The 56,673-nt window shown below is 68.4% G+C and carries 56 protein-coding genes (2 of these 56 running past the window's edge); 22 read left to right on the forward strand and 34 right to left on the reverse strand.

The genetic code is table 11. The annotated features are described in order from the left end of the window. A protein-coding gene (locus tag RIB98_06920; GenBank protein ID MEQ8840696.1) for a nucleoside-diphosphate sugar epimerase/dehydratase crosses the window boundary here: on the reverse strand, nt 1-900 show its 5' end (the start). 957 nt of this gene lie to the left of the window's left edge; the window shows 900 of its 1,857 coding nt (coding positions 1-900); it begins with the start codon at nt 898-900; its stop codon lies beyond the left edge, outside the window. Nucleotides 901-1,060: 160 nt separating this feature from the next. Here RIB98_06920 and RIB98_06925 point away from each other — a divergent pair, with 160 nt between their 5' ends. After that, nucleotides 1,061-3,277 carry a DUF4012 domain-containing protein gene (locus RIB98_06925; protein MEQ8840697.1) on the forward strand — a complete coding sequence of 739 codons (2,217 nt, stop codon included), beginning with the start codon at nt 1,061-1,063 and terminating at the stop codon, nt 3,275-3,277. A gap of 73 nt (nt 3,278-3,350) precedes the next feature. Further along, nucleotides 3,351-4,121: a hypothetical protein gene (locus RIB98_06930; protein MEQ8840698.1), complete on the forward strand. Its 771-nt coding sequence runs from the start codon at nt 3,351-3,353 to the stop codon at nt 4,119-4,121. Nucleotides 4,122-4,144: 23 nt separating this feature from the next. Here the strand turns inward: RIB98_06930 and RIB98_06935 are convergent, their stop codons facing one another. After that, the gene (locus RIB98_06935; GenBank protein MEQ8840699.1) at nt 4,145-4,393 is read right to left on the reverse strand and encodes a LapA family protein; all 249 of its coding nucleotides are present in this window, start codon (nt 4,391-4,393) and stop codon (nt 4,145-4,147) included. Nucleotides 4,394-4,473: 80 nt separating this feature from the next. On the opposite strand from RIB98_06935, the gene RIB98_06940 reads away from it, so the two are divergent. Further along, nucleotides 4,474-5,370 carry a TIGR01777 family oxidoreductase gene (locus RIB98_06940; protein MEQ8840700.1) on the forward strand — a complete coding sequence of 299 codons (897 nt, stop codon included), beginning with the start codon at nt 4,474-4,476 and terminating at the stop codon, nt 5,368-5,370. Here the strand turns inward: RIB98_06940 and RIB98_06945 are convergent. After that, on the reverse strand, nt 5,360-5,644 hold the full coding sequence (locus tag RIB98_06945) for a DUF427 domain-containing protein (protein ID MEQ8840701.1): 285 nt from the start codon (nt 5,642-5,644) through the stop codon (nt 5,360-5,362). The two genes, RIB98_06940 and RIB98_06945, sit on opposite strands and share 11 nt — an antisense overlap. A 74-nt stretch (nt 5,645-5,718) precedes the next feature. After that, nucleotides 5,719-6,765: a ribonuclease H gene (locus RIB98_06950; GenBank protein ID MEQ8840702.1), complete on the reverse strand. Its 1,047-nt coding sequence runs from the start codon at nt 6,763-6,765 to the stop codon at nt 5,719-5,721. A gap of 77 nt (nt 6,766-6,842) precedes the next feature. Here RIB98_06950 and aceE point away from each other — a divergent pair, with 77 nt between their 5' ends. Together aceE and RIB98_06960 are read left to right on the forward strand one after the other, a co-directional pair. Next, entirely contained in the window at nt 6,843-9,563 is a 2,721-nt protein-coding gene (gene aceE, locus RIB98_06955; GenBank protein ID MEQ8840703.1) for a pyruvate dehydrogenase (acetyl-transferring), homodimeric type, read from the forward strand. A gap of 11 nt (nt 9,564-9,574) precedes the next feature. Continuing rightward, nucleotides 9,575-10,153 (forward strand): HhH-GPD-type base excision DNA repair protein, encoded by a 579-nt coding sequence (locus tag RIB98_06960; GenBank protein ID MEQ8840704.1) that lies wholly within the window; start codon nt 9,575-9,577, stop codon nt 10,151-10,153. Here the strand turns inward: RIB98_06960 and RIB98_06965 are convergent, their stop codons facing one another. The 4 genes from RIB98_06965 to RIB98_06980 form a co-directional block, all read right to left on the reverse strand. Next, nucleotides 10,154-10,924 carry an alpha/beta fold hydrolase gene (locus RIB98_06965; GenBank protein ID MEQ8840705.1) on the reverse strand — a complete coding sequence of 257 codons (771 nt, stop codon included), beginning with the start codon at nt 10,922-10,924 and terminating at the stop codon, nt 10,154-10,156. Between the two features lie 4 nt (nt 10,925-10,928). Further along, complete coding sequence (locus RIB98_06970) at nt 10,929-11,120, reverse strand: hypothetical protein (GenBank protein MEQ8840706.1); 192 nt, start codon at nt 11,118-11,120, stop codon at nt 10,929-10,931. 340 nt (nt 11,121-11,460) lie between these two features. Next, nucleotides 11,461-11,901, reverse strand: a complete 441-nt coding sequence (locus RIB98_06975) for a hypothetical protein (protein MEQ8840707.1) — start codon at nt 11,899-11,901, stop codon at nt 11,461-11,463. A gap of 76 nt (nt 11,902-11,977) precedes the next feature. Beyond that, nucleotides 11,978-13,093: an acyl-CoA dehydrogenase family protein gene (locus tag RIB98_06980; protein ID MEQ8840708.1), complete on the reverse strand. Its 1,116-nt coding sequence runs from the start codon at nt 13,091-13,093 to the stop codon at nt 11,978-11,980. Nucleotides 13,094-13,183: 90 nt separating this feature from the next. On the opposite strand from RIB98_06980, the gene RIB98_06985 reads away from it, so the two are divergent. The 7 genes from RIB98_06985 (at nt 13,184) to RIB98_07015 (ending at nt 18,631) form a co-directional block, all read left to right on the forward strand. Next, complete coding sequence (locus RIB98_06985; GenBank protein MEQ8840709.1) at nt 13,184-13,465, forward strand: type II toxin-antitoxin system prevent-host-death family antitoxin; 282 nt, start codon at nt 13,184-13,186, stop codon at nt 13,463-13,465. Beyond that, nucleotides 13,462-13,875, forward strand: a complete 414-nt coding sequence (locus tag RIB98_06990) for a type II toxin-antitoxin system VapC family toxin (GenBank protein MEQ8840710.1) — start codon at nt 13,462-13,464, stop codon at nt 13,873-13,875. The genes RIB98_06985 and RIB98_06990 overlap by 4 nt, the downstream gene beginning before the upstream one ends. Nucleotides 13,876-13,885: 10 nt before the next feature. Continuing rightward, nucleotides 13,886-15,625, forward strand: coding sequence for an aryl-sulfate sulfotransferase (locus tag RIB98_06995; GenBank protein MEQ8840711.1), 1,740 nt, complete (start codon nt 13,886-13,888; stop codon nt 15,623-15,625). Further along, nucleotides 15,622-16,023: a hypothetical protein gene (locus tag RIB98_07000; protein ID MEQ8840712.1), complete on the forward strand. Its 402-nt coding sequence runs from the start codon at nt 15,622-15,624 to the stop codon at nt 16,021-16,023. Before RIB98_06995 ends, RIB98_07000 begins: the two co-directional genes overlap by 4 nt. Nucleotides 16,024-16,087: 64 nt before the next feature. Then, the gene (gene sufC / locus RIB98_07005) at nt 16,088-16,849 is read left to right on the forward strand and encodes a Fe-S cluster assembly ATPase SufC (GenBank protein ID MEQ8840713.1); all 762 of its coding nucleotides are present in this window, start codon (nt 16,088-16,090) and stop codon (nt 16,847-16,849) included. After that, the gene (locus RIB98_07010) at nt 16,846-18,087 is read left to right on the forward strand and encodes a SufS family cysteine desulfurase (GenBank protein ID MEQ8840714.1); all 1,242 of its coding nucleotides are present in this window, start codon (nt 16,846-16,848) and stop codon (nt 18,085-18,087) included. The genes sufC (RIB98_07005) and RIB98_07010 overlap by 4 nt, the downstream gene beginning before the upstream one ends. 37 nt (nt 18,088-18,124) lie before the next feature. After that, nucleotides 18,125-18,631: an SUF system NifU family Fe-S cluster assembly protein gene (locus tag RIB98_07015; protein MEQ8840715.1), complete on the forward strand. Its 507-nt coding sequence runs from the start codon at nt 18,125-18,127 to the stop codon at nt 18,629-18,631. A 1-nt stretch (nt 18,632) separates the two neighbouring features. Here the strand turns inward: RIB98_07015 and RIB98_07020 are convergent, their stop codons facing one another. Then, nucleotides 18,633-19,283: a hypothetical protein gene (locus RIB98_07020; protein MEQ8840716.1), complete on the reverse strand. Its 651-nt coding sequence runs from the start codon at nt 19,281-19,283 to the stop codon at nt 18,633-18,635. A 33-nt stretch (nt 19,284-19,316) separates the two neighbouring features. Between RIB98_07020 and RIB98_07025 the strand changes: the two genes are divergently transcribed. Further along, complete coding sequence (locus RIB98_07025; protein MEQ8840717.1) at nt 19,317-20,339, forward strand: DUF2510 domain-containing protein; 1,023 nt, start codon at nt 19,317-19,319, stop codon at nt 20,337-20,339. On the opposite strand, the gene RIB98_07030 is transcribed toward RIB98_07025, so the two are convergent. From RIB98_07030 to RIB98_07085, 12 genes are all read right to left on the reverse strand, one after another. Beyond that, the gene (locus RIB98_07030) at nt 20,332-20,616 is read right to left on the reverse strand and encodes a 4a-hydroxytetrahydrobiopterin dehydratase (protein MEQ8840718.1); all 285 of its coding nucleotides are present in this window, start codon (nt 20,614-20,616) and stop codon (nt 20,332-20,334) included. The two genes, RIB98_07025 and RIB98_07030, sit on opposite strands and share 8 nt — an antisense overlap. Next, nucleotides 20,616-21,401, reverse strand: a complete 786-nt coding sequence (gene sufC / locus RIB98_07035; protein MEQ8840719.1) for a Fe-S cluster assembly ATPase SufC — start codon at nt 21,399-21,401, stop codon at nt 20,616-20,618. The genes RIB98_07030 and sufC (RIB98_07035) overlap by 1 nt, the downstream gene beginning before the upstream one ends. Further along, nucleotides 21,398-21,748 (reverse strand): non-heme iron oxygenase ferredoxin subunit, encoded by a 351-nt coding sequence (locus tag RIB98_07040; GenBank protein MEQ8840720.1) that lies wholly within the window; start codon nt 21,746-21,748, stop codon nt 21,398-21,400. Before RIB98_07040 ends, sufC (RIB98_07035) begins: the two co-directional genes overlap by 4 nt. Next, entirely contained in the window at nt 21,745-23,010 is a 1,266-nt protein-coding gene (gene sufD, locus RIB98_07045) for a Fe-S cluster assembly protein SufD (protein ID MEQ8840721.1), read from the reverse strand. Before sufD ends, RIB98_07040 begins: the two co-directional genes overlap by 4 nt. Nucleotides 23,011-23,104: 94 nt before the next feature. Next, nucleotides 23,105-23,593, reverse strand: a complete 489-nt coding sequence (locus RIB98_07050) for a hypothetical protein (GenBank protein MEQ8840722.1) — start codon at nt 23,591-23,593, stop codon at nt 23,105-23,107. Between the two features lie 42 nt (nt 23,594-23,635). Next, nucleotides 23,636-24,190, reverse strand: a complete 555-nt coding sequence (locus tag RIB98_07055; GenBank protein MEQ8840723.1) for an NUDIX hydrolase — start codon at nt 24,188-24,190, stop codon at nt 23,636-23,638. Nucleotides 24,191-24,195: 5 nt separating this feature from the next. Continuing rightward, entirely contained in the window at nt 24,196-25,596 is a 1,401-nt protein-coding gene (gene sufB / locus RIB98_07060) for a Fe-S cluster assembly protein SufB (GenBank protein MEQ8840724.1), read from the reverse strand. A 37-nt stretch (nt 25,597-25,633) separates the two neighbouring features. Then, nucleotides 25,634-26,875, reverse strand: a complete 1,242-nt coding sequence (locus RIB98_07065; GenBank protein MEQ8840725.1) for a DUF1501 domain-containing protein — start codon at nt 26,873-26,875, stop codon at nt 25,634-25,636. A gap of 50 nt (nt 26,876-26,925) precedes the next feature. Then, entirely contained in the window at nt 26,926-27,513 is a 588-nt protein-coding gene (locus RIB98_07070; GenBank protein MEQ8840726.1) for a hypothetical protein, read from the reverse strand. Between the two features lie 21 nt (nt 27,514-27,534). Then, a complete protein-coding gene (locus RIB98_07075) occupies nt 27,535-28,053 on the reverse strand; it encodes a gamma carbonic anhydrase family protein (GenBank protein ID MEQ8840727.1) in 519 nt (172 codons plus the stop codon). A 2-nt stretch (nt 28,054-28,055) separates the two neighbouring features. After that, nucleotides 28,056-28,544 carry a flavin reductase family protein gene (locus tag RIB98_07080; GenBank protein MEQ8840728.1) on the reverse strand — a complete coding sequence of 163 codons (489 nt, stop codon included), beginning with the start codon at nt 28,542-28,544 and terminating at the stop codon, nt 28,056-28,058. Between the two features lie 71 nt (nt 28,545-28,615). Next, the gene (locus tag RIB98_07085; GenBank protein ID MEQ8840729.1) at nt 28,616-29,407 is read right to left on the reverse strand and encodes an MBL fold metallo-hydrolase; all 792 of its coding nucleotides are present in this window, start codon (nt 29,405-29,407) and stop codon (nt 28,616-28,618) included. 159 nt (nt 29,408-29,566) lie between these two features. On the opposite strand from RIB98_07085, the gene RIB98_07090 reads away from it, so the two are divergent. Both RIB98_07090 and RIB98_07095 read left to right on the forward strand, forming a co-directional pair. Next, on the forward strand, nt 29,567-31,027 hold the full coding sequence (locus tag RIB98_07090; protein MEQ8840730.1) for a thioredoxin family protein: 1,461 nt from the start codon (nt 29,567-29,569) through the stop codon (nt 31,025-31,027). A gap of 16 nt (nt 31,028-31,043) precedes the next feature. Beyond that, the gene (locus tag RIB98_07095) at nt 31,044-31,580 is read left to right on the forward strand and encodes a UGSC family (seleno)protein (protein ID MEQ8840731.1); all 537 of its coding nucleotides are present in this window, start codon (nt 31,044-31,046) and stop codon (nt 31,578-31,580) included. Here RIB98_07095 and RIB98_07100 read toward each other — a convergent pair. Next, entirely contained in the window at nt 31,535-32,446 is a 912-nt protein-coding gene (locus tag RIB98_07100) for an A/G-specific adenine glycosylase (GenBank protein ID MEQ8840732.1), read from the reverse strand. The genes RIB98_07095 and RIB98_07100 overlap by 46 nt on opposite strands. Before the next feature lie 73 nt (nt 32,447-32,519). Here RIB98_07100 and RIB98_07105 point away from each other — a divergent pair, with 73 nt between their 5' ends. Next, the gene (locus RIB98_07105; GenBank protein ID MEQ8840733.1) at nt 32,520-35,060 is read left to right on the forward strand and encodes an EAL domain-containing protein; all 2,541 of its coding nucleotides are present in this window, start codon (nt 32,520-32,522) and stop codon (nt 35,058-35,060) included. 4 nt (nt 35,061-35,064) lie between these two features. Here the strand turns inward: RIB98_07105 and RIB98_07110 are convergent, their stop codons facing one another. Together RIB98_07110 and RIB98_07115 are read right to left on the reverse strand one after the other, a co-directional pair. Then, a complete protein-coding gene (locus RIB98_07110) occupies nt 35,065-36,306 on the reverse strand; it encodes a CapA family protein (protein ID MEQ8840734.1) in 1,242 nt (413 codons plus the stop codon). After that, complete coding sequence (locus RIB98_07115; protein MEQ8840735.1) at nt 36,303-37,082, reverse strand: hypothetical protein; 780 nt, start codon at nt 37,080-37,082, stop codon at nt 36,303-36,305. The genes RIB98_07110 and RIB98_07115 overlap by 4 nt, the downstream gene beginning before the upstream one ends. 71 nt (nt 37,083-37,153) lie before the next feature. Here RIB98_07115 and RIB98_07120 point away from each other — a divergent pair, with 71 nt between their 5' ends. Continuing rightward, nucleotides 37,154-37,636, forward strand: a complete 483-nt coding sequence (locus RIB98_07120) for a hypothetical protein (protein MEQ8840736.1) — start codon at nt 37,154-37,156, stop codon at nt 37,634-37,636. Here RIB98_07120 and RIB98_07125 read toward each other — a convergent pair. Further along, complete coding sequence (locus RIB98_07125; protein MEQ8840737.1) at nt 37,612-37,875, reverse strand: hypothetical protein; 264 nt, start codon at nt 37,873-37,875, stop codon at nt 37,612-37,614. The genes RIB98_07120 and RIB98_07125 overlap by 25 nt on opposite strands. A 52-nt stretch (nt 37,876-37,927) precedes the next feature. Here RIB98_07125 and RIB98_07130 point away from each other — a divergent pair, with 52 nt between their 5' ends. Then, on the forward strand, nt 37,928-39,577 hold the full coding sequence (locus RIB98_07130; GenBank protein MEQ8840738.1) for a fumarate hydratase: 1,650 nt from the start codon (nt 37,928-37,930) through the stop codon (nt 39,575-39,577). Here RIB98_07130 and RIB98_07135 read toward each other — a convergent pair. From RIB98_07135 to RIB98_07160, 6 genes are read right to left on the reverse strand one after another with little or no spacing between them, the layout of a single operon-like run. Continuing rightward, nucleotides 39,567-41,081, reverse strand: a complete 1,515-nt coding sequence (locus RIB98_07135) for an amidase (GenBank protein ID MEQ8840739.1) — start codon at nt 41,079-41,081, stop codon at nt 39,567-39,569. The two genes, RIB98_07130 and RIB98_07135, sit on opposite strands and share 11 nt — an antisense overlap. A 19-nt stretch (nt 41,082-41,100) precedes the next feature. Further along, a complete protein-coding gene (locus tag RIB98_07140) occupies nt 41,101-42,321 on the reverse strand; it encodes a DUF222 domain-containing protein (GenBank protein MEQ8840740.1) in 1,221 nt (406 codons plus the stop codon). 40 nt (nt 42,322-42,361) lie between these two features. Beyond that, nucleotides 42,362-43,822 (reverse strand): sulfatase, encoded by a 1,461-nt coding sequence (locus tag RIB98_07145; GenBank protein MEQ8840741.1) that lies wholly within the window; start codon nt 43,820-43,822, stop codon nt 42,362-42,364. Nucleotides 43,823-43,846: 24 nt separating this feature from the next. Further along, nucleotides 43,847-44,626, reverse strand: coding sequence for a thioesterase family protein (locus RIB98_07150; protein ID MEQ8840742.1), 780 nt, complete (start codon nt 44,624-44,626; stop codon nt 43,847-43,849). Between the two features lie 10 nt (nt 44,627-44,636). After that, on the reverse strand, nt 44,637-45,428 hold the full coding sequence (gene fetB, locus RIB98_07155) for an iron export ABC transporter permease subunit FetB (protein MEQ8840743.1): 792 nt from the start codon (nt 45,426-45,428) through the stop codon (nt 44,637-44,639). Beyond that, a complete protein-coding gene (locus RIB98_07160; protein ID MEQ8840744.1) occupies nt 45,425-46,141 on the reverse strand; it encodes an ATP-binding cassette domain-containing protein in 717 nt (238 codons plus the stop codon). The genes fetB and RIB98_07160 overlap by 4 nt, the downstream gene beginning before the upstream one ends. Before the next feature lie 172 nt (nt 46,142-46,313). Here RIB98_07160 and RIB98_07165 point away from each other — a divergent pair, with 172 nt between their 5' ends. From RIB98_07165 to RIB98_07175, 3 genes are read left to right on the forward strand one after another with little or no spacing between them, the layout of a single operon-like run. Then, complete coding sequence (locus RIB98_07165; GenBank protein MEQ8840745.1) at nt 46,314-50,702, forward strand: S-layer homology domain-containing protein; 4,389 nt, start codon at nt 46,314-46,316, stop codon at nt 50,700-50,702. Nucleotides 50,703-50,747: 45 nt separating this feature from the next. Further along, the gene (locus tag RIB98_07170) at nt 50,748-51,659 is read left to right on the forward strand and encodes an LLM class flavin-dependent oxidoreductase (protein ID MEQ8840746.1); all 912 of its coding nucleotides are present in this window, start codon (nt 50,748-50,750) and stop codon (nt 51,657-51,659) included. Then, complete coding sequence (locus RIB98_07175; protein ID MEQ8840747.1) at nt 51,634-52,149, forward strand: hypothetical protein; 516 nt, start codon at nt 51,634-51,636, stop codon at nt 52,147-52,149. The genes RIB98_07170 and RIB98_07175 overlap by 26 nt, the downstream gene beginning before the upstream one ends. A gap of 23 nt (nt 52,150-52,172) precedes the next feature. On the opposite strand, the gene RIB98_07180 is transcribed toward RIB98_07175, so the two are convergent. Then, entirely contained in the window at nt 52,173-53,339 is a 1,167-nt protein-coding gene (locus RIB98_07180) for a cystathionine gamma-synthase (protein MEQ8840748.1), read from the reverse strand. Then, nucleotides 53,332-54,705 carry a cystathionine beta-synthase gene (locus RIB98_07185; GenBank protein MEQ8840749.1) on the reverse strand — a complete coding sequence of 458 codons (1,374 nt, stop codon included), beginning with the start codon at nt 54,703-54,705 and terminating at the stop codon, nt 53,332-53,334. Before RIB98_07185 ends, RIB98_07180 begins: the two co-directional genes overlap by 8 nt. 137 nt (nt 54,706-54,842) lie before the next feature. Here RIB98_07185 and RIB98_07190 point away from each other — a divergent pair, with 137 nt between their 5' ends. Next, nucleotides 54,843-56,102 (forward strand): CaiB/BaiF CoA-transferase family protein, encoded by a 1,260-nt coding sequence (locus RIB98_07190; GenBank protein MEQ8840750.1) that lies wholly within the window; start codon nt 54,843-54,845, stop codon nt 56,100-56,102. 19 nt (nt 56,103-56,121) lie between these two features. Here RIB98_07190 and RIB98_07195 read toward each other — a convergent pair whose 3' ends face one another. Further along, nucleotides 56,122-56,673 carry the 3' end of an S-layer homology domain-containing protein gene (locus RIB98_07195; protein ID MEQ8840751.1) on the reverse strand. It continues 747 nt past the right edge of the window, so the window shows 552 of its 1,299 coding nt (coding positions 748-1,299); the start codon falls outside the window, past its right edge; its stop codon occupies nt 56,122-56,124.

The following is a 56,673-nucleotide window of genomic DNA, read 5'->3' on the forward strand; positions in this document are numbered from 1 at the left end:
ACCGGCACCGGTGACCAGCACGCGACGCCCGGTGATGTAGCCGGCGATCGCGTCGATGTCGGTGTCGATCTGGTGGCGGCCGAGGAGATCCGCCTCGGTGACCGGACGCATGTCGTCGGCGCCGACGCGTCCGTCGATCAACTCGGTCACGCGGGGCACGATGCGCAGCCCGAGATCGGCCGCCAGCGCGCGGGTCGAGAGATCACGAAGGCTGTCCGACGTGATCGAGGGCGCCGCGACCACCAGCATCTCGGCCCCGGTCGATGCCGCGATCGAGCCGAGTCGGTCGCGATCGCCGAGCACGGGGACGCCGCGTACCCGCAGGTTGCGCTTGGCCGGGTCGTCGTCGATGAAGCCGACCGGCGCGTAGCGGCCCTCCGGGTCCGAAAGCATCGAGTTGATGACCTGCACGCCGCCGTCGCCGGCGCCGAAGACGAGCACCGGCGTGGCACCGGTCGCCGATCCGCGGCTGCGGCGCAGCAGGACGAGACGTTCGAGAAAGCGGGCCGCGCCGGCCGCGCAGAACGCGGCGGGTGCGGCGGCGAGAACGACGCTGGTGGGCACCACCCGGGCCGACAGCACGACGTTGTTCACCACGAGGAGCACCGCGCAACCGACCATCACTGCACGGGCGAGAGCGAGGCCCTCATCGAGGCTGCCGCGTCGCCAGCGGCCGCGGTACAGACCGGCCAGGGCACCGGCACCGAGCATCGCCGTCACCGCGATCGCGATCGCGGTGAGTGGTTCCCACCGCTGCCAGGAGGCGCCGGTGAGATCGAACCGCAGTGCCATGGCGGCGAGAACTCCGATGACCCACGCCAGCGAATCCACGAACGCAAGAGCCACGCCGGATACGTGCGGTCGATGCCCCGCCTTCCCGGGCTTCGCGTTGATCGCCATCGATGTGGTCCCTCCTGTCGGACACGTGCCGTCCACCCCGTGTATCGGCAGAATTTGTACGGTTGTGAGTACGCGGCGGACCCCCCGAGGAGGAGCCATCGACGCGAGCTCCCCTCGCTCCTCCAGAGTCCGTCGGACGGGTCGCGACGAGCGACTGGCCGTGGTCGTTCTGGCCGCCGTCGGTGCCGTGGCCGCGGTGTTGGGCGGGGCCGCGCCCACGGGAATCACCCTCGTCGATGCGGCCTATGTGGGCGCCGCAGGCGCCGCGCTCGCGTTCGCCGGCGGACGGGCGCGTCGGGTCTCGTGGCTGATCAGCGGGGTCCTGGCGCTCTGGTTCACCCCGACGAGCCTCGGACGCGTCGTGGCGATCGCCGCCGTCGTGGTCGCCGTCTGGGCAGCTCGCCAGGGGCGCCGCCGCAGCCTGGGCGCGATCGTCGGTGCGCTGCTCGCATTCGTCCTGGGCGACCTCGGCAGCGGCCCGTTCCTGGGGTCGACCTTTCTCCTCGCCGCGCTGGCGGCCGCGCCGATCCTCGCCTCCGGGCTGCGCGGCATGCCGACCCATTGGCGGCGGCCGGTCACCGTCGGCCTGTCGACCTGGGCCGCGGCTGCCGTGTTGGCGACCGGTCTGTTCGGCGTCTCCTCACTCCTGGCGACCACCGACGTCACCGACGGCATCGACGCGGCGAATCAGGGGTTCGATCTCGCCGCCGACACCGAGCAGGAAGGGTCGGCGACCGCCTTCGAGCACGCTCGCGACCGCTTCGAATCGGCCCGTTCGAAGGTCAGCGGGTTCTGGACCCTCCCTGCGCGACTCGTGCCGGTGGTCGGACAGCACGCCCGGGCCGTACAGGTGGTCACCGCCGAAGGGGTCGCCCTCACCTCCACCGCCGCCGACGCGGCGAGGTCGGTCGACCCGAGCGATGTCCGCCTGATCGGCGGACGTCTCGACCTGCGGGTCGTCGAGCGCCTCCAACCGGTGCTCGCGCGCACCGAGCGAGCGGTCGACCGCGCCATCGATCGCGTCGACGACGCCCGTAGCCCCTGGCTGGCCACGCCGCTCGACGAGCGCATGGACGACCTCCTCACCGAACTCGCCGACACCCGACCGTCGGCCCACACGGCATCGGTCGCGGTGAGAACGATCCCCGAGTTGATGGGGGCCGACGAACCGGTGCACTGGCTGGTCGGCGTCACGACTCCCGCCGAAGCGCGCGGCCTCGGTGGTCTCCTCGGGAACTGGGTACTGATCGAAGCCGACGACGGCGCCCTGTCGATGGTCGCCTCCGGCCGCAACGAGGACATCAACACGCTCCTCAGGGAGCGCAACGTCGAGTTGACGGGGCCGGCCCAATACGTCGAGCGCTGGAGCCGCTACTCCCCGAACGAGTTCTTCCAGGACGTCACCTTGTCCCCGGACCTCCCGATGGTCGCCGCCGTCGCCGCCGACCTCTTCGAGCAGGCGACCGACGAGCGGATCGACGGTGTCATCGTGGTCGACCCGTTCGCCATCGGCGCCCTCCTGCGGCTGGTCGGTCCCGTCGAGGTGGACGATCTCACCCTCACCGGCGACCGCGTCGTCCCCTTCCTCCTCGAGGACCAGTACCTGCGCTACGCCGACGACGAGGTGGGGCGGGTGAGCGCCCTCGCGCAGCTGATCAACGGCGCCTTCTCCTCGTTCACCAGCGGCGCGCTCCCCGGTCCCACGACCATCGCCGATGGGTTCGGGCCGGTCATCGACCAGGACCGCATCGGATTCTGGTGGCGGGGCGGCGACGCCGACGAACTCTTCGAGCTCACCGGACTCGACGGCGAGTTCCCGATCCCGACGTCGGACATGGTGGCGCTCGTGCACCAGAACGCGGGCCAGAACAAGCTCGACACCCATCTCCGTCGTGCGCTCGACTACCGCCTCGACATCGTCGGCACCGAGGCGACAGGCACCATCACCGTCACCCTCCACAACGATCTCGACGACCTCACGCTCCCCGCGGCCATCATCGCCAGCAACGACCAGGGGTATCCCCTCGGCACCAACGTCGCTCGGCTGGCGGTGCACACCGCCCTCGACTTCCGCGCCGCCCGACTCGACGGCGAGGAGACAACCGTCGAACGCGACATCGCGTTCGGTCACGACGCGCTCACCGTGCTCATCGAGGTCCCGGCCGGGGGAACACGGACCCTGACGATCGAGGTGGGCGGCACCCTCGACCCCTCGTCCTACTCGTTGAGCCTTCCGCAACAGCCGCTCGTGAACGACGACGCCGTCACCATCGCCGTCACCGTCGACGGCACTCCCCTCGATCTCCCACCATCGCTGGACCTCGACGTCGACACCGTGTTGCGACCGGGGGGCGAAGCCGATCCGATCGATCGGTGATGGGCCGACCGGCGCTATTCGGCAGCGAACACTCAACTCGCGCCCGGGAGCGGCCGATTGCGGGGATGATTCCATGACGCACCACCTCCGCGCCCAGGCAACGCCTCGATGGCTGCCCGCCGTCGTCCTCTTCGTTGCTGCTCTCATGTGGAGCGTCGCGCCCGCTGCCGCCCAGTACGGCGGCGGCGTCAGCGTGGTCGTCGATCCCATTCGCGTCGAGATCGGCGAGGACTTCGCCTACTTCGGCTCCAGCTGTCCGGCCGGAAGCACGGTGACCATCACGATCGATGGTCTCCCCGGCATCGCCGACACCACGATCGCCAATGACGACAGCTCGTTCGGCGGGACCACGGTGCCGCTCCCCGAGGCCGTCGTGCCCGGCCAGGACTATGTGGTCCGGGCCACCTGCAACGGTGATTCGGCCACCTCGACCCTGCGCGCGGTCTGCCGCGGCGGCGACGACCCGGTCGACGGGGAGTGTCCGGGCGGCACCATCGGCGAGGTCACGACCACGACCAGCACCACTCCCGGCGGGAGCGGCACGGGTGGCGGCGACAACGGCGGTGGCGACGGCACCGGCGGAAACGGCGACAATGGCGGTGGCGACGGCACCGGCGGAGACGGCGAAGACGGCGGGAACGGCGACGGCATCATCACCGGCGGCGAACCCACCGGCGGTGGCAGCGGGACCGGATCCGACTTGACGCCGGCCCTCGCCGTGACCGGCGCGAGTTTCGTCGAACAGGCGGCGCAGCTGGCGGTCACGCTCGTCGCGATGGGCGCGATCCTGGTGCTCCTCACCGTGCGTCGCCGCGAGCACGCAGTCCCTTCCGAGTCGGCCTGATTCGACCCGAGTCGGCTCCGGGCTCAGCCCGACCGACGACGCCGACGGATCAGCCAGCCGAGCACCTCGCTGAGGACGGCGCCGAGCACCGCAGCGATCACGATCACCAACCACAGCGGCCAGGTGCCGTCGAGGAAGAGCCACGACACCTCGGTGTCGGTTCGGTTCTGCCCGATGAAGGCGATCAGCGCAATGGCGATCGCGGCCGCACCGATGACCGTGACGAGCCCCGTCGACTCGCTGTTCTCTTCGACCACGGGATCGTCGGACATCTGGCCTTCCTTCTTCCAGTCTCGACTGCGTTATCGACTGCCGAACCCCGAGCGTAGACGAACCGTGAGATGCTGGCGGCATGCGTGTTCTCGTGAGCGGTTCCACTGGTCTGATCGGCGAGGCCCTCGTCACCCGGCTGGCGGCCGACGGTCACGAACCGGTTCGCCTCGTGCGTTCCGCGCCTCCCGACGACCGCCCGAGTGTGCGCTGGGACCCTGCCGCCGGAACGATCGACGACGATGCGCTGACCGACATCGACGCCGTCGTCCACCTGGCCGGCGAGGGCATCGCCGAACGACGCTGGACCGACGATCAGAAGGCCCGGATCCTGAACAGTCGCGTCGACGGCACGACCCTGTTGGCCGAGACGATCGCTGCGGCCGACAACCCGCCCGCTGTCTTCCTCTCCGGTTCGGCCATCGGGTTCTACGGCGATCGTGGCGACGAACTCCTGACCGAAGCGAGCGCCGGTGGCGACGGGTTCCTCGCCCATGTGACCGTGGAGTGGGAGAAGGCAACGGCCGCTGCCGCATCCTCGTCCCGGGTGGTGCACATCCGCACCGGGATCGTGTTGTCCGGTGACGGCGGCGCGCTCGCACCACTCCTGCCGTTCTTCAAGCTCGGCGTCGGCGGCCGCATCGGTGACGGTGAACAGTGGTGGAGTTGGATCGCCATCGACGACATGGTGGGCGCGCTCACGTGGCTACTGACCAGCGACGTGTCCGGGCCGGTCAACCTCACCGGCCCCGCGCCGGTCACCAACGGCGAATTCACCGACACGCTCGGACGCGTGCTGCATCGACCGACATTGTTACCGACGCCCAAACCGGCGCTGTGGCTGAAGCTCGGACGCGAACTCACCGAGGAGTTGCTCTACGCCAGCCAACGCGTGGCGCCCACCGTGCTGCTCGAACGGGGCTACCAGTTCGAGCACCCCGACCTCGAGAGCGCGCTGCGTGCCGCGCTCACCGACTGACGGTCACGACCGGATAGAACGCGACCCGACCGGCCACCGCTTCTGCGCCGGACTTCGGCTCCGGGTAGTACCAGGCGGCGTTCGTGGCCCGCTCATCGTCGACCACGAGGTCCCAATAGGCGGCATCACCCTTCCACGGGCAGTGCGTGGTGTGGTCGGACTCGATCACGAACTGTCGGTCGAGTGCGTCGATCGGGAAGTAGGCGTTGCCCTCCACGATCTCGATGTCGTCGCTCTGGGCGATCACGGTGCCATTGAAGGTTGCGGTTGCCATGGAGTCCTCTGTCGTCGGGTGTGGCTGTCGTCGGGTGTGGCGGTTGCAACACCCGACGACGGGGGCGCATTCCCTCAGGGCCCGATCACCCACACGTCATCGGGCATCTCCTGCTCGAAGCGCGTGACCATCTCGCCGACCCGTCGCTCGGTGCCGTCCCACACGATCAGCGCCTCGTCGGCGACCGTGCGGAACCAGCCGTTGCGACGGTCCATGGCCTGTCCGGCCCGAGACGTCGTGTCAGGTGCCTTGCGCTCGAGCAGCACCACCGCCGCCGCGGCCTCGATCAGCTCGGCGAATCGGCGCCTCGATTCCGCTGGCCACTTCGCGTCGGCGTCGGGGTAGGGCAACACGGCTACGTAGGGCACGCCGGCGGCCGTCGCCGCTTCGGCGCCGAGTGTCTCGGCCCCGAGTCGCAGACCGGTGAGCACGACCAGGTCGGGATCGAGACGCTGTTTCGCCTCGATGATCTCGGCGAGCCGCCGGCGCACGTCGGCCGCCGTCTCGTTCTCGTCGTACCCGCCGAGACCCGGGGGCTGAAGACCGAGGACCACCATCGACCGGCCCGCGGGGCGCCATGTCGAACCGAAACGGCCCTCCGCATCCGGGGTCGACGGCGCCGCCGCGGTCCCACCGATCACGGTCCCACCGATGTCGTCGGCCGGACCGAACTCGTCGGGTCGGCCCGTGCCGGAGCGGGATCGTTGGGTCTCGGCCGCTTCGACCGCCAGCCGGTCGGCCACGTCGTTCCACTCGTTGCCGGCGTGTCCTTTGACCCACCGAAACGTCAGCTCGTCGTCGCGTGAGCGGTAGAGGTCGACGAGCGGTTCCCAGAGGTCCCGGTTGGCCACCGGCTCCTTCTTCGAGTTCTTCCAGCCTCGCTTCATCCAACCCTCCCACCACCCGTCGCGGAAGCAGTTGACGACATAGGTCGAGTCGGACACCACCTCGACCCGCCCGGAAAGGTTTCGGAGGGCGTCGAGCACCGCCATCAACTCCATGCGCTGGTTGGTGGAGTCCGCCTCTGCGCCATTCGCCCACGGGCCGTCGGGTACCACCCAGCCCCATCCGCCCGGTCCGGGATTCCCCTTGCACGCACCGTCCGTGTACACCTCGATCACCGCCCGAGCCTGCCACGCTGATCGCGAAAGTCCGCGCCCCGGCACCACATCGGCTGTGGGGCTGCGATGATTGGGGCATGGCCGCAGACCACTTCAGTCGCCAACTCCCCGACATCGATCCCGCAGAGACCAAGGAGTGGATCGACTCCCTCGACGCCGTGCACGGGGCCCAGGGGCAGGCCCGGGCCCGCTACATCGTCGCCCGGTTGCTCCAACGAGCCAACGAACTCCAGCTCGGGGTGCCGCCCACCACGAGCACGCCCTACATCAACACGATCCCGGCCGAGGAGCAGCCGTTCTTCCCCGGCGACGAACACGTCGAGCGCCGTATTCGGGCCTTCATCCGGTGGAACGCGGCGGCGATGGTCATCCGCGCCAACAAGACCGCTGATGGCATCGGTGGTCATCTGTCGACCTACGCGTCGAGTGCCTCGCTCTACGAGGTCGGCTTCAACCACTTCTTCAAGGGCAAGGAGGACGGGCTGGCCGGCGACCACGTCTACTTCCAGGGTCACGCCGCACCGGGGATCTACGCCCGGGCCTTCCTCGAGGGCCGCCTGAACGAGTCCCAACTCGACCGGTTCCGCATGGAAGTCGGCGGCGACGGTCTCTCGAGCTATCCCCACCCGCGACTCATGCCCGAGTTCTGGGAGTACCCCACGGTCTCGATGGGGCTCGGCCCGATCAACTCCATCTACCAGGCCCGATTCAACAAGTACCTGCACCAGCGTCGGCTCGACGACACGTCGAAGAGCAACGTGTGGAGCTTCCTCGGCGACGGTGAGTGCGACGAGCCCGAGACGCTCGGCGCCATCTCGCTCGCCGGCCGCGCCCAGCTCGGCAACCTCAAGTGGATCATCAACTGCAACCTCCAGCGGCTCGACGGACCCGTGCGCGGCAACGGCAAGATCATCCAGGAGCTCGAAGGCGTCTTCCGGGGTGCCGGCTGGAACGTCATCAAGGTCGTCTGGGGTTCCCGGTGGGACGAACTCCTCCACCGCGACGTCGACGGCGTGCTGCTCAACAAGATGGGCGAGACGATCGACGGCGCGTACCAGCGCTACGCGGTCGAGGACGGTGCCTACATCCGCGAGCACTTCTTCGGCCCCGACCCGCGTCTGCGCAAGCTCGTCGAACACCTCAGCGACGACGAGATCCGTGCCCTGCCGCGCGGCGGCCACGACTACCAGAAGGTCTACGCCGCCTTCAAGGCGGCCGCGGAGACAACCGACCAGCCCACCGTCATCCTCGCGAAGACCATCAAGGGTTGGACACTGGGCGAAGGCTTCGAGGGTCGCAACGCCACGCACCAGATCAAGAAGATGACCAAGAAGCAGCTGCTCGAGTTGCGCGAACGCCTCCACATGGAGGACGAGATCGCCGAGGACGCGCTCGAGGACGGCGTTCCGCCCTACTTCCGGCCCTCGCCCGACTCCCCGGAGCGTGCCTACCTCATGGAACGTCGGCGGGCCCTCGACGGCCCGCTCCCGTCTCGCATCATCCGCGACCGCCGACCGCTGAAACTCCCCGGCGAGTCGCCCTTCCTCGATCTCATGAAGGGCTCGGCCGGACGAGCCGTGTCGACCACGATGGCGTTCACCTCGCTGCTGCGCGACCTCCTGCGCGACGAAGCCTTCGGTGATCGCGTCGTCCCGATCGTGCCCGACGAGGCCCGCACCTTCGGTATGGACTCGCTCTTCCGCGAATTCGGGATCTACGCCCCCACCGGCCAGCTCTACGAACCCGTCGACCACGATCTGTTGCTCTCCTACACCGAGAGCGAGGACGGCCAGATCCTCGAAGAGGGCATCACCGAGTGCGGTTCCACGGCCTCGTGGATCGCGGCCGGCACTGCGTATGCCAACAACGGCATTCCGATGGTGCCCTTCTACACGTTCTATTCGATGTTCGGATTCCAGCGGGTCGGCGACTCGATCTGGGCTGCGGCCGACGCGCGCACGCGCGGGTTCCTCATGGGTGCCACCGCGGGACGCACGACGCTGCTGGGCGAGGGCCTGCAACACCAGGACGGCCACAGCATGCTGCTCGCCTCCACGGTCCCCTCGTGTGAGGCCTACGACCCGGCCTTCGCCTACGAACTCTCCACCATCGTGCGCGACGGCCTGCACCGCATGTACCCCGACGGCAGCGCGGTCGATGGCGAGGACGTCTTCTACTACCTCGCGATCTACAACGAGAACTACGAGCAACCGCCTCGTCCCGACCATGTCGACGATCGCGACATCACGAGCGGTCTCTACAAGTGGGCCGAGGGCCCCGACGGCCCGTCCAAGCGGGCGACGATCCTCTTCTCCGGTCCGGCCAACCTGGCCGCCCGCGAAGCCCAGGCCATCCTCGCCGAGTATCACGACGTCTCGGCCGAGCTGTGGAGCGTCACCTCCTACAAGCGCCTGCGGGCCAACGCGCTCGACGTCGAGCGGCGCAACCGTCTCCAGCCCGAAGGCACTCCCGACGTGCCCATGATCACCAGCAAGCTCCGCACCAGCGAAGGTCCGATCGTCGCCGTCTCCGACTGGATGGGCCTCGTCCCCGGCCAGGTCAGTCGGTGGACCCCCCGCCCGATGCGGGTGCTCGGCACCGACGGGTTCGGCCGGTCCGACACCCGCGAAGCGCTGCGGAGCTTCTTCGAGGTCGACGCGTTCTCGGTGGTCGTCACCGTTCTCGCCGCGTTGGCCGAGGACGGCCAGGTCCCCGCCGCGGAGGTCAGCGCGGCGATCCGCACCTACGGCATCGATCCCTACCGGCCCGACCCGGCTCACCCCGACACCGGCAGCTGAACGACAGAGAGATGACCGGCACCCTCGCGGTGACCGGGGACGCCTCGGCGGACCGGTTGCTGAACAATGATCCCCTGGCCCTGATGATCGGCATGCTGCTCGACCAGCAGATCTCCATCGAACTCGCCTTCATCGGTCCCTTCCGACTGGCCCATCGTCTGGGCGGGGCCCTCGACGCCCACACCATCGCGGCCATGGACCCCGATCGATTCGCGGATCTTTGTCGCACGAAGCCGGCCCTGCACCGCTTCCCGGCGGCGATGGGAGGACGGATCCAGCAGATGTGTCAGCACCTCGTCGACCACTACGACGGCGATGCGGCGACGATCTGGCGCCACGTACGACGCGCCGAAGTGCTCCAGGAACGGCTCTACGAAGTGCCGGGGTTCGGACCGGAGAAGGTGAAGATCTTCACCGCCGTGCTCGCGAAGCGATTCGATCGCCGACCCGACGGTTGGGAGGAAGTGGCCGGGGTGTTCGCCGACGACGAACTCCGCTCCGTCGCCGACCTCGACTCATCCGAGGCGCTGGTGGCGCTGCGGGCGAAGCGTCGGGCGATGAAGGCGGCCGGACAGTCGAAGTCCGACTGATCACCCCGCGGCGTTCAGCAGATGGTTGCGTTGGCGGTCGAGCCAGCCCAACAACACGGCGATGGCCCGTGGATCGTGACGAAGATGATGTCCGGCGCCGGCGATCACCCGGAGATCCGCGCTGCCGTGGGCATCGGCGACCTCACGGGCGTCGAACAGGGGAACGACCTCGTCGTCGGACCCGTGCACGATCATGAGTTCCCGTGGCGCCAGTCGGCCGGCCGCCTGTGACGCGCGGGTCGACGAGATCTCCGCCGCCCACGCATCGAACGAGCGAGGGAAGTCGTCGTCGCGGACGATCCCCATCTCGCGGGCGAGGACCAGGAGCTTGCGGGGGTTTCGGGCCCAGTCGTGGAAGTCGGCGGGCACGCCGACGGCCGCGACGCCGTTGATCGAGGGGTCGCGGGCACCCACATCGATGGCCAGCGCGCCGCCCGTGCCGAAACCGACGATCCACACGCCGTCGCAGGGAACCGATTCCCGCAGGTGGGCGACGGCACCGTCGAGGTCGCGACGCCACCCCTCGAGGGAGAAGTCGCCCTCGGATTCGCCGACCCCGCGACTCGAGAAGGCCAGCGCTGCCCAGCCGGCCTCGGTCGCCGTACGATCGGCGAGCTCCGGGAAGCTGGCGGTGGAGTTGATGCCGCCGCCGGCCTCGGCGGGAAAGCCGTGGGCGATCACCAATCCCGGCTGCGCGGTCGGGTGGATCTGCGCCGGCCGCGCCAGGTGGGCAGCCAGTTCGTTGCCGTCGACCGTGAACCGCCGGTCCACGAGGTCAGATCTTCCGGAGGCGGTAACCCCGGTTGCGAGCTTCGGCGAGGGTGTCGGGGCCGAAGGTCTGCGCGTGCGACCCGCCGACGAGCTCCTCGATGACCGACTCGTCGTCGATGTCATCGAGGTCGTAGACGACCTGCACCCGCTTGTCGCCGAGGAATCGGTTCTCTTCGAATCGGGTCGGTCGCTCCATGGTCGACGAATATAGCAACGAACGTGGCGGTCAAAACGGAGCATCCCGGGACCTCGTGGTCCCGGGATGGCCCGAATACATGCTGGATTCCCAGGGGTGGTCGCGAAGCGCTCGTGAACCGAGCGCCGGCCGACAGGCGTGACGTGTCCCGTCCCACTGATCCCGGGGGTGGAGCTGGCGTGGTTTGCGCCAGAGGTCCAGCGGCCGTAGCTAGCGGCCAGCCACCTCCAAAGTCACAGATCTACTACTCACGTCTGGACCACCTCCTCTCTTTGGTCCTGCCAGTGAAGCACATCTCACGCGGCTTTGGCAGGCTTTTTTCACAGAGGTCAGTGGCGATTCAGTCGTCGGCCTCGGAGCCGACGGCACCGATGGCCACGAGGTACTTCATCTGGAGGTCGAGCACGCAGACGACGTCGACCGCGTCGGGCCCGTTCTCGGCCAACGACCGGGCGACGACGGCGTCGATTGCCGCATCCTCTGGCGCGATGGCGCCCTCGGTTCGCACCGCCTCGCCCGCGAGTTCCTGGCCGTAGCGCGACGACGCGCCCATCTCCCCGAACCAGTCGAGGTGCCAACCGAGGACCCGGGCGACGTCGTCGTAGCTCAGACGGGCCGTGACCTCGTCGGGCAGTCGGTCACCGATCCACACGGCGGCGTCGTGAAGGTCGTAGACCGCGGGCGGCCGCTCGACCGCCATGCGCCCCACGGCCTGACCGACCGCGACGAAGGCGATCGCCGTCACGACGACCGCCCCCACGATGAACAGCACCAACGTCATCAGTTCACCAATCCCTCGTTCTGTGAGCTTGAACGGGCCCCACGGGGACGTTCGAGCTCACAGAAGCGAGAACGGGTCAGATGCCGATGCGTTGGGCGAGGAGCTCACGGTGGTAGGTGGGATCACCGAAGAGGAGCTCGGAGCTCTTGGCCCGCTTGAAGTAGAGGTGGGCGGGGTGTTCCCAGGTGAAGCCGATGCCACCGTGGATCTGGATGTTCTCGGCCGCGGCGTGGAAGTAGGCCTCGGAGCAGTAGCTCTTGGCGAGCGAGGCGACCTGGCCGAGCTCGTCGTTCATCTCGGCGGCACACCAGCCCGCGTAGTAGGCGGCGGACTTGGCCGACTCGACCTCGAGCAGCATGTCGGCGCACTTGTGCTTGATGGCCTGGAACGAGCCGATCGGGCGACCGAACTGGACGCGGACCTTGGCGTACTCGACCGACATGTCGAGACACATCTGGGCACCACCCACCTGCTCCGCGGCCAGGGCGACGGCGGCGAGATCCAGCACGGTCTCCAGGGTGTCCCAACCCTTGCCGTCGTCGCCGATCAGCGTGGCGGCCACGCCGGAGAACTCGATCTTGGCCTGCTTGCGGGTCTGGTCCATGGTCGACAGCGAGGTGCGGGTGAGTCCGTCGGCGTCCGCGGCGACCTTGAAGAGCGACACGCCCTTGTCGCTGCGGGCCGCCACGATCAGGAGGTTGGCGGTGGCCCCGTCGAGCACGTACATCTTCGTGCCGTCGAGCGTCCACGAGTCGCCCGATCCGGAGGCCTGCATCGTGATGCCGCCCTCGTCCCAGCGGCCGCTCTCCTCGGTGAACGCGAGCGTGGCGCGGGTCTCGCCCGACGCGATGCCCGGGAGCAGCTCGCTCTTGGCCGAATCGTCGCCGCTGTGCAGGATCGCGTTGGCCGCGAGCACGCAGCTCGAGAAGTAGGGGGCGCACAACAGGGCCCGGCCCATCTCCTCGAGGACGACGACCTGCTCGACGAAGCCGTAGCCCTGACCGCCGTACTCCTCGGGAATGGCCAGCGCCTGGAGACCCATCTGCTCGGCCATCTGGCTCCACACGGCCTCGTCGAAGCCCTGCTCGGTGTCCATCTGCTCGCGGACGGCCTCTTCGGAGGACTTGGTCTGGAGGAAGTTGCGCACGAACTCGCGCAGCTGCTCTTGTTCTTCGGAGAATGCAAAGTTCATGGGCGAGAAGCTACCCAGTGCGACCGACCTCGCCAAATCGTTCTGTGTACACATGTGCTACAACTCATGGGTCGGGAGTAGGCTGGGTCCATGCAACGAGTCGGGATTCGTAGCCTGCGCAACGACGTCGCCGCGATCGTGCGGCGCGCCGGTGGCGGCGAGCGCATCATCGTGACGGTCGACGGCGAGCCGGTCGCCCAGCTCGGCCCGCTCGAGCCGACGGGTGAACCGACGATCGACGACCTCGCCGCGGCCGGACTCGTACGGCTCCCCGGGCGAGCCGACCGCCCGCCCCCGCCGGATCCCTTCGGCGTCCCCGTCGACGTCCGTCTGTCGTCGGTGATCGGTGAACTGCGGGGCGAGTCGGGATGACCCTCGTGATCGATCCGTCCGCCCTCATCGCGCGCTACGTCCCCGGTCCCGACCGCGCCCTGGTCAACGCCACGATGTCCGCCGATCCGGTCTGGTGCGCCAGCGACCTGGCCCGCACCGAGGTCATGCTCGCCCTGCACCGGATCGCCGGGGCCGAGGTGCTCACCGACGACCTGTGGACGGCAGCCCGGGCCGATCTCGACGCCTTCGTGTTGGTGCCGGTCGACGAGCGCTGCATCGCCCGGGCCACCGAGCTCGGCGCCGCCTACGGACTGCGGACGGTCGATGCCGTCCACCTCGCCGCGGCCGACCGACTGCCTCGCCCGATCAGCTACCTCACCCTCGACCGCCACCAGATTCCGGCGGCCGCCGCGCTCGGCTTCGAACTCGTTACCCCTCTGGCGCGCTAGACAATCGGGCATGACCCGACGCCTTCCCAAGGCTCTCATCGCCGTTCTCGCCGCTGCCGCACTCGCGGCGGCGAGCTGCGCCGACGACAGCTCCGACACCCCAGCCGCCGATCCCGCGCCCGACGACGCGAGCACCACGACGACCGAGCCCGGCGAGGACGTGGTCGCCTCCGACGACCCGATCCAGGTCGCCACGGTGGTCACCCCGTCGGAGGTCAGCCCCATCGCCGCGCGCGTCACGGTCGAGAGCAACGTCGCCGTGACGGTGCAGATCACCGCGACCGCCGACGACCACGAAGTCACCACGCCGGTCACCGCGCAGTCGGCGACCGAACACGACCTCCCTCTCGTCGGCATGCGTCAGGCGCGGGACTACGAGGTGGCCATGACGGTGGTCGACGCCGCGGGCAACGTCCTCACGACCACCGAACCGTTCACGACCGGCACGATCGACGACAACGTGCCCGACTTCGAGATCGTCGAGCACGACCCGGACCGCCGCTCACCCGGCATCACCATCGTCGAGACCAACACCGTTCGCGCCGCCCTCCCCGGTGATTTCGGCGGCAACGCCGTCGTCGGGCTGGACGAGGACGACGAGATCGTCTGGTACTACAACACCGATCGGTTCAACGGCGCCGTCCAGCAGACGCCAGCCGGCGAGGTCGCCGCCCAGAACGATCCGTTCGGCATGACCGTCCACGCCATCACCGGCGAAGCGCTCCGTCGCTACTACCCCGACCCGGAGGGCGACGACGAGATCACCGTCGAGGACGGCGTGGCGCTGACGCCGTACCACGCCGACTGGGTCGACCTCGGCACGGTCCACCACGATCTTCAGTGGCAGCCCGACGGCACGGCGTTCGCCATCTCCCGCACGATCCACGAGATTCCGGTCGCGCGACAACAGGAGCTGTGCCCGGGCGACGAGCTCGAGTGGGGTGTCATCTCCGACGTGATCATGCACATCGAGCCCGACGGCACAGTCCTGCGCACCTGGGACCTCTGGGACATCTCGAGCTTCGACGACCTGCCCGGCGAGTTCCTCTGCCAGACGCAGGGATTGGGCATCACCCCGACCGAACGCGACTGGACCCACGCCAATGCGCTCTGGTTCGACGAGACCCGCGACGTCGTCCTCGTCTCGTCCCGGCACACCGACCAGATCATCGCGTTGGCCATGACCGACGAAACGGGCCCCCAGACCGAGGCTCGCTGGATCCTGGGCGCCGACGGCACGATTCCCTACGCCGGCGAGAGCTTCCACCACACGCACGGCGTGAAGACCACGGCCGACGGCGACATCCTCTTCTACGACAACGGCAACTTCCGGCCGGGGAGCCTGTCGGCGGGTGGCGATGACCCCAACTACAGCCGCGCGGTGCGGATCGCGGTCGACGACAGCGGCGACGATCCCTCGACCTGGAGCGCCACGCAGGTCTGGGACCATCGCATGATCGACCCCGTCACCGACGAGCTGATCTACGCGCCGTTCATCAGCGACGCCGACGAGTTGAGCAACGGCAACATCCTGGTGACCCACGGTGGCGCCACCGTCGACCCGAACGACTACACGGCCTCCCACGTCCATCTCGTCGAGATCGACCCGATCACCCAGGACGAGGGCGGCGATGCGTTCGGCGGGGACATCGTGTGGGAGCTGCGGGCCGGCGGCGACCAGCCCGAATCGACGTATCGCGCCGACCGGTGGGCGTCGCTCTACTTCGGGCCGCTGTGGGCCACGGAATGAGCAGCGACAGCGACCGCCCTCTGCCGGCCGACCAACGCCCCTACGACGACACACCGGTCCACACCGCCGACCTGCCGGCCACCCCCACCCGCGATCGCAACATCAGCGTCGAGGCGTGGGTTGAAGCGCCGGATCATCTTCGCCGCGCCGGCGATGACATCGGCGGTGTGCGTGTGGCCTACAAGCGCCGCATCGGCGACTGGCTGCTCTGGCGGGCCGGGCCGGCGGTGAAGGCCGATGCCCGTTACGTTGCGGTGAGAGCCGACGATCTGGCGGAGCACCACGAGTTCCGACTGTTCCCCGACGGTACCGGCGACGGTCTCGGCCCGTCCGGCGAGCGCCACGCCCGGTTCCGGGCCTGGAAGGAAGATCTCCTCGGCCGCACGCCGGGTTCCTGACGCGCGCCGCCCATTACCACTATGCCCGTAGGACAAACCTCGGCCGTCCCATAGACTTTTGTCCATGTCGACGGCTCCGCTCTTCGAAATCACCGGCCTGCACGCGGCCACCGCCGAGGGCGGCATCGAGATCCTGAAGGGCCTCGATCTCACCGTCGGCGCCGGCGAGGTCCACGCGCTCATGGGACCCAACGGATCGGGCAAGAGCACCCTCGCCAGCGTGCTGCTCGGCAGTCCCGAATACGACGTCACGGCCGGGTCCATCAGGTTCCGCGGCGAGGACATCACCGAGTGGCCCGCCGAGGTGCGGGGCAAGGCCGGCATCTTCCTGGCGTTCCAGTACCCCCAGGAGATCCCCGGCGTCTCCGTGCTCAACTTCCTGCGGCAATCGCTGTCGGCCCGCAAGGGCATCGAGATGTCGGTGCTCGAACTCCGCCTCGCGATCATGGAGTGGATGGAGCGCCTCGACATGGACGAGTCGTTCGCCGAGCGCTACGTGAACGAAGGCTTCTCCGGTGGCGAGAAGAAGCGCAACGAGATCCTCCAGATGGCGATCCTCGAACCCGAGATGGCGATTCTCGACGAAACCGATTCCGGCCTCGACATCGACGCGCTGCGCGTGGTCGCCACCGGCGTGCAGGAGGTGCGCCGCGACCGCCCCGAGCTGGGCGTGCTGGCGATCACCCACTACCAACGCCTCCTCGACGAACTCCAGCCCGATCGGGTCCATGTGATCGTCGACGGGCGCATCGCCGAGTCGGGCGGCCCCGAGCTGTCCTCACGGCTCGAAGCCGAAGGCTACGAACGGTTCGGAGTCGGTCAGTGAGTCTCCGCCCCGACGTCAAGAACGACTTTCCCGTCCTCGCGCAATCGTTTCACGGGCACCAGGTCGTCTATCTCGATTCCGGCAACACCTCACAGAAGCCGCAGGCGGTCATCGATGCGATGGCCCGCTACTACGAGCACGACAACGCCAACGTGCACCGGGGCAGCTACGAGCTCGCCGTTCGGGCAACCGCGGCGCTCGAGGAATCCCGCGCCACCGTGGCCCGTTTCATCAACGCGCCGTCGCCCAGCGAGGTGGTGTTCACGAAGAACGCCACCGAGTCGATGAACCTGCTCGCTCGTTCCTGGGGAGGCGCCAACCTCGGCCCCGGCGACGCCGTCGTCATCTCCGAGATGGAACACCACGCGAACATCGTGCCGTGGCACATGCTGGTCGCCGAGAAGGGCATCGAGCTCCGCTGGATCCCGGTGGGGGCCGACGGCCACCTCGACCTCACCGATCTCGACCGCCTCCTCGACGGCGCGAAGCTGGTGTCGATCACCGCCATGTCCAACGTGCTCGGCACGCTCAACGACATCCCCCGACTGTCCGAGGCCGCGCATCGTGCCGGCGCCCTCATGGCCGTCGACGCCAGCCAGTACGTGCCCCACCTCCCCACCGACGTGCAGGCCATGGGCGCCGACTTCGTCGTCTTCACCGGCCACAAGATGCTCGGGCCGATGGGTATCGGCGTGCTCTGGGCCCGCGCCGAGATCCTCGACGCCATGCCCCCGTTCCTCGGTGGCGGCGAGATGATCCTCCAGGTGACCAAGGAGGGCTTCACCACCAACGAGATCCCCTGGAAGTTCGAGGCCGGCACCCCCATGGTCGCCGAGGCGGTCGGTCTCGCGGCCGCCATCGACTACCTCACCGACCTGGGGATGGACGAGGTCCGTCGCCACGAGGTCGAGCTCACCGCCTACGCGATGCGCCGCCTCGAGGAGGTCCACGGCGACAAGATCACGATCCACGGCCCGAGCGAGCCGTCGGAACGCGGCGGCGTACTGTCCTTCGTCTACGAGGGCTCGTCGGGCGAGGTCCACCCCCACGACATCGCCCAGGTCCTCGACCAGGCCGGCGTCTGTGTGCGGGCCGGGCATCATTGCGCCAAACCACTGATGACCGTGCTCGGCGCCAACGCCACCTCCCGTGCCTCGCTCTACGTCTACAACGACGAGTCCGACATCGATCAGCTGGTCGATGCCCTGTCCGCCGCCGACGAGATGTTCTCGTTCTAGCAAGCCCTCCAGCACGCCTTCTCTCCAGGAAAACCAGATGCCCGGCCTCGAAGACCTCTACCGAGAGATCATCCTCGATCATTACCGCTCCCCGCGAAACCGCGGTGAACTGGAGACCCCACCGGCGGTTCGCGCCGACGGGTTCAATCCGCTGTGCGGCGACGAGATCGTGGTCTACATCGATGTCGACGATGCGGGCACCATCCAGGAGGTCGCCATCGGCGGCCAGGGGTGTTCGATCAGCCAGTCATCGGCGTCGATGATGTCCGCCGCGATCAAGGGCAAGTCGGTGGCCGACGCCCGCCAGCTGATCGTCGCGTTCAAGGGCCTCATGTCGATCCACGAGACCGAGCTCGGTGGCGACGGCACCGAGTCCGAGATGGGCATCTCCGCCGCCGACATGAGCATCGACAACACCGACGACGTGTCGCTCGGCGACCTCGAGGCGCTGCGCGGCGTGGTGAAGTTCCCGGTCCGCATCAAGTGCGCCACCCTCGGCTGGAACACGCTCGCCCAGGCGCTCGACGAGGTCGCGCCGAACTAGCTCAGCGCACGCGGTCGCGAATGGCCACGGCCACTTCGGGGCCGACCAGGGCCTGGAGTTCATCGGCGAGTTCGTCGGCCGTGGTCTGCTCCCCCGCCTGGGCGTTGTCGCCCTCGGTGCAGCACCACACCATCGTCGCTCCGTCGGGGCCCCGATCGTCACGGCCCCAGCGTCGGAGTCGAGCAGTGCCGTCGTCGGCGTGCTCGGCGATCAGCGGCAACTGCCAGCACACCGACGGCTTCACATCGATCGGCCGTTCACCGTCGCGCACCGCCTGGAGGTGCAGCGCACATCCCGACCCGCCGGCGAAACCCGGACGGTTCAGGAACACGCAGGCGCCTTCGACGGTGGCGGTCCGGGCCCGCCGCTCGTCCTCGTAGATCCCGTGCTCCGCCGCCCACTCCCGGAACTGGAACAGGTCGGCGTCGAGCAGCGCGGCGTGGGCCGAGATGGTCATGGCCTCGTCCTCGTCGAGGAGTTCGGTGCCGACGGAGCAGCATCCGTGGCCGAGCACCTCGGCCGGCGTGTCGAGGATGCCCTGGCACCCTTCGCCCCAGATGCACTTCCAACGCGAGCCGAGGAAGCCGACGTCGACGGTCCAACGGGTGCCGTCGACCGGGTCGACGAACTCCTCGAAACGGGCGGAGACCATGACGCGAGGGTAGGCCGCACTACGGTCTGTGCCATGACCGACATCCCGGCCGGCTGGTACAACGATCCCGAGGACGTCACCCAACTCCGATACTGGAACGGCAACGAGTGGACCGAACACCGCTCACCCAGAGCGCTGGCCGGGGCCGCCGCCCCCGACGGCGGCGCGTGGGGGATCGTCGGTGCCACGTTCCGCCTGATCGTCGAGGGGTGGGCGCAACTCCTCGTCCTGGCGCTCCCGCTGATCGTCTCCAGCATCGGGGCCGCCATCCTCGCCTACGTGTCGCTGGACTCGATGCTCGATCCGGGGATCGAGACGATTCTCGACCGGGTCACCCAGCCGGGCTTCGATCCGGTCGACAACGGTGCCGACGAGGCCTTCATCGATTCGATCGACGTCTCCATCGGGACGATCGGCATCCTGGGCCTCATCGGCGCTGGGCTCGCGGTCGTCCTCGGCACCTTCATCAGCTCCACCTCGTTCTCGATATTCCTGGCCCGTGTCCGCGCCGGACGAGGCACGTCGATCGGCGAGACCTACCAGCGCCTCGCCCGGCGGCTCCCCCGCATGATCGGCATCGCTCTGCTGTGGAGCCTCTTGGGACTCATCGCAGCGACGATCGTCGTCGGCCTCTTCGTCGTGGCCATCCTCGTCTCGCCGGCGCTGCTGCTCGCCCTCGTCCCCGCGCTGCTCGTGGCCGTCATCTACTTCTGGCCGGTCGGCGCGCTCGCCTACACGGCGCTGGCGTTGTCGCCCAGGGAAGCCCCGCCGTTGCGACACGCCTTCCGCATCGTTCGCCCGCTCTGGGGGCCGATCGCCGGCCGGCTTCTCATCCTGACACTGGTCGGCTTCGTCGTGTCGTTCGCGTTCAACCTCGGCACCAGCTGGATCAGCAGCGTCGGCGTCGTGGCTGCCTTCGTCGTCCCTCTCCTGCTACAGGCACTGCAGAGCATGCTCAACAGCGCCGGCTCGGTGGTGCTCTACGAGTTCGCCGGCGGCAGTGTCGATCCGGCCATCACCGCCGAGCACGTCGGCTCGCCGGCGCCGTTCAGCTGAGGCCGTCGACCCGCTCGACGAAGTCCCGGTCGTTGGTGGAGATGCCGCCGGCGTCGTGGTCGGTGATCCGGATCTCTACCGTGTCGTAGACGTTGCGCCATTCGGGGTGGTGAAAGAGCCGCTCGGCGACGAGCGCCACCCGGGTCATGAATCCGAACGCCTCGTTGAAGTCGGCGAAGGTGAAGGTGCGGGTGAGCCCGTCCCCGTCTCGCTGCCACTCGGGGTGCGCGGACAGCAGCGCCCCGATCTCGTCATCGGTGAGGAGGGTGCCGGCCATCACGCCAGTGGATCAGCAAAGGGATCGTCGGGCAAGCCGTTCGCCGGCTTGGCCGGCGCCGGTTCGACCCAGCGTTCGTAGCCGGTGGACTCGAGCTCCGTGGCGAGTTCGGCACCGCCGGTCTCCTGGATGCGACCCGCCGCGAACACATGGACCTTGTCGGGCCGTAGCTCCTGGAAGAGCTTGCTGTAGTGGGTGATGGCGAGCACGCCGAGTCCGTCCTCCTCGGTTGCCTGCTCGACGCGGCTGCTGACGAGGCGCAGCGCGTCGACATCGAGGCCCGAATCGAGCTCATCGAGGATCGCGAACTTCGGGCGCAGCACGCCGAGCTGCAACGTCTCGTTGCGCTTCTTCTCGCCGCCGGACAGGTCGACGTTGAGCGGCCGTTCGAGGAACTTCTCGCCGAAGCCGATGCGGACCGCCTCGGCCCGCATGCGTTCGTCGATGACCTCGGGATCGTCGCTGGTGCCGACCGAGGCCCGCAGCAGATCGCGCAGGGCGACACCGGGCACCTCGGTCGGGTACTGCATCGCCAGGAACAGACCGGCCTCGGCTCGCTGCCAGGCCGGAAGAGTGAGGATCTCGACGTCGTCGATACGAACCGACCCGCCGAGCACCTCGTAGCCCGGACGGCCTGCGACCACGTGGCCGAGTGTGGACTTGCCGGACCCGTTGGGCCCCATCACGGCGTGCACCTCGCCGGACTTCACCACGAGGTCGACGCCCTTGAGTATCTCCTGCCCGTCGACAGCCGCTCGCAGCCCCTCGATCACCAGTTCACTCATGAGGGATCCTCGTCGTCGGATTCGGCTTCTTCGGGGGCGAGCGTCAACGTGACCTGCCCGTCGACGACGGCGACCTCGTAGACCGGCACCGGTCGCACGGCGGGCAGGCTCTCGGGCTCGCCGGTCCTCAGGTCGAACAGGGCGCCGTGTTGGCCGCACTCGATCATGCAGTCCTCGGCTTCGACGAAGCCCTCGGACAGCGACACGTCGGCGTGGCTGCAGGTGTCGCCGATCGCGTAGACGTCGTCGTCGATGCGCACGACGGCGATCTCGCGATCGCCGATCACGACCTTGCGGGCGGTACCCGCCTCGATCTCGGTCAACGGGAAGAGCGTGTGGACGGTCATCCGACCGCCACCCGCTCCTGCCGGGCCAACTTGGCCGCGACCGCCGTGCGGATCTTGTGACCGGCGGCCGCCACCGGCATCGATTCGAGCACTTCGGCGAGGAAGCCGGCCACGATGAGCCGTTCGGCCTCGCCCGACGGCACCCCTCGACTCTCGACGTAGAAACGCTGCTCCTCGTCGACGGGGCTGACGGTGGACGCATGGCTGCACCGCACGTCGTTGTTCTCGATCTCCAGGTTGGGCACCGACTCGGCCCATGCCGTGTCGCTCAGCTTGAGGTTGCGGTTGGTCTGGAACGCATTGGTGCCCCGGGCTTCGGGACGCACCCGGATGAGGCCGGTGTAGATGCTCTTCGCCTCGCCGGCGACCACGCCCTTGTAGAGCAGGTTGCTCGTCGTGTCGGGCGCGACATGGTCCTGGTAGGTGCGGAAGTCGAGCGTCTGGTCGGCCTCGCCGAAGTACAGGGCCAGGAGGTCACCGTGGGCGCCACGACCCACGAGGCGGGTGTCGGACCGGGTACGGGCGTAAGTGCCGCCGAACGCTGCGGTGGCGCCGGTGAGGGTGGCGTCGCGGTCGGCCCGAGCGAGGAGAGAGCCGATCTGCCAGGTGGCATCACCGAGCTCCTGCACGTTGAGGTAGCCGAGTCGCCCGGCCGGGGCCACGTCGAGCTCGACCACCGGACACACCAGGAGTCGGTCGCCATCGTCGGAGGTATGGTGGTCGAGCACCTCCACCTGCGCATTCTCCTCGATGCGTACGACCAGTCGGGGGAACGCCGCCGAGCCGTCACCGGCCGCGTGATGGGTGACCACGATCGGGCGATCGATCACGACGCCCTTCGGGACGTGGATCAGCACCGGGGCCGGAGCGAAGCCGTCGTTGAGCAGCGTGAAGTGATCGCCCGCCGCCTCGGCGACCGACCCGAGCAGATCTTTGCCGGCGGCATGGTCGACCAGCGGGCCGACATGCACACCGGCGGCGAGCAGTTCGTCGTCGACGTCGACCGCCACGATGCGGCCGTTGACCGTGCGAACGAGGGCCGCGGGCTCGATGTCGAGGCGCGGCATCGGCGCGTCGCCCAATCCGTCGGTGGGACTGAAGGACGTCAGGTCGAGGTCGCCGATGGGGCTGTAGCGCCATTCCTCGGCTGTCGCGTCGGGCATGTCGGCGGCCACGAACGTCTCGGCCGCAGCGACACGGCGATCGACGAGCCAGGATGGTCCGGCAAGGGCGCGGGCGGCGTCGGGGGAAAATTCGGTCACAGGCATCCGCGGGGGTCGGGCCGGTCGAGGATCGATCCGGCAGCGACATTAACCCTACCGACGTAGTGCTAATCGCCCAACGCTCGAAACCGGGTCAGCGACCGTCGCGGTAGCGCCGACGCAGCCGGTCGCCGAAGCTCTCACCCGTCGGCCGCCGAGACGGCGGCTTCGGCTTCCTACCCTTCGGCTTCTTGCCCTTCGGCTTCTTGCCCTTCGGTGTCGTGCTCCTCGGTGAGGGGCGACCGAGCATTCGTCGGACACGGCCACCCCGGCGCTTCTGGCGCTCGGCATCGAGATCGGCGAGGGCACCGGGCACCGCCTCGTTGATGATGTCCTCGGCCGCGTCCAAGAGGGCCGCAATACTGTCGTCGTCGCCCAGACCGGCCGGTTCGGGCGGCGTCTCGGGCGTGACCAGCGCCCCGTGGACCCAGTTCACGTCGGCCAGGCGGCGGGTGTACCGCGCACAGTCGTCGGGGCAGCGCCATGGCGCTTCGGGTGCCAGATCGAGGTCGCACTTCCGGACGGTGTCCCCGTTCGGATAGCTCCGCGACTCGAAGTACTTGCAGTCCTGGCGCATCGGCATGTGCTCCATTGTGGCGTGCCATCCCACGGTTCGGGCACCGGGTCAGGCGGCGGAGATCCCCGCGAGTTCCGACAACAGACCCATGACGCTGAGGCCGTCACCGAGCAGTCCGTCCCGCACGAAGCCGGCGATGCGGTCGAGGGCGACCCACTCGACCCGAAGGGCCTCGTCGGGATCGGTGGGCTCGCCCACCTCGACGGCCTGGGTGGCGCGGACGACGTGGAACCGCTGATCGGTGGCACCATTGCTCGGATGCCAGGTCATCACCGGTGTCAGCGGCCCCGGCGCCCATCCGCTCTCCTCGACGCATTCGCGGTGGCCGGCCTCGGTGACCGTCTCACCGGCATCGACGCCGCCGGCGGGCAGCTCCCACCCCCAGGTGTCGGTGATGAATCGATGTCGCCAGATCAGCAGCACGTGGGCATCGACGACCACCAGCGTGCCCACGGCCTCGTTCGGGAACCGCACGGCATGATGCTCGAACCGCCGCCCCGACGGCGTCTCGACATCGACGAGGGCCATCGACATCCAGTCGCTCTCGTAGACGAAGCGCTGCCCGTGCTCGATCCAGCGGCCGGGTTCACGACCGTCCGGCATCGGCGTTAACCGACACTGCCTTCCATCTGGAGTTCGATGAGGCGACTCCACTCGACCGCGTATTCCATGGGCAGGGTGCGGGTGATCGGCTCGATGAATCCGTTGACGATCATGCCCATCGCCTGTTCCTCGGTGAGCCCGCGACTGCGCAGGTAGAACAGTTGCTCGTCGGCGACGCGGGACACGGTGGCTTCGTGGCCGATGACGGCGTCACCCGAGCCCACCTCCATGTAGGGGTAGGTGTCGGAAACGGAGTCCTCGTCGAGGATCAGGGCGTCGCACTGCACATGGCTCTTGCAGCCGTAGGCATCGTCCTCCACTCGCACGAGGCCTCGATAGGAGGTGCGGCCGCCGTCCTTCGAGATGGATTTGGACACGATCTTCGAGGTGGTCTCGGGTGCCGCGTGGATCATCTTGGCGCCGGTGTCCTGGTGCTGACCGGGGCCGGCGTAGGCCACGGAGAGCACCTCGCCCGACGCCTTGGGGCCGGCGAGCACGACGGCCGGGTACTTCATCGTGAGCTTGGAGCCGATGTTGCCGTCGATCCACTCCATGTGGCCCTCGGCTTCGACATAGGCCCGCTTGGTGACGAGGTTGTAGACGTTGTCGGACCAGTTCTGGATGGTCGTGTAGGTGACCCGGGCCGACGGCTTCACCACGATCTCGACCACGGCGGAGTGCAATGAGTCCGACGTGTAGGTGGGCGCCGAGCATCCTTCGATGTAGTGCACCTGCGAACCCTCGTCGGCGATGATGAGGGTGCGTTCGAACTGACCCATGTTCTCGGCGTTGATGCGGAAGTAGGCCTGCAACGGCATCTCGACCTGCACGCCGGGCGGGACGTAGATGAACGAGCCGCCCGACCAGGCCGAGCTGTTCAGCGCGGAGAACTTGTTGTCGTTGGGCGGGATGATCTTGCCGAAGTACTGCTGCACGAGTTCGGGGTACTCGCGCAGTGCGGTGTCCATGTCGGAGAACAGGACACCCTGGGCCTCGAGATCCTCACGGTTCTTGTGGTAGACGACCTCGGATTCGTACTGGGCGGTGACGCCGGCCAGGTACTTTCGCTCGGCTTCGGGGATGCCCAGCTTCTCGTAGGTGTTCTTGATCGACTCGGGCACCTCGTCCCAGTCGTCGTTGAGGCCGCCCTTGGGCTTGATGTAGTAGAAGATGTCGTCGAAATCGATCCCGGACATGTCGCCACCCCAGTGGGGCATCGGGCGCGCGCCGAAGCGTCGATAGGACTTCAGGCGCATGTCGAGCATCCACTGCGGCTCGCCCTTGAGCCAGGACATCTCGCGGAGGATCTCCTCGTTGAGGCCCTTCTTGGGCTTGAAGACGTAGTCCTCTTCGTCGGCCCAGCCGAGCTGGTACTTGCCGAGGTCCAGGCTGTCAGCGGTGCTCATTGCGATCTCCGTGTCTGCCGCGGTCTTGGAATTTCTCCTATGGAGATAGTAACAAACCCAGCGACCGGTTCGGCAACGGCAGCTGTTGGAACACCCCGCCGCGCCACGGACGGAAGCCGTGGCTGGCGGCAGCATCGGCGAGTACGCGGCGGACATCGACGGTCACCGGCCACACCTCGTCGTCGGCGAGCGACGGCATGTCACCGTGGATTCCCCCGACCACCTGATCACCGAGGACGATGGCCACTCCGCCACGGCCGTGCTCGGTGCCGCCACTGTCGTTCTCGTCGATCGCCCGACCGAACTCGCTGACCAGGATGATGGTGACCGGCCCGGGATCGCGACCGTCGCCGGTCCCCCGCGTGCGCGCGAGGTCGCTCCAGAAGGCCGTGAGGGCCCGGGCGAGCCGGTCGAGCTTGTGGGTGAGCACGCCGGCGCGCCCATCACCCTGATCGACGTGGGTGTCATAGCCCGGGTGGTCGATCGCCACGATGCGCAGCCGCGGATCGGTGCGGATCATGTCGGCGGTCGCGGCGAGCGAGCGACTGAGACCGCCTTCGGGGTAGCCGCGGGCGAGCCGGTCGGCGGGCGCGGTCCAGCTTGCATCAGACCAGCGCGCCTCGATGGACGAGCCGCCCAGCGTTCCGACATGACTGTTGCGAGGGTCGATCGGCGGCGGTGACTCGTCGAAGTGACGGCCCACCGACACCACGGGGACTTGTTCGACCATCGCGGTCGCCAGCCCGTCGAACATGGCGTGCGGGGCGGAACCGAACGACCAGACCGACTCGCTGCCCAGTCCCTCGAAGCGCAACAGGCGCGTCGCCCATCCGTCGGGCTCGTCCCGGCCCCCCTGGTGGAGGAACTCCCGGGATGGCAGGTGGTTGCGGTCCCCGCCGTGCACGTCGGGCACGCCGACCCCGCAGATCAGCGCCAGATGGTCCGAACGTCCGAACATCGCGTGCAGCGGGGAAAGGGCCGGATGGAGTCCGAGTCCGCGACCCATGTCGATGGCGCCGTAGCGCTCACCGGGTGGCGAGATCGCGAGAGCGGGTCGGCGAATCGCATACGCGGGGTCGGCGTGGGGAACCACCACGCTGAGCCCGTCGACGCCGCCCACGAGATTGATGAACACGAGCGTGCCCGAGGGCGCACCCACGCCTCGCCCGAGCGCCCCGGGCGACGGAATGCCCACGGCGGCCGAGCCCGCGCGTGAACTCCGGTTGTCGATCTCCCGGAGGAAACCCTCGCGATGCCTCGCCGGCAGCGGCAGGTCCACACCGATGCTTCGGCTCGCGGGGCAACGAGCTGTAGGTATTCTGGCCCATCTCAGCGCTCCGGCGAACCGACCTGCTGCGGGGTGCCGCCATAGAGCCCGTCGAGCAGCCCGGTACAGAGATCCTCGATCCGCGCCGCGGCCTTGCGATGCAACCGCTTGGAGCGACCGTGGGGGTCCTCGACCTCGTCGGTGCCCGAGCCGAGGAGGTCCGAGGGCCGGCGCTGCTCGGCGAACGCACGCACGCGTCGGTCGGGCGAACCGTCGAGCTCCTCCTGCGTCCGCAGCCAGTCCACCAGCGCGCCGAGCGTGTGGATGTTGGTGCTGTCGCCCTCGGTGGCCATGGTGATCTCGCGGGCGTGGGCGCGCTCCATGGTGACGATCAGGTCGGCACCGTTCACCAGCTCCGGGGTGACGACACGCGACCGATGATCCGCGGCGTCGAGCGAGGACTCGGCGAGCACCGAGAGCACCGTGTCCGAGGCCGGCTCGCCATCGAACAGGAGCCCACAGGAGGACACGGCGACGCCGGCCAGGCCGCGCTGTTCGACGTCGCGGACCAGGAACCGTTCGGCCATCACCGAGCGGCAGATGTTGGCCGTGCAGACCACCAGGATTCGAAAGGGATCGGCCGACGGCACGGGCAGCAGAATCGGGTGGGCTCAGTCGATCCGGCGAAGTTCGGACGCGAACAACTCGGCGCGACGGATGTAGGTGTCGACGTTGAGTTGGGAATGCCCCTCGGGCACTGCGTCCTCGCGGATCTTGACGGGCACGCCGAGCGCCATCGCGCAACGGGGCACCTCGACCTTGCCGGGCACCATCGCGGCCGCACCGACGAGGGCGTGCTCGCCGATGATCGCCTCGTGCAGCACGATGCTGCCGGTGCCGATGAGCGCGTGATCGAGCACCCGGCAACCCTCGAGGTGGGCGAGGTGTCCCACCGTCACGAAACGCCCCACGGTGGTGGGGTGAAACGGGGTGCAGTGCAACACCGCGCCGTCCTGGATCGACGATCCCTCGCCGACCTCGATGGTGTTGTCATCGGCTCGGATCACGGCCTGCGGCCACACCGAAGCGCGCGGCCCGATCACGGCACTGCCGATGATGGTGGCCTCCGGGTGGATGTAGGCCGTCTCGTGGATCTCGGGTACCCGGTCGCCGATCGCGTAGATCGGCACGACTAGAGCCCCTGGTAGCGGCCGTAGCCGCCCTGGAAGAACACGAGCGGCCCGCGGGCCGGCGCATCCTCGGAGGTCTTCATGGACTGCACCAGACCGACGACGATGTCGTGGTCGCCGCCGTCGTGGACGGCGTGGATCGAGCAGTCGATCGTGGCCAGCGCGCCCGGGATCAACGGCGCCCCCGTGTGGTCGGTGGTCCATTCGATGCCCGCGAACTTGTCGTCCACCTTGCTGGCGAAGACCCCGCAGACGTCGGCTTGGTCGTGACCGAGCACGTTGACGCAGAACGCCCCGGTCTCCTGGATGCGCAGCCATGTGGCCGAGGTCGCGCTCGGACAGAACATGACCAGCGGCGGATCGAGCGAGACGCTGGCGAACGATCCGATCGCCATCCCCGTGGGGCCGGCGTCGTCGACCCCCGTCACGACCGTCACACCGGTCGGGAAGTGTCCGAGCACCCGTCGGTATTCGCTGGAATCGATCGTCATGTTCTGCTCCTCAACTGTCCTTCCACCCGGGCCTACCCGGCCTGCCTTCGGCAGGGCACGGTAGCGCCGTCTCAGGAGCGGGCGGTGACCGAGAGTTTCAGACCCTCGGTGGCGCAGACGACGGCGTCGATTCCACGGCACGCGGCGCGAGCGGTGATGCGCTCGGTCATCTCGTCGAGGTCTTCGTCGGTGTGCGACGGGTCGTGATGGAAGAGCACGAGCGTGGACACGCCCGCCTGCGCCGCCACCTCGACCGCATACTCCGGCGTGCAGTGTCCCCAGTTCGACTTCAGCGCGAACTCGTCGGGCCACAGCTGGGCGTCGTGGATCAACACGTCGACCCCGGCGCAGAGTTCGAGTACGGCCGGATCGACGTAGCCGGGTCGATCCACCGGCTCCTGGTGGTCGGGGATGTAGGCGACCGAGACACCATTGCGGGTGACTCGATACCCGTTCGTTTTCCCACAGTGCGGAACCGGCCGGACCATCACCGCCGACCCGTCGATGACCAGATCGTCGTGGTGGGCGTCGTGGAACTCGACGGTCGCCGGCAGGTCGGCGACCTCGATCGGGAAGTAGGGCGGACTCATGAACTTCGCGAATGTCTCGGCCATGGTCTGGCCGCCGTCGGCGGGGCCGTAGACGTGCACTTCCGTCTCGGCCGACTGGAGCGGCATGAAGAAGGGAAGGCCCTGCACATGGTCCCAGTGCAGATGAGTGACGAGGGCGTGCACCGTGACCGGATCTCCCGGGGTCATCGAGCATCCCCAGGGCCGCAGGCCGGTACCGAGGTCGAGCACGATCGGGTCGTGGCCGGGCGCTTCGATCGAGACGCAGCTCGTGTTGCCGCCGTAGCGTTGCACCGAGGGACAGCTGCACGGCGTGGAGCCGCGGACGCCGTGAAAGGAAACGTCAATCGAATATTCATCCCCCATGAACATTCGAAACTAGTCAACGTAACCCCGTCCCGTCGAGGGTCGTGTGACGGAATTCTCACCCGCAGTCGTCGCTAGGGTGACGAGATGCCTCCGCCAACATCACCGAACTCGGCTCCCCCACGGTTGCCCGACGGGCTGGTCGCCATCGTCAAGCGGGACTGCCCGACGTGCGTGCTCGTGGCACCGGTGCTCGAGGACCTCGCGGCCCGAGCCGCGCTCACGGTCATCAGCCAGGACGACGCCGGGTTCCCGACGGTGGCCGACTGGGTGATCCACGACGAGGATCTGGCGCTCTCGTGGCACCACGACATCGACGCGGTGCCCACGCTGGTCCGCGTCGACGACGGGCAGGTGACCGAACGCATCGAGGGCTGGTCACGAGATCAGTGGGAGACCTTCACCGGCACCAGCGGTCTCGGCGAGGGGCTGCCCGACTGGCGTCCCGGGTGCGGGTCGCTGAGCGTCGACCCCAACCTCGCCGACGAGTTGGCCGTGCGGTTCTCCGGCTCCACGCTGCGGAGCCGCCGGGTCGAGATCGCGGTACTGGAGGACGAGTGGGAGGCGATGTGGGATCGCGGCTGGAGTGACGGGCTTCCCGTCGTACCGCCCACCGAGGCCCGCGTTCTCCGCATGCTCGAGGGCACCACCCGGGCCCCCGACGACATCGTCGCCATCGCGCCGCCCGACCTCGTGGAATGCACCGTCGAGAAGGTCGCGATCAACGCGGTGATGGCCGGCTGCAAGCCGGAATATCTTCCCGTCGTGCTCACCGCGGTCGAAGCCGCGTGCACCGACGAGTTCAACATGCACGGCCTGCTCGCCACCACGATGCCGGTCGGTCCGGTACTCGTCGTCAACGGGCCGATCTGCGAACAGATCGGCATGAACAGCGGGCTCAACCTGCTCGGCCAGGGCAACCGGGCGAACAGCACCATCGGCCGTGCACTCCAGCTCGTCATCCGCAATGTGGGAGGCGGCAAGCCCGGCGGCGTCGACCGTGCGACGCAGGGCAACCCCGGCAAGATCGGCTTGTGCTTCGCCGAGGACGAGGCGGGTTCGCCATGGGAGTCGCTGGCCCGGTCCCGGGGATTCGACGCCTCGGCCTCCACCGTCACGTTGTTCCCGGGTGAGGGACCCCGCCTCCTTTTCGACCAGAAGTCCCGCTCGGCGGACTCGCTGACCCGCCACTTTGCCCAGATGCTGCGCACCTACGCGAGCCCCCGGATGGTGATGCAGTTCGAGACCATCATCGTGATGTCCCCCGAACACATGAACCGCTACCGCGACGCCGGTTGGGACCGAGCCCGCTTCCTCGAGGAACTCGAGTCCCACCTGATGGTCGACGGTGCCGACATCATCGCCGGTGCCGACGGCATCGAGGAGGGCATGCCCGAGTTCGTGAAGGACATGCAGCTGTCGAAGTTCCCGCCCGGCGGCATCCACGTGGTCCACGGCGGCAGCCACGCGGGGCTCTTCTCCGCAGCCATCGGCGGGTGGGTGACCGGCGAGATGGGTAGTCTCACCGTCACGAGGGAGATCACGTGACGAGGGAGATCAAGCCATGACGACAGTGCTCTCGAAGACCACGGTGCTCGACCCCACCGGGGAACTTCGACCCGAGGTCCGAGAACGGGTCGCCCGGCCCGAATCACTCAACGGTCTGACCGTCGGTCTGCTCGACATCTCCAAGCCTCGCGGCAACGTGTTCCTCGACCGGGTGGAAGAGAAGCTCACTGCGCTGGGCGCCTCGGTGAAGCGCTTCGCGAAACCGACGTTCACCAAGCCGGCGCCCGTCGATCTCCGTCACGAGATCGCCACGAGCTGTGACGCGGTGATCGAAGCACTCGCCGATTGAGGCAGCTGCACGACGTGCAGTGTGCACGACATCAACGATCTCGAACGACGAGGCATTCCGGGGGTCTTCGTGGCCACCGTCGAGTTCGCCGACGCCGCCGACGGCCAGTCGAAGGCCCTCGGACTCGACGTGGCCCACGTACTCACACCGCACCCGATCCAGGATCGGACCGACGAGGAGATGGTCGCGATCGCCGATCAGGCGATCGATGCACTCCTGGGTGCGCTCACCGGCCCCGACTGAGCATCACCCGGTAGTCGCAACAGGTCGTCGTGCCGTTCGACCAGGCCATCGGCGACGAGTCCATCGATCACCCGAATCCCTCGGTCCGCATCGTCGGGCGCGACGGTGGCCGCGAACGCCGCCGCGATCTGGGGTCCTCGCCGCAACACGTCGATCACGCGACCGCGAAGCTGGCGATCCGACCCCTCGAAGGCGGCCTGGCGGCGGCTCACGCCGGCCGAGCCGTCGGCCGGATCCGGACCGGACCCGAGCCACGTGCAGCCGGACGCGACCGGACACGACGCACAGCCCGGCGAGCGCTTCGTGCACACCAGCGCGCCGAGTTCCATGATCGCCTGGTTCCACTGCCACACCCTCCCGGCCGGCACGAGGTCGTCGGCGATCTGCTGCGCCTCCCGTGGCGCCAGCCGACGTCCCGTGACCCGAGCCAGCACCCGCCCGATGTTCGTGTCGACCGGCGCCGAGGCGAGCTCGAATGCGAAAGCGCGCACCGCCCGAGCCGTGTAGGGGCCGACGCCCGGCAGGGCGCGCAGCGAATCCAGATCCGACGGCACCACTCCCCCGTGCCGCTCGTGAATGGCCTGCGCCGCCCGATGCAGCATGAGGGCGCGGCGGTTGTAGCCGAGCCCCGCCCACTCCCGCAGGATCTCGGCCGCCGGTTCCGTCGCGCAGGTCGCCGGGTCGGGAAAGCGTTCGAGGAAGACAACCCATCGGTCGACGACGCGATCGACCTGGGTTTGTTGCAACATGGTCTCCGAGACGAGGACCGCCCAGGGGTCACGGGTCCGCCGCCAGGGGAGGTCACGAAGCCCTTCATCCGCCCACGCCAGCAGCATCGACTCGAGTGATTCCGACCGTTCGACCATTTCCCGAAACCTACGCGATCCGGCACTCAGGTCACATGACGGGCGCGCCGAAGGAGAACGAAGGGAGGCACGCGTGAGGCGACTTCAGCGGCGACCGCTCGCCTCGTTCGAACGAGATCTGTGGCGGCTGTTCTTCGAGATCAGGATCGTGGCCCTCGCGCTGCTGGGCGCCGTCGCGCTGATTCCCGCAGCCGCCGTCGACACGGCCATAGCCGTGTTCATCCTGGGGTTCTCGGTTCCGGCCAATGTCGCCCTCCGCGCACTGATGGCGCATGTCCGGTCGGCTCCCTGGTGGCTCCCGATCGCCGATGCTGCGCTCAGCGCTGCGGTCATCTCCATCCAACCCGAACTCGCCCCGGCTGCGCTCATCGTCATGCTGGGTTCGACCAGCCAGGCCGCAACGACCGGGTGGCGACCGACGCTCGCCGCCACGCTCGCCGGCGCGCCGCTGTTGTTCGGTGCGGCGCTGCGCTACGACGTCGGCGACGGCGCGCTCTACGTCGCCACCTATCTCGCCGTCTCGACCGGCGTGACGGTCTTCGTCGCCGTCATCGCCGATGCCGAACGCGCCGCTCGGCAGGGCACCGACGATCTCCTCTCCGGTATCGATGCCGTCGTCTGGGAAGCCCACCCCTACCCGTTCGACGACGTCGCGGTGTCCGGCGACACGCAGGCCGTTCTCGGCATCGACCCGGAGTGCCTGGTCGGCCCCGGCACCTGGCTGGGGCGGGTTCCGGCCCTCGAACGGGCGCTGGTGGCCCAACAGTCCAAGGAGGCCATCGATGCCGGCCGTGCGCACGAGATCACCTATCGGATCACCGACGACGCCGGCGAACTCCGCCACGTCCGCGACCGCGTCCGAGTGGAGTCCGATGCCCAGGGCCGGGTGACGGCGCGCGGTGTGGTCGTCGACATCACCGACGAGGTCGAGGTCCGCGAATCGAACCGAAACCTCGCCGAACTGGTCGACCGGGTGCCGGTGGGGCTCCTCGTCGTGCGGGCCGAGCCGGACGGCCGGTTCACGACCATTTCGGTCAACCCCGCATACGAAGCGTTGACCGGCCTCCCGGCGAGTGCGCTCGTCCACTCGACGCTGGCCGACGCGCTCGACGGCCCCGGGGTGGCCGGCATGGTCCGCCTCCTCACCGACGCCCGGCGAACAGGCCAGCCTCAGCGACAGGCCGAGGCCGGCGACCTCCGCGCCGAAGGCGAACGCATCATCAGCCTCGAGGCCTTCCCCATCTCCGGTGAACTGCTCGGACTGAACGTGGTCGATGTGACCGCTCGCGTCATCACCGCCCGCGCCCTTCGCCACCAGGCGTTGCACGACGAGCTCACGGGACTACCGAACCGGGCGTTGCTCGAGGATCGTCTCCGCCACGGCATCGACGCAGCTCGCCGCGACCAGCAACCCGTCGCACTGCTGCTGCTCGACCTGAATCAGTTCAAGGAGGTCAACGACACGCTCGGACACGACCAGGGAGATCGTCTGCTCGTCATGGTCGCCGAACGTCTCCGCACTTCGCTGCGGGCGGTCGACACGGTGGCTCGCCTCGGCGGTGACGAGTTCGCCGTGCTGCTCACGGACGACGTGTCGCCCCGGCGCACGCTGCGGGCGGCCGAGCGGGTACTCGCCTGTTTCGACGAGCCCCACGACATCAACGGCATGTCGCTGCACTGCGGCGCCAGCGTCGGCGTCGCGCTCTATCCCGATCACGGTGATGACGCGGAGTCGCTCCGCAAGCACGCCGACATCGCCATGTACGTCGCGAAACGGCGCGGGGGCGGCGTCGCCGTCTACGACCCCGTCCGCGATCAGCCGAACCTCGATCGTCTCACGCTGGTCGGGCAGCTCCGTCACGCCGTGGACGACGACCAACTCGAGGTGCACTATCAGCCCGTGATCGAGCTCTCCTCGGCCCGCGTGGTCCGGGTCGAGGCGCTCGTTCGCTGGAACCACCCCGAACGCGGACTGATCGGCCCCGCCGAGTTCATCGACGTCGCCGAGGTCTCCGGCGTCATCCGGCCGCTGACCCGCTGGGTGTTCGGGACCGCAGCCCACGACGTCAGCCGCCTCGCGCGGGCCGGTTTCCCCGTCGACCTCGCCGTCAACGTGTCGGTCCGCAACCTCTACGAGTCGACCTTCGTCGACACGATCCGCAACACCCTCGAGCAGAGCGGACTCCCCGGCGGCCGCACGATCATCGAGCTCGCCGAGACCCAGATGATGGACGACCCGCTGCTCGCCCACGGCGTGTTCGAGCGCCTCCGCCGCCTCGGCATCCGCGGATCGGTCGACGACTTCGGCACCGGTCATTCGAGCCTGTCGAATCTCCAGAGTCTGCCGGTGTCGGAGATCAAGGTCGACAAGTCCTACATCATCGCCATGGGCGAGGGCGACGAATCCGCCGCGACCATCGTGAAGTCGATCGTGGCGCTCGGCCAGAACCTCGGTCTCGACGTCGTGGCCGAGGGCGTGGAGACCCCGTCGGCCATGACCCGGCTGTCGATGCTCGGCTGCGACTACGCCCAGGGCTTCCTGTTCGCCCGGCCGATGACCTTCGAGGAACTCCTCGCCTACCTCGACGTCTCGAAGAACGGCGTGGCGTTCTAGCGCGCTACTGCTCCGGAGAGGCCGCGGTCAGTCCGTCGGCCGGACCGAGTCGGCTCATGACCACCTCGGCCGTACGGGCCGCCGATGCCGCCAGTGTGTCGGCCAAGCCCTCGCGACCGGGGGTGCCGTCGGCCACCCGGATGACGTAGCCCTCGGCTCGATCGACCCAGGTCGGGGTATAGGCGACCCCGTCGACGGCGATCGAACCGTCGGCGCCCTCGAGCAGGGTGACATGGGCGATCATGCCGTCCTGCGAGGCGGCCACACAGCAGTTGGCCGACTGGTTCGACAAGAAGTTGCCGAGGCCGAAGACGACCCACTCGTCGCCGACCTTGTCGACCGGCTGCACGACGTGGGCGTGGTGGCCGATGACGAGATCGACCTCGTCACTCGGGAGGATCTCCGAGAGCCACTGGTCCTGGGCGGCCGACGGGGTGTGCTGGTACTCGTTGCCCCAGTGCAGGCTCACCATCACGAACTCGGCGCCGGCCTCCTTGGCCAGGGCGGCCTCGGCGATGATCTGCGCCGGATCGATCAGGTCGACGAGGTAGGGCGCGTCGTCGGGAAGCACGAAGCCGTTGAGCGAGTAGGTCGCCGAGATGTGGGCGATGGCGATGCCGTTCACGTCGTAGATCACGGGCTCGAGGTCGTGGGCGGCATCGGCAGCCATGCCGGCCTGGGGCAACCCGAGCTGCTCGAACACCTCGATCGTGGACAGGACCCCATCGCTGCGGCGGTCGAAGGCATGGTTCGATGCCGTACTGCACCCGTCGTAGCCGGCGTCGATCGCCGCTTCGACCAGCGCCCGCGGGGCGTTGAACACCGGATAGCCGCTCAGGTTGGTGTCGTCGCTCGAGACCGGCGACTCGACGTGGCAGATCGCGAGATCGGCGGCGGAGAGAATCGGCCGCACCTCGTCGAACATCGGGCGGAAGTCCCAGCCCGTGCTGCCATCGGCACTCGAGTAGTTGGCGGCGGCCGCGTTCACCACCGGCGAATGCGGCAGGAGATCGCCGGTGAAGGCGAGCGTTGCGGTGCGGGGCGGCGGCACGGTGGTGGTGGTGCTCGCGGTCGTGGTCGACGTCGACGAGGGCGCCTCCGCGGTGTCGGAGCCACCATCGACGTCGGCCGCCATGGTCGGCCCATCGTCATCGGCGGTGTCCAGGGTGTTCGCCCCGAGCACCGCCCCCGCCGCGAACACGCCGACGAACCCGAGCGCGACCAGCGCCCGACGACCTGCGCTCACCGGAACAGTTCCGGCGCGATCGGACAGTCGATGCGGTACGGGATCTCGGCGACGGGTTGGGGGCCGGACGGCCCGATGACCGAGTCGACGAGGGTGAGCGGCAAGGCTTCCACGGTGTCATCCCAGGGGTCCACGTCGGCGGACCGGTCGGCCACCCAATCGAACATGCGGGCGGGAACCACCCGACCGACGCCGGCGACGAGCCACACCGGGATCCCGCAATAGTGCCCCACAGCGGCGGCCGCCAGCGATCCGCTGCGGGCCAGCGCCGCCGCGTCGTGCATGACATCGGCTTCGAGCAACACGACGTCGACGGCGGCCGCGGCGGCGCCGAGTCCGGCCGCCGGCACGTCGATGACCTGGTGGTCACGGGCCTCGAGCGTGCGGACCAGCCCGTAGCCCTCGCCCACGGTGTCGGCGACAAGGACCTCGACATCCGGACGGGCCAGGACGGCCTCACCGCAGATCTCCGCGGCACCGATGACGAGGACCGAGGCATCGGCGGGCAGGGCGTGGGCCAGCTCCCGCATCGTGGTGTCGCGTTCGAGGGCTTCGACGGCGTCCCACGCCTCGGTACCGGGGTCGGCGCCCGTCACCATTCTCGCCGCGAGCCACAGGAGCGGCCCTGAGGTGGGCCGGCGTTCGATCAGCTGGCGACACGCCGTGAGCAGCTCCACGGGGTCGTGTGCGAACGAGGCGAGCGCCAGCGCAGCCTCACGGACCAGCGGCGCCGTCGGCGCATCGCCGGCACGAGCCACGTAGCGGAGACGCTCCATCGGGTGCACGCTGGGATCGTATCCTCCCCGATGTGACCCGTGGGCCGCACGCTGCGCTAGCTTTCACGTCCGTGGTGACCGCTGCTCTCGACCTCGATCTCCAGCCGCTCGAAGGTGAGCCTCGCCCCCTCGGCGACTGGCTGACGACCTTCCCGCTCGTTCCCGTGGTGCTCGACCCGTTCACCCACGAGAGCGCGTGGCTGCTCGACACCTCGAGGCGCATCCTCCAGCACTTCCGAGAGGCCGATTGCCGGAACTGCTGGATCGTCACGTGTTCCGTCGACGACGCCAAGCGCTTCCTCGGCCCCTACGCCGACGACGTCCTCGCATTCGCCGACCCCGACGGCGCCGTCGTGAAGAGCCTCGGAATCGAGCAGGCACCGGCGTTCGCCCTGCTCCGCCAGGACGGCCAGGTCACGGCGAAGGCCGAAGGCTGGGACCCCGTCGAGTGGCGTGTCGTGGCCGAAGCCGTCGCCGCGCTCACGAGTTGGAGCCGGCCGAACATTCCGGCGGCCGGCGACCCGGTCGCCTATTCGGGCACCCCGCTCGGCTGAGCGGCCCGCCACTCTCGCACGGTTCGCCTCACCAGCAGCGGCACCACCACGGCCACGAGAGCGCCATGAATGCCGGTGATCACCCACGCCATGGTGCTGTCGGAGACCAACGCCCGTTGCACCACGGTGACCACGGCGACGAACACGAACACCACGATGGCGATCACCAGGGAGCGGCCTCGCCACTCTGCCGGGTTGAACGCGTGGGCGATGCGATCGAGGGTCTCGTCGGCGCTCATCGCGTCCCCTTCCGGCTCATGACGAGAGGGTACTGAGCAGTAGCGTGGAGCCATGACCGAGTTCGCCTACTCCGATCTTCTCCCCGTCGGCCCCGACACGACGAAGTACCGCCTGCTCACCACCGAAGGGGTGTCCACCGTCGAGGTCGAGGGCACGACGTTGCTGAAGGTGGAGCCTGAAGTCCTCCAGACGCTCACCCGTGAAGCGATGCACGACATCGCCCACTATCTGCGCACCGAACACCTCGAACAGCTCGCGTCGATCATCGACGACCCCGAGGCCTCCCCCAACGACGTGTTCGTGGCCACCGAGCTGCTGCTCAACGCCAACATCGCCGCCGCCGGTGTGCTCCCGATGTGTCAGGACACCGGCACCGCCATCGTCACCGGCAAGAAGGGCGACCGGGTCCTGACCCTCGCCGACGACGCCGAGTGGATCTCGCGTGGCATCCACGACACCTACACCCAGACCAACCTCCGCTACTCCCAGCTGGCGCCGATCTCGATGTTCGAGGAGAAGAACACCGGCAACAATCTCCCTGCCCAGATCGAGCTCTACACGAAGCCGGGCGCCGGCTACGAGTTCCTGTTCATGGCCAAGGGCGGCGGTTCGGCCAACAAGTCGTTCCTGTTCCAGAAGACCAAGGCGCTGCTCAACGAGACCTCACTCGTCGACTTCCTCGACGAGTCGCTCCGGGCGATCGGCACCTCGGCATGTCCGCCGTATCACCTCGCTCTGGTCGTGGGCGGTACATCGGCGGAGTTCAACCTGAAGACGGCCAAGCTCGCGTCGGCTCACTATCTCGACGCGCTCCCCACCACGGGCGACGCCGCCACCGGACACGGCTACCGCGACCTCGAGTGGGAACAGAAGATCCTCGAACAGACGCGGGAGTTCGGCATCGGTGCCCAGTTCGGCGGCAAGTACTTCTGCCACGACGTGCGGGTCATCCGTCTCCCCCGCCACGGTGCGTCGAATCCCGTGGGCATCGCCGTGTCGTGTTCGGCCGACCGCCAGGCCCGAGCCAAGATCACCGCCGAGGGCGTGTTCCTCGAGCAGCTCGAGACCGATCCCGCCCGCTTCCTGCCCGAGGCCGCGGCGGACGACCTCTCGGCCGAGGTGATCGAGGTCGACCTCAACCAGCCGATGGACGCGATCCGCAATCAGTTGAGTCAGTACCCGGTGAAGACGCGCCTCTCCCTCACCGGCACCCTGGTCGTCGGCCGCGACATCGCCCACGCCAAGATCAAGGAGCGCCTCGACGCCGGCGAACCGATGCCGCAGTACCTGCGCGATCACGCCATCTACTACGCAGGTCCGGCCAAGACCCCCGAGGGCTACGCATCCGGCTCATTCGGTCCCACCACCGCCGGGCGCATGGACTCCTACGTCGAGCAGTTCCAGGCGGCCGGCGGATCGATGGTGATGCTGGCCAAGGGCAACCGCTCGCGCCAGGTCACCGAAGCGTGCGCCAACCACGGCGGCTTCTACCTCGGTTCGATCGGCGGCCCCGCCGCCCGCCTCGCCAAGGACTCGATCCGCAAGGTCGAGGTGCTCGAGTTCCCCGAGCTGGGAATGGAGGCCGTCTGGAAGATCGAGGTCGAGAACTTCCCCGCCTTCATCGTCGTCGACGACAAGGGCAACGACTTCTACGCCGAGGTCACCACCCCGGTGAAGCTGCGCCAGCCCATCAGCGGGTAGACCCGGGGGCGACGAGGGGCCACGGCCGTTCGCGTTCGACATGCAGTGCGAGGTCGAGCAGCAGGGCGTCCTCGTGGTGGCGTCCGATCACTTGGAGGCCGATCGGGAGCCCGCCGACCTCGCCGGCGGGGATCGACACTGCGGGGTTTCCCGACAGGTTGGCCGGCATCGTGAGCGCGCCCATGTCGAGCAGCTCGGGGGAGCCCTTCGTGCCGGCGGCGAGAAGACGTTGCGGTGTCTTCGGAGCGAACCCGGCCATGACCCGAGCGCCCTTGAGCACACCGGAAAATCCCTTCTGGGCCATCGTGTTGCCGCGGGCGTAGTCGATGAACGTCCGGGCATCGCTGCTCATGCCGTCGGCGGCCGGGAAGGCAGGCCCGGGGTTGCTCGAGGTGATCACGAAGTCGACCTCGTCGAACAGGCTGGCCATGGCGTCGTTCGCTCGGCGACGGAGCATCTCGCCCGCCGCGGCCACCCGCATGTTGAACAGGTTCTCCGAGAGCTGGACGGCCACCCGGATCTCGTCGGTGAGGTCGGTCGCGCACTTCGGCCACAAGTGTTCGATCTCGCCATAGAGGCTCGAGATGTTGCCCATCATCCACTCGCCGCCCATGCGGGGGATCTCGACCGGGAGGTCGACGCGCACGAGCCCGAGATCGGCCACGAGCTGGTCGGCCGCATCGTCGACGACCGCGCGCGCCGCATCGTCGATGGCCACACCGCCGAGCGTCGGGTCGATCACGACCCTGCGGCCCCGCAGGTCGTGGCGGCCGAGACCCCGCTCCCACCCGTCGACGGCGGGGAGGCTCGTGGGATCGTGGGCATCGTGACCGGCGGTGACGTCGTAGTAGCGGGCGGCGTCACGCACCGACCGGGCCAGACAACCCAGTACGACAGTGTGGGGATTGAGCGAGGTGTGGGGACCACGGGGAATGCGCCCGTAGGTGCCCTTCATGCCCAGCAGGCCGTTGTAGCCGGCCGGAATACGGATCGAGCCACCACCGTCGCCACCGCAGGCCAACGGAATCAGACCGCCGGCAACCGCCGCCGCACTTCCGCCCGACGACCCCCCAGCACTGCGCGTCGGATCCCAGGCGTTGCCGGTGACCCCGTTGATCTTGGTGACGCTGACGTTCAGTCCGCCGAATTCGCTGGCCGTGGTGGAGCCGACCGGCACGATCCCGGCCGCTTTCAGCCGGGTGACCATAGTGGTGTCGTGGGTGCCGATCCGATCCTTGAAGATCAGCGATGCCTCCGTGTAGGGCCACCCCTTCACCTGCTCGAGCTCCTTGATCCCGAACGGCACCCCACCGAACGGCAGGGACACATCGGCGGCCGCCGCCACCTCGCGTGCGCCGTCCGGGTCCAGGTGTGCGAACGCGTTCAGTCCGCTGCGCTCGATCGCGCCGAGACACGCCTCGAGTTCTTCCGCGGGCGAGCGTTCACCGGCACGGAACGCATCCACGAGCGAGCAGGCATCACCTGACCAGGGGGTGTCGACCATCCGCCGAACCTAGTCGGGGCTAGCCGGGCCTGGGTTTCCAGTTGCGGTGGTGGTAGCTGCAGCGGGCTTTGCCGTTGGTGTGCACCGTATGGCCACCGTGGTCCCAATCCTGGACATGGTCGATTTCGCAGTGTCGGGCGGGGATCTCGCAGCCGTCGTGATCACACACCCGGTCTCTGGCGCACACCGCTTCTCGCAGAGCGCCGGTGAACAGTCGTTGTTTGCGGCCGTAGTCGAGAATCACCCCCGGTGATTCGAACACCAACCGCCGGACATGACCGGCCAGGGCTTGTTCGATCATCTGCGCCGGGCTGATGACGGTGCCGTCGTCGAGCTCGCACAGCCGCTCGCTGTTGCCATCCGTGCCACCGACCGGTCCGGGGCCCTCGACACCGAGATACTTCGACAACGCCACGGTGAAGGTGTCGAGGTCGGTGTGGATGATCACCAACGGCAGCGGCCGTTTCCCACCCGCCGGCGCAGTGGAGGCCCGCACCGCCATCTCGACCAGCGCATCGGCACGCCGCTGCGCCGGGGTGCGCCACAGCCGGTCTACGGTGACGGCGTCGCCGTGTTCGGCCCTGGCTTGTTGCCAGTCAGCCTCGAACAGTTCTTGCTCGATCCGGCGCAGCGCCTCGCTGAACGCCGCTCCGCCGACCGGGTCGAGCCACGCATCCACGCGAACCATGTCCGACAGTGTCGTCGACACGTACGCCTCGCGCTTCTGCTCGCGCGGGTCCGGAGGCTCCGGGTCATCGCCGCGGCGGGCCTCGTCGACGACCTGCTCCCAATACGCGACCGCCCGCTCGAAATCACGAAACGACAACGACCCGGCCTTGCCCAACAGAAACGCCTCCGCGTCGGCGAACTCCGGCCGAGACGACGCCCGCACCAGACGCCGCGCATGATTCGCTGTGATGACCCCATCAGCCAACGCCAACGCGGTACCCGGCATCGACCGCAACGCCCGCGCCAAGGACACCACCGCGGAGGCCTCACCACCGTGCATCCGACAGCGATGCCGCAGTGCCACCTTCACCGAACGATGCTGCCCCGCGGCCCACGCCATCGACGCGTCGTACGCGCCGACCACCTCGGCCTCCAACGCCGCCAACTGCGCCTTCAACCGCTGCACCACCTCAGCCGACGCCTCGGCCTCAGACCCGGGCAGCCGCGCGTAGTCGACCTTCGCCGCCAACCCGATCGCCTCGCTCAGATCATCCAACTCCGAAACCGCCATACACGAAACATACCGAAAGGGTATGACACTCCAGATATCGCTAGCCCCGGTCGGCGAGGTCGTATTCGGCGATGTAGTACGGGTGATCGGGGTTCCACACCGTGAGCGGCACGGGATCGTCGACCCGGCCGACGGGACGCACGTCGGCGCCCTTCGTGGACGACACGCCGTCACCGAGATCGGCGCGGGCGCGGGCCAGGTGGGCCCGCAGCTCGGTGACGACGTCGGGATGGTCGGCCGCCACGTCGATCGTCTCACCGACGTCGGACTCGAGGTCGTAGAGCTCCTCGATGTCGGCGCTGTCCTCGGAGAAGAACGACGTCTTCGCGACGTGGAGCTTCCACTTCCCGGCCCGCACCGCTTCGAGGTTCTTGCCCTGGTAGTAGAAGAACGCCTCGTGCGGCGAAGCGGGGTCGCTCCCCTCCAACAGCGGCACGAGGCTGCGTCCGTCGATCGTGCGGTCGTCGGGCACCGCACCACCACACCAATCGGCGAACGTCGGCAGGAAGTCCATGGCCGTCGCCACCTCCGACGAGGTGGTCCCCGCGGGGACGTGGCCGGGCCAGCGCACGATGCACGGCACCCGCTGCCCGCCCTCCCAGGTGGTGCCCTTGTTGGCTCGCAGCGGGAGGTTGCTGCCCTCCCCGGGCCGCGCCAATGCACCGTTGTCGCTCGTGAAGATCACGACGGTGTCGTCGGTGAGCCCGAGCGCGTCGAGCTCGTGGAGGAGCACGTCGAGGGCCCAGTCGATGCAGCGGACGGCCGCGCCATAGGTCCCGTTGCGAGATTCGTCGCGGAAACGGTCCTGCACGTAGATCGGCAGGTGGACGTACATGTGGGCGAAGTAGAGGAAGAACGGATCGTCTGCGTTCGCCCGCATGAACCGGATCGACTCCTGGAGATAGCGCTCGGTGAGGGCGGCTTGGTCGGGCTGCTCCTCCTGCACCGTGTCGTCGAGCATCAGCGGCAGCGGCGGATAGTCGCCGTCCTGGAGCTCGATGCCGAGGAAGTCCACCATGCCCTGACGCATCTCCGGGGTCATGTCGTTGCGCTGACGGCCCATGTCGTTGCTGTAGGGCAGACCGAACCACGAGTCGAACCCGTGGTTGGTGGGCAGGAACTCCTGCTGATCGCCGCAGTGCCACTTCCCCACCATCTGGGTGGCGTAGCCCGCGTCCTTCAACATCCGGGCGATGGTGACCTCCGAGGGGCTGAGGCCGTAGGGCATGCCCGGGAAGAGCACGTGCACCCCGTTGAAGTCGTCGAAGCCGAACCGTGACGGGTAGCAGCCCGTCATCAGGGCACCGCGGGACGGCGTGCACACCGGCGAAGCCACGTAGAAGTCGGTCAGCCGCATCCCGTCGGCCGCGAGCTGATCGAGCACCGGCGTGTCGTGCACCTCGGACCCGTAGCAACCGAGGTCGCCGTAGCCGAGATCGTCACAGTTGATCAGGATGACATTCGGCCGGGTCGAGGCGCGGGTCGTGCGGGAGTCGGTCATACCGGGCCGAACGTAGCCCGCCGCTCAGCGCGGGTCGATCAACAGGCTCTTGAGCGATCGGCCGATCCCGCCGGTGAGATCGAACAGCTGGGCGTCGGTCTGGCCGAAGCCGTCGGGTGACACCCGAACGAGAGCGGTGTGGCCGATCCACTCCCCCACCGGCAGCCGATGGAAATGCATCGAGAGATCGGGGTTGACCGAGAGGTAATTCTCGAAGTCCATCACGCTGCCTGCGCTCGGGATCATGTCGGCCACGGCGGCGGCGAACATCAACGGCGACGTCGTCTCACCGGCCACGAACGGCACGTTCAACCGCAGCCAGCTCACGCTGCGGCCGGGCTCCGGCTCGGTTCGTCGCATCGTGAAGTTCTGCACGAAGTCGAGTCCGTCGAACATGAAGTGCGGGTCGCCGATCTCGTCGGGTCCGGGCGGAGGTGTGTCCTCGGGCCACGGGGCAACTCGGTTGTCGGCACCCACCACGCCACCGTCGAGACGGATGCGCATGGCCGATGCCCGACCCACGATGTCGCCGTCGACCACGTAGCGGCACTCGAGTGCCTGCACCCGTTTGCCGTCGCGCACGACCTCGACGTCGACCTTGGTCGGCCCCATCGGCACCTTCCGGCTCATGTCGACGGTCAGCCGGGTGAGCATCATCGGCTGGGCCGAGGGTGTGGCCTCGATCGCCCGGGCGATCAGTCCGGTGATGGCGCCACCGTGTTGTACGCCCGGGAACCACGGTCCGCAGGCGGTCGGCTGGGGAATCAGGAGTTCGCCATCGGGCACGAAGATCGCATCGGTCACGGCGGCGAGGCTACGGATTCGGCGACCCGGTACCCACTTCGAGCCGATGGTCGGGAGTGAACAACCGGCGGGTGAGGCCGAGCGCCATCACCGACGCGGTGGTGGCGACCGACCCGAGCACGAGGTACATCACGGCCACCTGCACCCGCACGGCATCGACCGGTTCGACCCCGGCCAGGATCAGGCCGGTCATCGCTCCGGGCAGCGCGATGAGGCCGACCGTCTTCGTCGTCTCGATCTGGGGGACGAGCCCGGTGCGCAGCGCATCACGCAGGTGGGGGGCGAAGGCATCACTCGACGACAGACCGAGGGCGAGACGCGCCTCGATCAGGTCGCGGTGGTCTCGTGCTTCGGCGACGATTCGTCGAGCGACCACCACGGTGGCCGTCATCGAGTTGCCCACCATCATCCCGGCGATGGGCACGATCGCCCGACCGGTCGGCTCGAACACGCGCAGACCGAACAGCACGCCCAGCGTGACGACGGCCGCAGCGGTGAACGAGACGAGGGCGAGCGGGATCACGTTCGGCACCTCGGGAGCCCGTCGATGCACGGTCCACGCGGCGACGAGCACCATGAGCACCACCCAGATCCAGGTGAAGACGAGCGGGTCGTCGTCGTCGACGACGATCCTCAGCGCGAAACCGACGAGCAGGAGCTGCACGAGGGCCCGCACCGATGCCACGACGATGTCGCGTTCGAGACCGAGCCTTCGCACGAGCGACAAGGCGACGGCCAGCGCGATCAGCCCTCCCGAGATCGCCAGGCCACCCAGGCCGATGTCGGCAAGATCGTCGTTCACACCGTGCCTCCGACCGCTCGCCGCACGTGGGGATCGTCGGAGGTCGCCAGTTCTTCAGCGGTACCCGTCGCCAGGATGCGACCGTCGCTCAGCACCACCACCCGGTCGGCGAGTCGCTGGACCTGCGCCGGGTCGTGCGACACCCAGATCCAGCCGATGGGCATCGGGCTCTGCGGATGGGCGAACCGCAGGGCGAGGTCCTCGATGATCTCGGTCGCCGCCGGGTCGAGCGACGAGGTGGGCTCGTCGGCGAGGATGACCTCGGGCCCGGTCGCGATCGTTCGGGCCAGACACACGCGCTGACGCTCGCCGCCCGACAGCTCGGCGGCGTTGCGGTCGAGAAGGTCGGGGTCGAGGTGCACGAGACGGCACAGGTCGCCGGCCGACTCGTCGTCGATGTCGGTCGCCCCGATGCGCAGGTTCTCGATGACGGTGCCGGGCGCGACGGTGGGCCGCTGGAACACCATCCCGACCCGGCGCCGGTGCTCCAGGGTGTTGAGCTCGTCGAGGTCACGACCGCGCCACGAGATCGTTCCGCCGTCGGGCCGGTCGAGACGGTTCAGCAGGCGCAGCAACGTGCTCTTGCCCGAGCCCGACGGCCCGGCAAGCACGGTGATGCCGGTCTCGGCGAGCTCGAGGTCGACATGATCGAGACGAGGACGCGCGGTCCCGTCGACGAGCACCTCGCGCAGCACGAACCCGGTCTCCGGCATCGCCAGACTCTGCCCCATTGCTCGGGGCAGGTGCGTGATTCGAAGTGACGGACGATCTTTCCCGAATCTGGCTGGGGAAACTCTCAACGGGCCCGCCACTCTTCGTTGGTGATCCGTTGGTGGGCAACACATACCGTGGTCGGCGCTATCGATCATGTGTTGGAGAACCTCAATGCGTCGTGTATTCGCCACGTTCCTCACCCTCGTCGTCTGTGTGTCCGGCCTGGCCGTCGTGGGCCCGCCCGAGCGCGCCGGAGCGACCGAACCGAGCCCGCAGCCTCGTCCCGAGTGTGGGGAGGACACCTACGAATGCCCGCCGGACAGTCCCGACAACCAGGTCACCGCGTCCGGCAACGTGGGTGAGGGCCAGACCGTCGAGGTCGTCATGGACCCGTCCGTGCCGGCCTGCAACCGCAATGTCGGTCCGGTTCCCGGTGGTTGGGAGAACGCGCCCTGCTACTCGTCGCTCAACTTCGGCGGCTCCCCGTCGCTGTGTCTCGCGATCGACGAGTTCGACGACAACCGCATCCGTACGGGCTCCTGCAGCGCACTGCTCTACGAAGACGGCACGTCCGCGCGGTTCGAGCTGGCCAGCGAGGACGCCCGAAACAACGACTTCGAGACTCCCCGCGCCAGCTGCGGCTGGAACTCGAGCTTCGGTGTCTATATCGAGGGCGGTCCCTCGAACCGCGACTACGGCCCCTGGGCCGCGAAGGCCGCGACCATGCTCGACTGCCGCTACACCCTCGTCTCCGAACGTCCCAACGGCCTCTACGGCCCGACCTGGGCCTACTTCGTCGGCTCGGTGTCCGTGCGCGACAACGGGAGTGGCAGCACCTACTCGGGCTACAGCGCGACCTCCGGCGCCTGGGTCTCCGTCGACGGTGATCTCCGAGACGGCGGCGTCGAGGCCGACATCGACGCCCAGGAGTTGAGTGCCCTCGGCGGATTCTTCCAGTACCTCCTCGACGGGTCGGGCTCCACTGCACCGGCGAGCGACCCGATCGAGACGTACGAGTTCGAGATCTCGACACCCGGCGGCTCGTCGACGGAGCACACGCAGTCCACCCCGACCTGGGAGTTCGCCTTCGAGCAGGATCCCGAGGGGGAACTGACCCGGACCGTGTCGCTGACCGTCACCAGCGAGTCGGGCGCCACCGACACCGATGAGACCGAGATCACGATCCCGGCCGGCATCAACATCGAGGACTTCGACGTGACCGTGGTCCCCGAGATCGACGAGGAGGCCGAGGAGGAACCGGAACCGGTCGTGTCGGAGCGGGTCGACCTGGCCATCCTCGGAATCGACCACGACATCCTCAACGAGGAGGGCGACTACGACATCGAACTCGAGTGGCTCGACCCGATCGACGACGAACCGGGTGTCTCCCTGGGTACTCCCACGGAGACGTTCCGGACGTCGGAGGCGCCCTACAGCGACGACGACGCCTTCGACGTGTTCAGCAAGTGGGACCCGCCGAGCGACGCCGGCACCTACCGCGTCCGGGCCAACCTCGACCTCACCACGACCGACGGCACGCACGCGCAGGCGTCGCGCACATCGGGCACATTCGACGTCATCGGCGGCGACCTCGAGGCCGAGGTGTCGGAGGAGGTCGCCGACGAGGAGGAGCCGGCGTTCGGGATCGTGGACCAGGAGTTCGAGTTCGATCTCACGCTCCGCAGCACGGGCTGGGACGATGTGACGATCACTTCGGTGGAGCTCACCCGCGAAGTCGAGGCGGTCGAGATCGACTTCGAGGAACCCGACGACACCCTCGTCCCCGAGGGCGAGATCGTCGTCCCCGTGTCGCTGTCGACCAGCCGGCCCGGCCGGGCGGAGATCCCGTTCACCATCACGTTCGAGGACACCGCCGTTGGCGCGGACAGCGAGCGGACCCTCGAGGTGTCGGCCCACGTCAACATCCTCGGTGATTTCGAGTGGGAGGTGCCGGCCCGCATCCAACGGCCGACCGGCAACTCCATCCCCTCGATACCCGATGCCCCCGGCGACGTCGACGACGTCCAGCACGAGACCTATCCGCTCGACATCACCATCGTGGCCGAGGACTGCACCACCGACTACGACTGGACCGCGAACGGTGAGGAGATCGATGCGCCCGAGCCCACCCCGGATCGTGAAGACCCCTGCCAGTTCCGGTTCGAGTTCGAGGACGAGGGTGAGTACGCCCTGGTCGGCTCGGTCGATGGCGCCGAGGTGTTGAGCGGCACGGTGGTGGTCGAGGACGTGCTCTGGGTCGTCGTGGGCGACTCGGTGGCGTCGGGCGAGGGCAACCCCGACACGGGCACCTCCGGCGGCTGGATGGACGCCACCTGCCATCGTTCGGCCAACGCCGGAGCGGTGCAGGCCGCGTACGACTACGAGGAAGAGTACGAGCAGTCCTCGGTGACACTCGTCCACGTCGCCTGCTCCGGGGCGACCATCTTCGGTGGCGTGATCGGCCCGCAGATCCCCAACGACTTCTTCGGCGCCCGGGCCTCGGCGCACCAGCTCGCCGTGGTCGAAACGCTCGTGGGTGATCGCGAGATCGATGCGCTCGTGATGCAGGTTGGCGGCAACGACATGCTCTTCGGTCCGGCCGCCAAGTTCTGCTTCGCGAACGGCACGCCGGAGTCGCCGTGTGACGACTACGGATTCGCCGCCGAGGCCGACTTCCAGAGCGGCAACACCACCGTCGTGCGCGGGGTGCCGGTCCCCGAGGTCCTCTCGCCGTTCGTCGGTGCCGTGTGCCGCGACGTATCGGCCGGGGCGACGAAGGTCAATGCGGCCGGCGACGGCGACATCAGCGCGACTTCAGCCGACGAGTGGGAGGTGACGATCAACGCCGCGGGAACCGACTGGACCGGTCGCACGCCGACCGATGTCGACGACGCCGGCGCCCTTCCGACCGAGTCCGAGAAGTTCGACGTCGTCGCCATCTCCCCCCGGCTCTGTCCGGGCGACTGGGCGTCACGGGTTCTCACCGGTGGCCAGGACACATCGGTCTCGCTCGACTTCACCCTCGACGAACCCCTGGAGCAGAGCCACTACTCGAGCTACCTCCCCACTCGGCTTCCCAGCCTGAGGAACCCTGAACCGCTCACGGAGACCGTGATCGCCCGCGGGCCGAGTCTCGACGACGCCGTCGAGCTTGCCTCGGATCGCCTCGAGGGCAGCCTGGACGCGCTGGACAGTCGCATCGATCGGCTCGATGTGGACCCGGCCAACGTCTTCATGGTCGAGTACTACAACCCGACCCGTGGCAGTGACGGTCAGACCTGCGAGGAGATCATGACGATCCCCTTCACCAATTTCGGCCTGAACGAGGCCGAGTCGATGTGGGCGGAGAACTCGATCCTCGACCCGCTCAACGCCCATATTGCTTCCACCCGGTCGCGATTCGGCTGGACGGTGGTCGGGGGTGTGGCATCGGCCTTCACCTCCCACGGGTACTGTGCCTCGGACTCGTGGATCGTGACGCTCTCCGACGAGACCGGCGCCGGCAACGCCGGAGTGCTCCACCCGAACGCGGCCGGCCACGTGGCCATCGCAGAACGGGTCTTCAACGCCGTCGACGGCGTGGTCGAGGATCCCTCCGAGGTGCGGGGGTCCGATCCGACAGCCTCCGACCGTCTGGCCGAAGCGGCGGAGCAGGGCAGCAATGTGCTTCGCTTCGCGGGGGTTCCCCTCGGCGGCGAGGGCGTCGGGAATGACCGGTACCTCCTGGCCGGTCTCTCCACCGACGTCGCGGTCGGTGACTGGTTGGTCGTCGGCGCGGGGAACGAGCTGACCGCCGACTACGCGTTTCCGCTGCCGGCCCCCCAGCTCGTGGAAGTCGTGCGGGTATCGGGTCGTGACGTCACCGTCGCTCCGGCGCTGAACGCGACCTTCCCGGTGGGAACTCGGGTGGGGAGGGTTCCCGACGTGAGTCGCTCAGAGGTCGACGACCCCTGGGAGGGCGGCAGCATCGCCGCTGGACTCGTGTTCGAGTGCGACGACGCGGCGACCACGCCGTTCACCGACATGCCCGGCCTCTCGTGGGGTGACCCGGCTATCGCCTGCCTCTACGACCTGGGGGTGACCACCGGCACCACCGCGACGACCTACTCCCCCTTCGGGTCGGTCACGCGCATGCAGATGGCTGCCTTCATGGCCCGGCTCTACGAGGCGATGGTGGGCGAGCCCTGTCCGGTCGCCGACACCCCGTTCACCGACCTCACCGGAAGCTCGTGGGGTGATCCCGCCATCGGGTGCATTTACGGGCTCGGCGTCACGACGGGCACCTCGCCCACCACCTACTCGCCCGGTGACCCGGTGCGCCGTGAGCAGATGGCGGCGTTCCTCGATCGGCTCTGGCAGGCGATCCGCGAGCAAACCGCGCCGATCGTCGACGTGCCGTTCACCGACATGCCCGGCAACTACGCCGACGACTCGATCGCCCGGGTCTTCGGGCTCGGAATCACCACGGGAACCTCGCCCTCCACCTACTCCCCCGGTGACGACGTCACCAGGGTCCAGATGGCGGCGTTCCTCACCCGCTTCTACGAAGCGGAGCCGTAGACGGCGAAGTGACCCGGGTCGCGGAGAGTGTGCGACGCTGACGTCATGAAGGTGCGGATCGGATACGGCATCGGTGCGGTGCCCACGCTCATGGCTCGGCCCGACGGGCTCGGGCAGGTGGTCGACGAGCTCGAGCGGCTCCGCTTCGACTCGCTCTGGTTTCCCGAGCGGGTCAACAGCCCGCAGCTCGACCCGATCGTGGCGATGGCGTTCGTGGCCGGACGCACCCGCAAGCTCAAGTTCGGCTCGGCCGTGGCGGTCCTGCCCGGCCGCAACCCGATCCTGATGGCCAAGATGCTGGCCAGCCTCGATGTGGTCTCCGGCGGCCGCTGCCTTCCTGCCGTCGGGCTCGGTATCGCCAACACGGCTGAGCACCAGGCGTTCCAGGTCGACCGCAAGGAACGGGCGTCCTGGCTCGACGAGGCATTGCCGCTCATGCGTCGGCTCTGGGCCGAGGACACCGTCGACCACGAGGGCGAACGGTTCACCGTGAAGGGTGCGTCCGTTCTCCCCAAGCCGTTGCAGCAGCCGCTCGAGGTGTGGATGGGCGGCCAGGCGCCGTCGGAGCTTCGCCGCACCGGCCGGTTGGCCGACGGCTGGCTCGCGTCGTTCACCACCCCCGGCGATGTCGCGGACGGCATTGCGGCGATCGATGCTGCCGCGTCCGACGCGGGCCGGACGATCGACTCCGAGCACTTTGGCGTGCTGATCCCCTACCTGCCGGGCGAGGCCGAGACGGCGATTCCCGAGCCGCTGGCCGCCGTGGTCAGCGCCCGCCGACCCGACGCCGACCCTCGCGATGTGGTGGCCACGAGCCGGGCCCGCATCGTCGAGCTCGTGAACGAGTACGTCTCCATCGGCGCGTCGAAGTTCGTGCTCTTCCCGTTCGCCGAACCCGACGACTGGCATGCCGAGCTCGACGGCCTCGCCGATGTGGCGCTCCCGCTCCAGACCTGACCGGCGGGCCGGCGCATCGGTCCTGCTCGTCACGTTCTTCGTCGCGATGTTCGCCATCGGGGTCGGTGGGTGTGGCGATTGTCAGACCGATTGCGGCGAGCCCCAGGATCTGACCACGTTCACCGGCGAACTGCTGGTCGTCGAGGACCCGATCGCGACCTTCGACGGCCCGGAGGGACGCCTCGAGATCCGGATCGAGGACAACCTGAAGTTCCTCGATGTCGGCGAGTCCTACCGGGTCACGGTGTACGCCGACGACGACCGTCCCGACGATCCGTACGCCCTGATCAACCCGAGCTGCAGTTGCGGTGGCAGCATCGTCCACGCCGACGGCCAGAGGATCGACACCAGCTACTGGCGCTCCGTCAAGGAGGAGCCGGCGCTACGCCTCGGCCTTGGACTGTTCGTCGGGGTGCCCGCGCTGACGCTGGTGCTCGTCACCCTCGGTCGTGTCACGCGGGGCCTCCGCAGTCGCGCCCTCGACGAGTGAACCCTCCCTGATCAGCACCGCGCTCAGAGTCGGTCGAAGGCCGCCTCGAGATCGCCCAGCAGGTCGGGCAACGACTCGATGCCGACGCTCAGGCGGATGAGGTCGTCGGGCACTTCGAGGGGCGACCCGGCCGCCGACGCATGGGTCATTGCGCCGGGATGCTCGATCAAGGACTCGACCGCACCGAGCGACTCGGCCAGGGAGAACACGCGGGTCGACGCGGCGAGACGGACGGCTGCATCTCGCCCCCCGGCCACCCGGAACGACACCATGCCGCCGAACCCCGACATCTGCCGTGCGGCGACCTCGTGACCGGGGTGCCCGGGCAGACCCGGATAGAGAACCTCGGCCACTTCGTTGCGGCCCTGGAGGAACTCGGCGACGGCCGCGGCGTTCTCGCAGTGGCGGTCCATCCGCACGGCCAGTGTCTTGAGGCCCCGCAGGGTCAGGTAGTTGTCGAACGGACTCCCGATCGCACCGATCGCGTTCTGGAGATAGGCGAGCCGGTCGGCCAGCGCGTCGTCGTCGAGCGCCAGGAACCCGCCGACCACGTCGGAGTGACCGCCGCAGTACTTGGTGGTGGAGTGGACGACCACGTCGGCGCCGAGCGACAGCGGCTGCTGGAGATAGGGCGTGGCGAACGTGTTGTCGACGACGAACATGGCGTCGCCGGCATGGGCGACCTCGGCGATCGCGTCGAGGTCGATCACCGTGAGCAGCGGATTCGTGGGAGTCTCGGCCCAGACGATCCGGGTGTTCGGCCGCATCGCCGCTGCGAGAGCGGCCGGATCGGTGAGGTCGGCGGCCGACCACTCGATGCCGGTCGGGGCCAGGATCGCGGAGATCAGCCGGAACGTGCCGCCGTAGGCATCGTTGCCGAGCACCACATGGTCGCCGGGCGCGAGGATGCGCAGGAGGGTGTCCTCCGCGGCCATGCCCGAGCCGAAGGCGAGGCCGTGAGCCGCGCCCTCGAGCGACGCGAGACAGTCCTGCAACGCCGACCGCGTGGGGTTGCCGGTGCGCGAGTACTCGTAGCCCCGATGCACGCCCACGTCCTCCTGCACGAAGGTGGTGGCCAGCGAGATCGGCGTGACGACGGCGCCGCTGGTGGGGTCGTGGGGCTGACCGGCTCTGATGGCACGGGTCTCGAAGCCCCACGTCTCGGCGTCGGCGAAGATGTCGTCAGCCATTGAAGGCGCCTTTCGACAGGAACGCGAGCACATCGCTCGACGAGATCACCGCACGCGGCCGCCCACCGTCGAGCACCAGCAGCGCCGAGCACGATTCGAGCATTTCCACGGCCAAGGCGACCGGTTGGCCGCTGCCGATCGTGCGGAGCTTCGGGCTCATGATGTCCTCCACCGTCTTGTCGAGCACCGAGTCGGTGTCGAAGGCGAGATCCATCAGCCGCAACTCGCTCACCGAGCCCATCACCTCGGCGGCGGCCAACGGCATGTCGTTCTTGGCCACCGGCAACTGCGACACGCCGTACTCGCTCATCATCTGGGCGGCCTCTCGGACGGTCTGCTGCGGCTGGACGTAGAGCAGTTCGGGCACCCCTTCGCGTCGCGAGCCGAGCACGTCGGCCACCACGGGGCCGTCGGCGCGGATGAAGCCGAAGCCGGCCATCCATTCGTCGTCGAACACGGTGGACAGGTAGAGCCGGCCGTTGTCGGGCACGAGCACGACGACGAGATCGTCGGGTCCGCAGTTCTCGGCCACCTTCAGCGCCGCGTTGACCGCGGTGCCGCCGGAACCACCGATGAGCAGGCCCTCCTCGCGGGTGACGGCCCGGGCGGTGAGGAACGAGTCCTGGTCGCTGACCGGAATGGTCTCGTCGACGAGATCGGCGTGGTAGGTCTCCGGGAAGAAGTCCTCGCCCACGCCCTCGACCAGATACGGACGACCGGAACCACCCGAGTAGACGGAGCCCTCGGGGTCGGCCGCGATGATCCTGATGTCGGGGTTCTGTTCCTTGAGGTAGCGCCCGACGCCGCTGAGCGTGCCGCCCGTACCCGCGCCGGCGATGAAGTGGGTGACCTTGCCGTCGGTCTGACGCCAGATCTCGGGTCCGGTTGCTTCGTAGTGGGCCCGGGGGTTGTCCTGGTTCTGGTACTGGTTGGGCCGGTAGGCGCCGGGGATCTCTTTCACCAGTCGCTCCGCGGTCGAGTAGTACGACGCCGGATCTTCCGGCGCGACGGCGACGGGGCACACGACCACCTCGGCGCCGTAGGCCCGCAGCAGGTCGACCTTCTCGCTGCCGACCTTGTCGGTCATCACGAAGATGCACTTGTAACCCCGCTGGGCCGCCACGATGGCGAGACCGACGCCGGTGTTGCCCGAGGTGGGCTCGATGATGGTGCCCCCCGGCTTCAGCAATCCGTCTCGTTCGGCCGCGTCGATCATCGCGATCGCGGGCCGGTCCTTGGAGGAACCGCCCGGGTTCGTCATCTCCGCCTTGACGACGACGGGGCACGGGAGACCCTGGCCGACCTGGCGGAGCCGTACCAGCGGGGTCTCGCCGACCATGTCGAGTACCGAGTCGAAGATCTCCATGCGTCCCCCTGGGAGCAATCACGTGTCCACGGTCAACGTTAGGCCGCCGACGAAACCGACAACCGGGATGTCCCACCCGGCATTCCCAGACGATAGTTTCTGACGGTCCGTCAGATTTCTCAGAGGTGTCTCCCGCAATGTCTGAACCGTCAGCTTCCGATCAGTCCCAGCTTCTCTCCGGTGTCCGGGTGATCGAGTCCAGCCTTCTCGGTCCCGGTCATGTCGCCACGTTCTTCGCCGATCTCGGCGCCGACGTGATCAAGGTCGAGTCGCCGGCCGGTGACTACATCCGCCAGATGACCTGGCCGATCGTCGAGGGCGTGTCGCTGCTGCACCTCCACACCCATCGCGGCAAGCGGGGCATCACCCTCGACCTCAAGTCAGAAGAGGGCAAGCAGCTCTACAAGGAGCTCGTCGCCACCGCCGACGTCGTCGTGGAGGCGATGCGACCGGGCGCGCTGGCCAAGCTCGGCCTCGGCTACGAGGACCTCAAGAAGGTCAACCCCAAGATCGTCTTCGCGACCCTCTCGGGCTATGGCGCCACCGGCCCCTACAAGGACATGCCCAGCCACGGCATCGCCTACGACACCTGGGCCGGCATCGTGCAGCCGGTCGTCGACGACGAGGGCTTCGCCCACATTCCGCCCACCATGCCCAACGTGGGCATCAACGTCGGCCCCATGGTCGGCGCGATGGCCATCCTCGCCGGCATCATCAAGGCTCGCGAAACCGGTGAGGGTTGCCAGATGGAGATGGCCCAGTCCGACGCCGCCGCCTACATGGACTGGTACCGCATCGAGTCCGAGCGGGCCTATCTGCGCCCCGAGGACGAGGTCACCGGCAACCCCAGCGACAACTACGAGCGCCGTCCCGCGGGGCTGGCCGGCATGTGGGAGGGCGTGCGCTACCAGATGTACGAAGCGTCAGACGGCCATGTGCTGTTCATGGCCAGCGAGCAGGCGTTCTGGAAGAACTTCTGCGAAGGCGCCGGCCGCATGGACCTCTTCGACAAGTGGCCCGGCTCGAAGTACGCCGATCACGCCAAGGGCAACAAGGAACTCCAGCGCGAACTGCAGCAGGTGTTCAAGACCAAGACGTGTGCGGAATGGCTCGAGTTTTCCAACGAGTTCAATACCACGATCGCCCCGGTGAACACGCCGGCCAACATCGGCGACGACCCGCAGTTCCAGGCACGGATGGGCTTCTACCCGACCGAGGCCGTCGGCTGCGAGCAGCTGCCCCTGCCGGTGTTCGTCAACGGTGCGCTCCCCCCGACACCGACCATGGCGCCGACGGTCGGCGAGCACAACGACGACGTGATGGCCGACGTGCTCGGCAAGTCCGCCGACGAGATCGCAGCGCTGAAGGCCGCCGGCGCGTTCGGCACACCGACCTGATCCTCCGCCTCTCGGTGTCTCAGGCCGGTGCGGGCTCCGGCTCCGGCTCTGGTTCGGGGACCGGCTCGAGCAGGCTCGTGCGGCGGAAGAACGCCGCCGCTTGACCGCGGGTGGCGTTGCCGTCGGGATCGAACGTGGTCGGCGTCGTGCCGGTCGTGACCCCCACCTCGGCCGCCCAGGCGACCGCACCGAACGCGAAGCTCGTGTCGTCGATGTCGCCGAACCCCGGCGCGAGGTTCGTCGCCTCCGGTGATGCCAGATACCGCCAGAGGAACGTCACGAACTCCGCACGGGTCAACGGTCGGTCCGGGCTGAACGTGGTCGGCGTGGTGCCCGTGGTCAGTTCCTCGGCCACCAGCCACGCGACGGCGTCCTCGTAGAACGCGTCCGCCCGCAGGTCGGTGAACGGGACGACCACTTCCCCATTGCCGTCGGCCGGGGGCTCGCCGGCCAGCCGCCACAGCATCGTGGCTGTCTCGGCCCGGGTGATCGTGCGGTCCTCGCAGAATCGACCGGGTCGACAACCGGTCGTGATCGCTTCGTCGACCAGCCAGTCGATGTCGTCGGCGAA

The sequence above is a fragment of the Acidimicrobiales bacterium genome, from assembly GCA_040219515.1.
Classification (GTDB): domain Bacteria; phylum Actinomycetota; class Acidimicrobiia; order Acidimicrobiales; family Aldehydirespiratoraceae; genus JAJRXC01.

What these genes read in the sequence shown, in the direction of transcription:
- RIB98_07050 (MEQ8840722.1), bottom strand. Translation starts at nt 23,593, where the DNA reads ATGCCGATGCGCCAGGACTGCAAGTACTTCGAGTCGCGGAGCTATCCG.
- RIB98_07165 (MEQ8840745.1), top strand. Translation starts at nt 46,314, where the DNA reads ATGCGTCGTGTATTCGCCACGTTCCTCACCCTCGTCGTCTGTGTGTCC.
- sufB (MEQ8840724.1), bottom strand. Translation starts at nt 25,596, where the DNA reads ATGAGCACCGCTGACAGCCTGGACCTCGGCAAGTACCAGCTCGGCTGG.
- RIB98_06940 (MEQ8840700.1), top strand. Translation starts at nt 4,474, where the DNA reads ATGCGTGTTCTCGTGAGCGGTTCCACTGGTCTGATCGGCGAGGCCCTC.
- RIB98_07140 (MEQ8840740.1), bottom strand. Translation starts at nt 42,321, where the DNA reads ATGGCGGTTTCGGAGTTGGATGATCTGAGCGAGGCGATCGGGTTGGCG.
- RIB98_07135 (MEQ8840739.1), bottom strand. Translation starts at nt 41,081, where the DNA reads ATGGTCGACACCCCCTGGTCAGGTGATGCCTGCTCGCTCGTGGATGCG.
- RIB98_07020 (MEQ8840716.1), bottom strand. Translation starts at nt 19,283, where the DNA reads ATGGTCTCCGCCCGTTTCGAGGAGTTCGTCGACCCGGTCGACGGCACC.
- RIB98_07130 (MEQ8840738.1), top strand. Translation starts at nt 37,928, where the DNA reads ATGACCGAGTTCGCCTACTCCGATCTTCTCCCCGTCGGCCCCGACACG.
- sufC (MEQ8840713.1), top strand. Translation starts at nt 16,088, where the DNA reads ATGTCGACGGCTCCGCTCTTCGAAATCACCGGCCTGCACGCGGCCACC.
- RIB98_06985 (MEQ8840709.1), top strand. Translation starts at nt 13,184, where the DNA reads ATGCAACGAGTCGGGATTCGTAGCCTGCGCAACGACGTCGCCGCGATC.
- RIB98_06960 (MEQ8840704.1), top strand. Translation starts at nt 9,575, where the DNA reads ATGACCGGCACCCTCGCGGTGACCGGGGACGCCTCGGCGGACCGGTTG.
- RIB98_07180 (MEQ8840748.1), bottom strand. Translation starts at nt 53,339, where the DNA reads ATGGCTGACGACATCTTCGCCGACGCCGAGACGTGGGGCTTCGAGACC.
- RIB98_06935 (MEQ8840699.1), bottom strand. Translation starts at nt 4,393, where the DNA reads ATGTCCGACGATCCCGTGGTCGAAGAGAACAGCGAGTCGACGGGGCTC.
- RIB98_07090 (MEQ8840730.1), top strand. Translation starts at nt 29,567, where the DNA reads ATGCCTCCGCCAACATCACCGAACTCGGCTCCCCCACGGTTGCCCGAC.
- RIB98_07175 (MEQ8840747.1), top strand. Translation starts at nt 51,634, where the DNA reads ATGTGGCGCTCCCGCTCCAGACCTGACCGGCGGGCCGGCGCATCGGTC.
- RIB98_06970 (MEQ8840706.1), bottom strand. Translation starts at nt 11,120, where the DNA reads ATGGAGCGACCGACCCGATTCGAAGAGAACCGATTCCTCGGCGACAAG.
- aceE (MEQ8840703.1), top strand. Translation starts at nt 6,843, where the DNA reads ATGGCCGCAGACCACTTCAGTCGCCAACTCCCCGACATCGATCCCGCA.
- RIB98_06945 (MEQ8840701.1), bottom strand. Translation starts at nt 5,644, where the DNA reads ATGGCAACCGCAACCTTCAATGGCACCGTGATCGCCCAGAGCGACGAC.
- RIB98_07160 (MEQ8840744.1), bottom strand. Translation starts at nt 46,141, where the DNA reads ATGCCGGAGACCGGGTTCGTGCTGCGCGAGGTGCTCGTCGACGGGACC.
- RIB98_07125 (MEQ8840737.1), bottom strand. Translation starts at nt 37,875, where the DNA reads ATGAGCGCCGACGAGACCCTCGATCGCATCGCCCACGCGTTCAACCCG.
- RIB98_06990 (MEQ8840710.1), top strand. Translation starts at nt 13,462, where the DNA reads ATGACCCTCGTGATCGATCCGTCCGCCCTCATCGCGCGCTACGTCCCC.
- RIB98_07145 (MEQ8840741.1), bottom strand. Translation starts at nt 43,822, where the DNA reads ATGACCGACTCCCGCACGACCCGCGCCTCGACCCGGCCGAATGTCATC.
- RIB98_07015 (MEQ8840715.1), top strand. Translation starts at nt 18,125, where the DNA reads ATGCCCGGCCTCGAAGACCTCTACCGAGAGATCATCCTCGATCATTAC.
- RIB98_06995 (MEQ8840711.1), top strand. Translation starts at nt 13,886, where the DNA reads ATGACCCGACGCCTTCCCAAGGCTCTCATCGCCGTTCTCGCCGCTGCC.
- RIB98_06980 (MEQ8840708.1), bottom strand. Translation starts at nt 13,093, where the DNA reads ATGAACTTTGCATTCTCCGAAGAACAAGAGCAGCTGCGCGAGTTCGTG.
- RIB98_07170 (MEQ8840746.1), top strand. Translation starts at nt 50,748, where the DNA reads ATGAAGGTGCGGATCGGATACGGCATCGGTGCGGTGCCCACGCTCATG.
- RIB98_07190 (MEQ8840750.1), top strand. Translation starts at nt 54,843, where the DNA reads ATGTCTGAACCGTCAGCTTCCGATCAGTCCCAGCTTCTCTCCGGTGTC.
- RIB98_07100 (MEQ8840732.1), bottom strand. Translation starts at nt 32,446, where the DNA reads ATGGTCGAACGGTCGGAATCACTCGAGTCGATGCTGCTGGCGTGGGCG.
- RIB98_07055 (MEQ8840723.1), bottom strand. Translation starts at nt 24,190, where the DNA reads ATGCCGGACGGTCGTGAACCCGGCCGCTGGATCGAGCACGGGCAGCGC.
- RIB98_07080 (MEQ8840728.1), bottom strand. Translation starts at nt 28,544, where the DNA reads ATGACGATCGATTCCAGCGAATACCGACGGGTGCTCGGACACTTCCCG.
- RIB98_07040 (MEQ8840720.1), bottom strand. Translation starts at nt 21,748, where the DNA reads ATGACCGTCCACACGCTCTTCCCGTTGACCGAGATCGAGGCGGGTACC.
- RIB98_06975 (MEQ8840707.1), bottom strand. Translation starts at nt 11,901, where the DNA reads ATGACGTTGGTGCTGTTCATCGTGGGGGCGGTCGTCGTGACGGCGATC.
- RIB98_06930 (MEQ8840698.1), top strand. Translation starts at nt 3,351, where the DNA reads ATGACGCACCACCTCCGCGCCCAGGCAACGCCTCGATGGCTGCCCGCC.
- RIB98_07030 (MEQ8840718.1), bottom strand. Translation starts at nt 20,616, where the DNA reads ATGGCCGGCACCCTCCTCACCGATGACGAGATCGGGGCGCTGCTGTCC.
- RIB98_07185 (MEQ8840749.1), bottom strand. Translation starts at nt 54,705, where the DNA reads ATGGAGATCTTCGACTCGGTACTCGACATGGTCGGCGAGACCCCGCTG.
- RIB98_07115 (MEQ8840735.1), bottom strand. Translation starts at nt 37,082, where the DNA reads ATGGAGCGTCTCCGCTACGTGGCTCGTGCCGGCGATGCGCCGACGGCG.
- RIB98_07000 (MEQ8840712.1), top strand. Translation starts at nt 15,622, where the DNA reads ATGAGCAGCGACAGCGACCGCCCTCTGCCGGCCGACCAACGCCCCTAC.
- RIB98_07025 (MEQ8840717.1), top strand. Translation starts at nt 19,317, where the DNA reads ATGACCGACATCCCGGCCGGCTGGTACAACGATCCCGAGGACGTCACC.
- sufC (MEQ8840719.1), bottom strand. Translation starts at nt 21,401, where the DNA reads ATGAGTGAACTGGTGATCGAGGGGCTGCGAGCGGCTGTCGACGGGCAG.